Origin of the sequence: Sphingobium sp. AS12 (genome assembly GCF_019097845.1) — a bacterium.
Taxonomy (GTDB): Bacteria; Pseudomonadota; Alphaproteobacteria; order Sphingomonadales; family Sphingomonadaceae; genus Sphingobium.
This window is the reverse complement of the sequence record NZ_JAHRGM010000001.1, coordinates 1-53184: the sequence shown is the minus strand read 5'-3', so window position 1 is coordinate 53184 and position 53184 is coordinate 1. Positions and strand designations below refer to the sequence as shown.

The 53184-nt window shown below is 63.1% G+C and carries 63 protein-coding genes, 1 tRNA gene and 1 pseudogene (1 of these 65 only partly in view); 27 read left to right on the top strand and 38 right to left on the bottom strand.

Translation table 11 applies throughout. From position 1 onward, the window contains the following. A protein-coding gene (gene dnaK, locus KRZ98_RS00325; RefSeq protein WP_217671646.1) for a molecular chaperone DnaK crosses the window boundary here: on the bottom strand, positions 1–1334 show its 5' portion. 565 nt of this gene lie to the left of the window's left edge; only the first 1334 of its 1899 coding nucleotides appear in the window; its start codon is at positions 1332–1334; its stop codon lies off the left edge, out of view. 175 nt (positions 1335–1509) lie between these two features. Here dnaK and KRZ98_RS00320 point away from each other — a divergent pair, with 175 nt between their 5' ends. From KRZ98_RS00320 to KRZ98_RS00305, 4 genes are read left to right on the top strand one after another with little or no spacing between them, the layout of a single operon-like run. Then, positions 1510–1992 (top strand): copper chaperone PCu(A)C, encoded by a 483-nt coding sequence (locus KRZ98_RS00320; RefSeq protein WP_217671644.1) that lies wholly within the window; start codon positions 1510–1512, stop codon positions 1990–1992. Further along, positions 1989–2447 (top strand): vgr related protein, encoded by a 459-nt coding sequence (locus KRZ98_RS00315; RefSeq protein WP_217671643.1) that lies wholly within the window; start codon positions 1989–1991, stop codon positions 2445–2447. Before KRZ98_RS00320 ends, KRZ98_RS00315 begins: the two co-directional genes overlap by 4 nt. Positions 2448–2478: 31 nt before the next feature. Beyond that, positions 2479–2733 (top strand): type II toxin-antitoxin system ParD family antitoxin, encoded by a 255-nt coding sequence (locus KRZ98_RS00310; RefSeq protein ID WP_217671641.1) that lies wholly within the window; start codon positions 2479–2481, stop codon positions 2731–2733. Continuing rightward, on the top strand, positions 2730–2978 hold the full coding sequence (locus KRZ98_RS00305) for a type II toxin-antitoxin system RelE/ParE family toxin (protein WP_217671639.1): 249 nt from the start codon (positions 2730–2732) through the stop codon (positions 2976–2978). Before KRZ98_RS00310 ends, KRZ98_RS00305 begins: the two co-directional genes overlap by 4 nt. Before the next feature lie 103 nt (positions 2979–3081). Here KRZ98_RS00305 and sdhA read toward each other — a convergent pair whose 3' ends face one another. Genes sdhA through sdhC form a run of 3 tightly spaced genes read right to left on the bottom strand, consistent with a single transcriptional unit; the run spans position 3082 to position 5668 of the window. Then, a complete protein-coding gene (gene sdhA, locus KRZ98_RS00300) occupies positions 3082–4884 on the bottom strand; it encodes a succinate dehydrogenase flavoprotein subunit (RefSeq protein WP_217671638.1) in 1803 nt (600 codons plus the stop codon). Continuing rightward, positions 4884–5273 carry a succinate dehydrogenase, hydrophobic membrane anchor protein gene (sdhD, locus tag KRZ98_RS00295; protein ID WP_006956239.1) on the bottom strand — a complete coding sequence of 130 codons (390 nt, stop codon included), beginning with the start codon at positions 5271–5273 and terminating at the stop codon, positions 4884–4886. Before sdhD ends, sdhA begins: the two co-directional genes overlap by 1 nt. Further along, positions 5273–5668, bottom strand: a complete 396-nt coding sequence (sdhC, locus tag KRZ98_RS00290) for a succinate dehydrogenase, cytochrome b556 subunit (protein WP_217671637.1) — start codon at positions 5666–5668, stop codon at positions 5273–5275. Before sdhC ends, sdhD begins: the two co-directional genes overlap by 1 nt. Positions 5669–5864: 196 nt before the next feature. Here sdhC and KRZ98_RS00285 point away from each other — a divergent pair, with 196 nt between their 5' ends. From KRZ98_RS00285 to KRZ98_RS00275, 3 genes are all read left to right on the top strand, one after another. Then, entirely contained in the window at positions 5865–7199 is a 1335-nt protein-coding gene (locus tag KRZ98_RS00285; protein ID WP_217671636.1) for a methyl-accepting chemotaxis protein, read from the top strand. A gap of 135 nt (positions 7200–7334) precedes the next feature. Next, a complete protein-coding gene (locus KRZ98_RS00280) occupies positions 7335–8330 on the top strand; it encodes a 50S ribosomal protein L11 methyltransferase (RefSeq protein WP_217671635.1) in 996 nt (331 codons plus the stop codon). A 10-nt stretch (positions 8331–8340) separates the two neighbouring features. Then, a complete protein-coding gene (locus KRZ98_RS00275) occupies positions 8341–9060 on the top strand; it encodes a dienelactone hydrolase family protein (protein ID WP_217671633.1) in 720 nt (239 codons plus the stop codon). Between the two features lie 100 nt (positions 9061–9160). Here KRZ98_RS00275 and ruvC read toward each other — a convergent pair whose 3' ends face one another. The 5 genes from ruvC to KRZ98_RS00250 form a co-directional block, all read right to left on the bottom strand. Further along, a complete protein-coding gene (gene ruvC / locus KRZ98_RS00270) occupies positions 9161–9652 on the bottom strand; it encodes a crossover junction endodeoxyribonuclease RuvC (protein WP_006956228.1) in 492 nt (163 codons plus the stop codon). Between the two features lie 178 nt (positions 9653–9830). After that, positions 9831–10574 carry a YebC/PmpR family DNA-binding transcriptional regulator gene (locus KRZ98_RS00265; protein WP_217671631.1) on the bottom strand — a complete coding sequence of 248 codons (744 nt, stop codon included), beginning with the start codon at positions 10572–10574 and terminating at the stop codon, positions 9831–9833. A gap of 68 nt (positions 10575–10642) precedes the next feature. After that, the gene (locus KRZ98_RS00260; protein ID WP_171899206.1) at positions 10643–10969 is read right to left on the bottom strand and encodes a heavy metal-binding domain-containing protein; all 327 of its coding nucleotides are present in this window, start codon (positions 10967–10969) and stop codon (positions 10643–10645) included. A 122-nt stretch (positions 10970–11091) separates the two neighbouring features. Then, the gene (locus tag KRZ98_RS00255; protein ID WP_006956223.1) at positions 11092–11334 is read right to left on the bottom strand and encodes a DUF2312 domain-containing protein; all 243 of its coding nucleotides are present in this window, start codon (positions 11332–11334) and stop codon (positions 11092–11094) included. A gap of 42 nt (positions 11335–11376) precedes the next feature. Beyond that, positions 11377–11676, bottom strand: coding sequence for a DUF1244 domain-containing protein (locus tag KRZ98_RS00250; protein WP_217671630.1), 300 nt, complete (start codon positions 11674–11676; stop codon positions 11377–11379). A 117-nt stretch (positions 11677–11793) separates the two neighbouring features. Between KRZ98_RS00250 and pyk the strand changes: the two genes are divergently transcribed. Then, positions 11794–13245 (top strand): pyruvate kinase, encoded by a 1452-nt coding sequence (pyk, locus tag KRZ98_RS00245; protein ID WP_217671629.1) that lies wholly within the window; start codon positions 11794–11796, stop codon positions 13243–13245. A 150-nt stretch (positions 13246–13395) separates the two neighbouring features. On the opposite strand, the gene hemW is transcribed toward pyk, so the two are convergent. Further along, the gene (gene hemW / locus KRZ98_RS00240) at positions 13396–14514 is read right to left on the bottom strand and encodes a radical SAM family heme chaperone HemW (RefSeq protein WP_254797984.1); all 1119 of its coding nucleotides are present in this window, start codon (positions 14512–14514) and stop codon (positions 13396–13398) included. Between the two features lie 67 nt (positions 14515–14581). Between hemW and KRZ98_RS00235 the strand changes: the two genes are divergently transcribed. Beyond that, the gene (locus KRZ98_RS00235) at positions 14582–15259 is read left to right on the top strand and encodes a CAP domain-containing protein (RefSeq protein WP_217671627.1); all 678 of its coding nucleotides are present in this window, start codon (positions 14582–14584) and stop codon (positions 15257–15259) included. 202 nt (positions 15260–15461) lie between these two features. Here KRZ98_RS00235 and rdgB read toward each other — a convergent pair whose 3' ends face one another. Continuing rightward, positions 15462–16091, bottom strand: coding sequence for an RdgB/HAM1 family non-canonical purine NTP pyrophosphatase (gene rdgB, locus KRZ98_RS00230; RefSeq protein WP_217671626.1), 630 nt, complete (start codon positions 16089–16091; stop codon positions 15462–15464). A 129-nt stretch (positions 16092–16220) separates the two neighbouring features. Continuing rightward, entirely contained in the window at positions 16221–16937 is a 717-nt protein-coding gene (rph, locus tag KRZ98_RS00225; protein ID WP_088183292.1) for a ribonuclease PH, read from the bottom strand. Between the two features lie 105 nt (positions 16938–17042). Between rph and KRZ98_RS00220 the strand changes: the two genes are divergently transcribed. The 6 genes from KRZ98_RS00220 (at position 17043) to KRZ98_RS00195 (ending at position 21530) form a co-directional block, all read left to right on the top strand. Next, positions 17043–17534 carry a DUF6438 domain-containing protein gene (locus KRZ98_RS00220; protein WP_254797983.1) on the top strand — a complete coding sequence of 164 codons (492 nt, stop codon included), beginning with the start codon at positions 17043–17045 and terminating at the stop codon, positions 17532–17534. 58 nt (positions 17535–17592) lie between these two features. After that, positions 17593–18639 (top strand): heat-inducible transcriptional repressor HrcA, encoded by a 1047-nt coding sequence (gene hrcA, locus KRZ98_RS00215; protein ID WP_217671624.1) that lies wholly within the window; start codon positions 17593–17595, stop codon positions 18637–18639. Next, a complete protein-coding gene (gene grpE, locus KRZ98_RS00210; RefSeq protein WP_217671623.1) occupies positions 18636–19187 on the top strand; it encodes a nucleotide exchange factor GrpE in 552 nt (183 codons plus the stop codon). The genes hrcA and grpE overlap by 4 nt, the downstream gene beginning before the upstream one ends. A gap of 75 nt (positions 19188–19262) precedes the next feature. Beyond that, complete coding sequence (locus tag KRZ98_RS00205) at positions 19263–20504, top strand: threonine synthase (protein WP_217671622.1); 1242 nt, start codon at positions 19263–19265, stop codon at positions 20502–20504. Between the two features lie 92 nt (positions 20505–20596). After that, a complete protein-coding gene (locus KRZ98_RS00200; RefSeq protein WP_217671621.1) occupies positions 20597–21247 on the top strand; it encodes a PadR family transcriptional regulator in 651 nt (216 codons plus the stop codon). Between the two features lie 4 nt (positions 21248–21251). After that, on the top strand, positions 21252–21530 hold the full coding sequence (locus tag KRZ98_RS00195) for a DUF2218 domain-containing protein (protein WP_217671620.1): 279 nt from the start codon (positions 21252–21254) through the stop codon (positions 21528–21530). Between the two features lie 169 nt (positions 21531–21699). Here the strand turns inward: KRZ98_RS00195 and KRZ98_RS00190 are convergent, their stop codons facing one another. Beyond that, entirely contained in the window at positions 21700–22830 is a 1131-nt protein-coding gene (locus KRZ98_RS00190) for a M14-type cytosolic carboxypeptidase (RefSeq protein ID WP_217671619.1), read from the bottom strand. Further along, positions 22827–23426, bottom strand: a complete 600-nt coding sequence (locus KRZ98_RS00185; protein WP_217671618.1) for a hypothetical protein — start codon at positions 23424–23426, stop codon at positions 22827–22829. Before KRZ98_RS00185 ends, KRZ98_RS00190 begins: the two co-directional genes overlap by 4 nt. Before the next feature lie 200 nt (positions 23427–23626). On the opposite strand from KRZ98_RS00185, the gene ykgO reads away from it, so the two are divergent. After that, positions 23627–23752 (top strand): type B 50S ribosomal protein L36, encoded by a 126-nt coding sequence (gene ykgO, locus KRZ98_RS00180; RefSeq protein WP_003046794.1) that lies wholly within the window; start codon positions 23627–23629, stop codon positions 23750–23752. Between the two features lie 262 nt (positions 23753–24014). Here ykgO and KRZ98_RS00175 read toward each other — a convergent pair whose 3' ends face one another. From KRZ98_RS00175 to KRZ98_RS00140, 8 genes are all read right to left on the bottom strand, one after another. Continuing rightward, positions 24015–25544, bottom strand: a complete 1530-nt coding sequence (locus KRZ98_RS00175; protein WP_217671617.1) for a M56 family metallopeptidase — start codon at positions 25542–25544, stop codon at positions 24015–24017. After that, positions 25541–25918 (bottom strand): BlaI/MecI/CopY family transcriptional regulator, encoded by a 378-nt coding sequence (locus KRZ98_RS00170; protein WP_217671616.1) that lies wholly within the window; start codon positions 25916–25918, stop codon positions 25541–25543. The genes KRZ98_RS00175 and KRZ98_RS00170 overlap by 4 nt, the downstream gene beginning before the upstream one ends. A gap of 354 nt (positions 25919–26272) precedes the next feature. Further along, positions 26273–26605 (bottom strand): Grx4 family monothiol glutaredoxin, encoded by a 333-nt coding sequence (grxD, locus tag KRZ98_RS00165; protein WP_217671615.1) that lies wholly within the window; start codon positions 26603–26605, stop codon positions 26273–26275. A gap of 59 nt (positions 26606–26664) precedes the next feature. Further along, positions 26665–26898 (bottom strand): BolA/IbaG family iron-sulfur metabolism protein, encoded by a 234-nt coding sequence (locus tag KRZ98_RS00160; RefSeq protein WP_006965900.1) that lies wholly within the window; start codon positions 26896–26898, stop codon positions 26665–26667. A gap of 11 nt (positions 26899–26909) precedes the next feature. Further along, positions 26910–27233: a DUF1476 domain-containing protein gene (locus KRZ98_RS00155; RefSeq protein WP_119744710.1), complete on the bottom strand. Its 324-nt coding sequence runs from the start codon at positions 27231–27233 to the stop codon at positions 26910–26912. A gap of 57 nt (positions 27234–27290) precedes the next feature. Then, positions 27291–27884: a 3-isopropylmalate dehydratase small subunit gene (gene leuD / locus KRZ98_RS00150; RefSeq protein ID WP_217671612.1), complete on the bottom strand. Its 594-nt coding sequence runs from the start codon at positions 27882–27884 to the stop codon at positions 27291–27293. 112 nt (positions 27885–27996) lie between these two features. Then, positions 27997–29445 (bottom strand): 3-isopropylmalate dehydratase large subunit, encoded by a 1449-nt coding sequence (leuC, locus tag KRZ98_RS00145; RefSeq protein WP_217671610.1) that lies wholly within the window; start codon positions 29443–29445, stop codon positions 27997–27999. Positions 29446–29534: 89 nt separating this feature from the next. Next, the gene (locus tag KRZ98_RS00140) at positions 29535–30221 is read right to left on the bottom strand and encodes a glutathione S-transferase family protein (RefSeq protein ID WP_217671607.1); all 687 of its coding nucleotides are present in this window, start codon (positions 30219–30221) and stop codon (positions 29535–29537) included. 198 nt (positions 30222–30419) lie between these two features. Here KRZ98_RS00140 and KRZ98_RS00135 point away from each other — a divergent pair, with 198 nt between their 5' ends. Continuing rightward, entirely contained in the window at positions 30420–32228 is a 1809-nt protein-coding gene (locus KRZ98_RS00135; protein ID WP_217671605.1) for a DUF885 family protein, read from the top strand. 237 nt (positions 32229–32465) lie between these two features. On the opposite strand, the gene KRZ98_RS00130 is transcribed toward KRZ98_RS00135, so the two are convergent. Beyond that, positions 32466–34061: an isocitrate lyase gene (locus tag KRZ98_RS00130; RefSeq protein WP_217671602.1), complete on the bottom strand. Its 1596-nt coding sequence runs from the start codon at positions 34059–34061 to the stop codon at positions 32466–32468. 142 nt (positions 34062–34203) lie between these two features. Here KRZ98_RS00130 and KRZ98_RS00125 point away from each other — a divergent pair, with 142 nt between their 5' ends. Then, a complete protein-coding gene (locus KRZ98_RS00125; RefSeq protein WP_217671600.1) occupies positions 34204–35592 on the top strand; it encodes a short-chain fatty acyl-CoA regulator family protein in 1389 nt (462 codons plus the stop codon). On the opposite strand, the gene KRZ98_RS00120 is transcribed toward KRZ98_RS00125, so the two are convergent. The 7 genes from KRZ98_RS00120 to KRZ98_RS00090 form a co-directional block, all read right to left on the bottom strand. After that, on the bottom strand, positions 35589–35783 hold the full coding sequence (locus KRZ98_RS00120) for a hypothetical protein (protein WP_217671597.1): 195 nt from the start codon (positions 35781–35783) through the stop codon (positions 35589–35591). The genes KRZ98_RS00125 and KRZ98_RS00120 overlap by 4 nt on opposite strands. 31 nt (positions 35784–35814) lie before the next feature. Beyond that, positions 35815–36753 carry a right-handed parallel beta-helix repeat-containing protein gene (locus tag KRZ98_RS00115; protein WP_217671593.1) on the bottom strand — a complete coding sequence of 313 codons (939 nt, stop codon included), beginning with the start codon at positions 36751–36753 and terminating at the stop codon, positions 35815–35817. A gap of 132 nt (positions 36754–36885) precedes the next feature. Further along, positions 36886–37347, bottom strand: a complete 462-nt coding sequence (locus tag KRZ98_RS00110) for an SRPBCC domain-containing protein (protein ID WP_217671590.1) — start codon at positions 37345–37347, stop codon at positions 36886–36888. Next, positions 37344–37835: a VOC family protein gene (locus tag KRZ98_RS00105; RefSeq protein ID WP_217671587.1), complete on the bottom strand. Its 492-nt coding sequence runs from the start codon at positions 37833–37835 to the stop codon at positions 37344–37346. The genes KRZ98_RS00110 and KRZ98_RS00105 overlap by 4 nt, the downstream gene beginning before the upstream one ends. Further along, on the bottom strand, positions 37832–38635 hold the full coding sequence (locus KRZ98_RS00100; RefSeq protein WP_217672376.1) for a VOC family protein: 804 nt from the start codon (positions 38633–38635) through the stop codon (positions 37832–37834). The genes KRZ98_RS00105 and KRZ98_RS00100 overlap by 4 nt, the downstream gene beginning before the upstream one ends. A gap of 22 nt (positions 38636–38657) precedes the next feature. Beyond that, positions 38658–39020: a DUF1428 domain-containing protein gene (locus KRZ98_RS00095; RefSeq protein WP_217671586.1), complete on the bottom strand. Its 363-nt coding sequence runs from the start codon at positions 39018–39020 to the stop codon at positions 38658–38660. Positions 39021–39129: 109 nt separating this feature from the next. Then, on the bottom strand, positions 39130–39870 hold the full coding sequence (locus KRZ98_RS00090; protein ID WP_217671585.1) for an SDR family oxidoreductase: 741 nt from the start codon (positions 39868–39870) through the stop codon (positions 39130–39132). A 100-nt stretch (positions 39871–39970) separates the two neighbouring features. Between KRZ98_RS00090 and KRZ98_RS00085 the strand changes: the two genes are divergently transcribed. Beyond that, positions 39971–40351 (top strand): helix-turn-helix domain-containing protein, encoded by a 381-nt coding sequence (locus KRZ98_RS00085; RefSeq protein WP_217671584.1) that lies wholly within the window; start codon positions 39971–39973, stop codon positions 40349–40351. A gap of 10 nt (positions 40352–40361) precedes the next feature. Here KRZ98_RS00085 and KRZ98_RS00080 read toward each other — a convergent pair whose 3' ends face one another. The 3 genes from KRZ98_RS00080 to KRZ98_RS00070 form a co-directional block, all read right to left on the bottom strand. Further along, positions 40362–41237 carry a hypothetical protein gene (locus tag KRZ98_RS00080; RefSeq protein ID WP_217671581.1) on the bottom strand — a complete coding sequence of 292 codons (876 nt, stop codon included), beginning with the start codon at positions 41235–41237 and terminating at the stop codon, positions 40362–40364. A gap of 45 nt (positions 41238–41282) precedes the next feature. Beyond that, a complete protein-coding gene (locus tag KRZ98_RS00075; RefSeq protein WP_217671579.1) occupies positions 41283–42296 on the bottom strand; it encodes a nitronate monooxygenase family protein in 1014 nt (337 codons plus the stop codon). Between the two features lie 111 nt (positions 42297–42407). Next, positions 42408–43673: an aspartate kinase gene (locus KRZ98_RS00070; RefSeq protein WP_217671576.1), complete on the bottom strand. Its 1266-nt coding sequence runs from the start codon at positions 43671–43673 to the stop codon at positions 42408–42410. A gap of 82 nt (positions 43674–43755) precedes the next feature. Between KRZ98_RS00070 and ubiG the strand changes: the two genes are divergently transcribed. Both ubiG and KRZ98_RS00060 read left to right on the top strand, forming a co-directional pair. Then, complete coding sequence (gene ubiG, locus KRZ98_RS00065; RefSeq protein WP_217671574.1) at positions 43756–44493, top strand: bifunctional 2-polyprenyl-6-hydroxyphenol methylase/3-demethylubiquinol 3-O-methyltransferase UbiG; 738 nt, start codon at positions 43756–43758, stop codon at positions 44491–44493. A gap of 4 nt (positions 44494–44497) precedes the next feature. Continuing rightward, positions 44498–45088, top strand: coding sequence for a YdeI/OmpD-associated family protein (locus KRZ98_RS00060; protein ID WP_217671572.1), 591 nt, complete (start codon positions 44498–44500; stop codon positions 45086–45088). Positions 45089–45127: 39 nt separating this feature from the next. Here the strand turns inward: KRZ98_RS00060 and KRZ98_RS00055 are convergent. After that, positions 45128–45214, bottom strand: a tRNA-Tyr gene (locus KRZ98_RS00055). A 104-nt stretch (positions 45215–45318) separates the two neighbouring features. On the opposite strand from KRZ98_RS00055, the gene KRZ98_RS00050 reads away from it, so the two are divergent. Next, complete coding sequence (locus KRZ98_RS00050) at positions 45319–46059, top strand: RNA methyltransferase (RefSeq protein ID WP_119744745.1); 741 nt, start codon at positions 45319–45321, stop codon at positions 46057–46059. Between the two features lie 35 nt (positions 46060–46094). Further along, positions 46095–46814, top strand: a complete 720-nt coding sequence (locus KRZ98_RS00045) for a hypothetical protein (protein ID WP_217671569.1) — start codon at positions 46095–46097, stop codon at positions 46812–46814. A 125-nt stretch (positions 46815–46939) separates the two neighbouring features. On the opposite strand, the gene KRZ98_RS00040 is transcribed toward KRZ98_RS00045, so the two are convergent. Continuing rightward, complete coding sequence (locus KRZ98_RS00040) at positions 46940–47257, bottom strand: 2Fe-2S iron-sulfur cluster-binding protein (protein ID WP_217671567.1); 318 nt, start codon at positions 47255–47257, stop codon at positions 46940–46942. Positions 47258–47334: 77 nt separating this feature from the next. On the opposite strand from KRZ98_RS00040, the gene KRZ98_RS00035 reads away from it, so the two are divergent. The 3 genes from KRZ98_RS00035 (at position 47335) to KRZ98_RS00025 (ending at position 51391) form a co-directional block, all read left to right on the top strand. After that, on the top strand, positions 47335–47964 hold the full coding sequence (locus KRZ98_RS00035; RefSeq protein WP_217671564.1) for a DNA-3-methyladenine glycosylase: 630 nt from the start codon (positions 47335–47337) through the stop codon (positions 47962–47964). Positions 47965–48191: 227 nt separating this feature from the next. Beyond that, complete coding sequence (locus KRZ98_RS00030; RefSeq protein ID WP_217671563.1) at positions 48192–50081, top strand: hypothetical protein; 1890 nt, start codon at positions 48192–48194, stop codon at positions 50079–50081. A 59-nt stretch (positions 50082–50140) separates the two neighbouring features. Next, positions 50141–51391, top strand: coding sequence for a hypothetical protein (locus KRZ98_RS00025; protein WP_217671562.1), 1251 nt, complete (start codon positions 50141–50143; stop codon positions 51389–51391). Between the two features lie 14 nt (positions 51392–51405). On the opposite strand, the gene KRZ98_RS00020 is transcribed toward KRZ98_RS00025, so the two are convergent. After that, positions 51406–51960, bottom strand: coding sequence for a recombinase family protein (locus KRZ98_RS00020; RefSeq protein ID WP_217671561.1), 555 nt, complete (start codon positions 51958–51960; stop codon positions 51406–51408). Between the two features lie 191 nt (positions 51961–52151). Between KRZ98_RS00020 and KRZ98_RS00015 the strand changes: the two genes are divergently transcribed. Further along, entirely contained in the window at positions 52152–52655 is a 504-nt protein-coding gene (locus KRZ98_RS00015; RefSeq protein WP_217671560.1) for a hypothetical protein, read from the top strand. A 42-nt stretch (positions 52656–52697) separates the two neighbouring features. Here the strand turns inward: KRZ98_RS00015 and KRZ98_RS00010 are convergent, their stop codons facing one another. Together KRZ98_RS00010 and KRZ98_RS00005 are read right to left on the bottom strand one after the other, a co-directional pair. Beyond that, complete coding sequence (locus KRZ98_RS00010) at positions 52698–52964, bottom strand: DUF6626 family protein (protein WP_217671559.1); 267 nt, start codon at positions 52962–52964, stop codon at positions 52698–52700. A 108-nt stretch (positions 52965–53072) separates the two neighbouring features. Continuing rightward, a pseudogene (locus KRZ98_RS00005) lies at positions 53073–53184 on the bottom strand (IS5/IS1182 family transposase); the annotation flags it as partial.

Genomic DNA, 53184 nt, shown 5'->3' with positions numbered 1-53184 from the left:
TCCGCCGCCATTTCACGCTCGCCCTGGAACACGCGGATGGTCACCGCCTGCTGATTGTCGTCGGCGGTCGAATAGACCTGCGACTTTTTGGCAGGGATTGTGGTGTTCCGGTCGATCATGCGGGTGAACACGCCACCCAGCGTTTCGATGCCGAGGCTGAGCGGCGTCACGTCGAGCAACAGCACGTCCTTGACGTCGCCCTGCAACACACCCGCTTGGATCGCTGCGCCCATGGCTACGACTTCGTCCGGGTTCACGCCGGTGTGCGGTTCCTTGCCGAAGAATTCCTTCACGGCCTCGCGCACCTTGGGCATCCGCGTCATGCCGCCGACAAGGACGACTTCGCTGATCTCGCTGGCGGACACGCCTGCGTCGGCCATCGCCTTCTTGCAGGGTTCCATCGTGCGCTTGATGAGGTCGGCGACCAGACGCTCCAGATCGGCGCGGGTGATCGACTTCACCAGATGCTTGGGACCATTCTGGTCGGCGGTGATGAAGGGCAGGTTGACTTCGGTCGTCTGGGCCGAGGACAGCTCGATCTTCGCCTTTTCAGCGGCTTCCTTCAAACGCTGGAGCGCCAGCTTGTCCTTGGTAAGGTCGATGCCTTCGGACTTCTGGAAGTCGGCGGCCAGGAATTCGACCAGCTTGGCGTCGAAATCTTCGCCGCCCAGGAAAGTGTCGCCGTTGGTCGACTTCACTTCGAACACGCCATCGCCGATTTCCAGGATGGAAATGTCGAACGTGCCGCCGCCAAGGTCATAGACCGCGATCGTCTTGCCGTCCTGCTTGTCGAGGCCGTAGGCCAGCGCCGCCGCAGTCGGCTCGTTGATGATGCGCAGCACTTCAAGGCCGGCGATCTGGCCTGCGTCCTTGGTCGCCTGACGCTGAGCGTCGTTGAAATAGGCAGGGACGGTGATGACCGCCTGGGTGACGGTTTCGCCAAGATAGCTCTCGGCGGTTTCCTTCATCTTTTGCAGGATGAAGGCGCTGATCTGCGAGGGGCTGTAATCCTGACCACCGGCCTTGACCCAGGCGTCGCCGTTCGGACCCTTGCTGATGTCATAGGGGACGAGTTCCATGTCCTTCTTGGTCATGGGATCATCGAAGCGGCGGCCGATCAGGCGCTTGACCGCGAAAATCGTGCTGTCCGGGTTGGTCACCGCCTGGCGCTTGGCCGGCTGACCGATCAGGCGCTCGCCATCCTTGGCGAAGGCGACGATGGACGGCGTCGTGCGCGCGCCTTCCGCATTTTCGATTACCTTGGGCTTTCCACCGTCCATGACGGCGACGCAGCTGTTGGTGGTGCCAAGGTCGATACCGATAACTTTTGCCATTGTGTCCTCTTTGAACCCCAAATTCTATTCAGCGGTTGATGGCCCCATACCTCACGAAAGCGCCAAGGCAAGGCCGGTTTGCATGGGCGATATAGGGGCGCTTTTGCTTGGCACAAGAAGCTGGGGCGATTAGCTATGCTTACCGACCGGAAACGAGACAGTCAGGAACCAGTTGATGCGCGCGCCCTTTGCCCTTTTCGCCCTTTTATCTCCGCTGGCGCTGGCTGCCTGTGGCGACCCCGCGCCCACCTATGTCGACCAGGCCTATGTGCGCCTGAGCCCCAATAAGGAGACGCCGTCGGCGGGCTATTTCGTGGCCCATGGCGGCGACGCGGGCGGGCAGATTCGCGGGGTGCTGACCGACTATGCGCTCAAGGTCGAGATGCATGAAAGCATCAACAAGGACGGCATGATGACGATGGAGCGAATCGACAGCGTCGATGTGCCGCCCAAGGGTGAGGTTGCGTTCGCACCGGGGGGCAAGCATCTGATGCTGTGGGGAGTCAACGATACCGCGATCGGCCGGGGCAAGATGCAGTTGACCTTCCTGATGGGCAATGGCGACCGGCTGCTGGTGGACGCGGTGATCCGCAAGCCGGAGGCGGCGGGTACAGGCGCAGCGGCAGCCAAGCGCGCTGGCGAGCATGAGGGCCATTGAGCAGCCGTAGCCTGACGCCCGATGAGGTTGCGCTGGCGCGGGGCGTGTTTGGAAGAGCGATCGATTATGGGCGGGTGCGGGTGCATGAGCGCAAATGGTGGCCGTTTCAGCCCAGCGGCGTGACGATGGTGCCCGATGGCGACCTGTGGTTTCATCCTGACGGCGGGCTGTTCTGCGCGGATTTTTGCGAAAGCCCGCTGCACATACAGGGGCATTTCATCCATGAGATGACCCACGTGTGGCAGGCGCAGCGATCGGGGCGGTGGTGGCTGCCGCTGATGCGCCATCCCTTCTGCCGCTATGCCTATGATGTCGTGCCGGGCAAGCCGTTCGCGCGCTATGGCATCGAGCAGCAGGCGGAGATTGTGCGGCACGCCTTTCTGCTGCGGCGGGGCGTGATGGTCGAGGGGAAGCCGGGGCTGGAGGCTTATGAGGGGCTGCTGCCCTTTGGTTGAAGCGATTACCAATATTTGGTATCATGGCTCCATGAGCAGCAAGACCACATCTATTGCTTTGGGGGATCATTTCCGCGCCTTCGCTGAACGCAAGGTCAGCGAAGGCCGCTACGGTTCGACCAGCGAGGTCGTGCGGGCAGGTCTGCGGCTGCTGGAATCGGAAGAACAGAAGCTGGAAGCCCTGCGCGCTGCGCTGATTGAGGGCGAGGAAAGCGGCCCCGCCGAGTCATTTGATTTCGATCTGTTCCTGGCGGATATGCACCAGCGACACCGCAAAACCGCATGAAGGGCATTGAGTTCGCGCCAGCCGCTCGCCACGATCTTGCCGAAATCTGGTTCTACACATTTGATCGCTGGGGCAGTGACCAAGCCGATGTCTATACCGGCGCGATCCATGCAGCACTCAGGCTCGCCGCCGATCGATCCCCTACCGCCCAGTCGATAGAGATTGTCCGCTCCGGTTACTGCGGATCAGAGCAGGAAATTACATCTGCTATTTCACTCGGAAAACCGATGGCCGCGCCATCGTGATGCGCATCCTTCATGAACGCCGGGATGCGGCCAGCCATCTCTGAATGAAAAAGGGCGGACCTTCCGGCCCGCCCCTTCTGATTTCACAACAGTTGACGGCAGATCAGTAAACCCGCGCCTTGGGCTTCACATATTCTGCTTCGTCGGTCATCGTATAGTCATGGACCGGCCGGTAATCGAGCGTCACCTTGCCACCCGAACCGCCCCAGCCTTCGAACCAGCTGATGGTGTGCTTCATCCAGTTTTCGTCGTCGCGGTTCGGGAAATCCTCATGCGCGTGGGCGCCGCGCGATTCCTTGCGGGCTTCGGCGCCTTCCATCGTGCAGATGGCCTGGCTCATAAGGTTGTCGAGTTCGAGCGTTTCGACAAGGTCGGTGTTCCAGATCAGCGACCGATCGCTGACCTTGACGTCCTGGAGCCGCTTGTTGACCGCCTGCATCCGGGTGACGCCTTCGGACAGGAGCGCGCTGTCGCGGAACACGGCGGCGTGCTTCTGCATCGTGCGCTGCATGTCGAGACGGATGTCCGCCGTCGGCGTTGCACCCTTGGCATTGCGATAATGGTCGAGGCGGCCCAGCGCCAAATCGGCGGCATCCGATGGCAGCGGCTTATGCGGCGCGTTGGGCTTCAGATTGTCCTTGAGGAACAAGCCCGTAGCGCGACCGAATACGACAAGGTCAATGAGCGAGTTGGAGCCGAGGCGATTGGCACCATGGACCGACACGCAGGCCGCTTCGCCGACCGCGAACAGGCCGGGCACGATCACTTCCGGGTCATCGCCCTTCTTGGTCACGACCTGGCCATGATAGTTACAGGGAATGCCGCCCATATTATAATGGACGGTCGGCGTGACGGGCAGCGGCTGGCGGGTCAGGTCAACGCCCGCGAAGATCTTGCCGCTTTCGGTGATGCCGGGCAGGCGTTCTGCCAGCACCTTGGGATCGATATGGTCGAGGTGCAGGAAGATATGATCCTTATGCTCGCCCACGCCGCGCCCTTCGCGCATTTCCATCGCCATCGAGCGGGACACGACGTCGCGTGACGCCAGATCCTTGGCCGAGGGGGCATAGCGTTCCATGAAACGCTCGCCTTCGGAGTTGGTCAGGTAACCACCCTCCCCGCGTGCACCCTCGGTAATCAGCACGCCCGCACCGTAAATGCCGGTCGGGTGGAACTGCACGAACTCCAGATCCTGCAAGGGCAGCCCTGCGCGCAGCACCATGCCGCCGCCGTCGCCGGTGCAGCTATGCGCCGAGGTGGCGGAGAAATAGGCGCGGCCATAGCCGCCGGTCGCTAGCACGACGGCATGGCTGCGGAAGCGGTGGATCGAGCCATCTTCCATGCACAGGGCGATCACGCCCCGGCATTCACCATTTTCCATGATCAGGTCGATGGCGAAATATTCGATGTAGAAGTCCGCGTCATATTTCAGCGACTGCTGATAGAGCGCGTGGAGCATGGCGTGGCCGGTACGGTCGGCGGCGGCGCAGGTACGCTGCACCGGCGGGCCGGCACCCATATTCTGCATATGGCCGCCGAAGGGACGCTGGTAGATCGTCCCATCCTCGTTACGGCTGAACGGCACACCGGCATGTTCCAGCTCGATGACGGCGGCAGGTGCTTCGCGCACCATATATTCGATCGCGTCCTGATCGCCCAGCCAGTCCGACCCCTTGACGGTGTCGTACATGTGCCAGGTCCAGTGATCGGGCGAGTTGTTGCCAAGGCTGGCGGCGATGCCGCCCTGCGCCGCCACGGTGTGGCTGCGTGTGGGAAACAGCTTGGTGATGCAGGCGGTCTTGAGGCCCGCTTCGGCGCTGCCCATGGTCGCGCGCAGGCCCGAACCGCCAGCGCCGACAACCACGGTGTCATACACATGGTCGATGATCTTATAGGCTTGCGTCATTATTCGACGACCCCCGTGAAGGCGATCTTGGCGATCGCAAAGACGCCCGCGGCCGCGCCGCCAAAGGCATAGAAGTTGAGCAGCAGCATCGAGAAGAAGGCCAGTCCCTTGTCGTGGACATAATCTTCCAGCATCACCTGCATCCCCAGGCGCAGGTGCCAGAAAATACTGACAATCATCAGCATCATCGGCACCGCGACCAGCGGATTGGCGATCCACAGCACGACGCTGTCATAATCGAGACCAGGCAGGCTCAAGAGGCTGAAGATCAGCCACAGCACCAGCAGCAGGTTGCCGACGGCGGTGTAGCGCTGCGCCAGCCAGTGATGCGCGCCATGCCGCGCCGATCCAAGGCCACGGACGCGGCCGATACCAGTACCGTTGCCCATCAGAAGGCCTTTCCGAAAATGTAGAGCCAGATAAGGCCGGTCACCAGCACCGACGCGACCATCGCGGCGATCGACCAGCTCTTGTTGGTGCGCAGTTCATAACCCGCGCCCATATCGAGGACGAAGTGGCGCAGGCCCGAAAAGAGATGCTGGAAAAAGGCCCAGGTGATGCCGATCATCACCAGATAGCCAAAGGGCGAGGTCGCGCATGTGATGAAGGTCGCATAGGCTTCCGGCCCAGTCGCGGCGGCCATCAGCCACCAGACCAGACCCAGCGCGCCTACGGTCGCAAGGCCGTTGCCGGTCACGCGGTGCAAAATGGAGATGGCCATCGCCGGGCCCCATTTCCAGATCGTCAAATGCGGCGAGAGCGGCCGGCTGTTGGATCGCGCCATGTCTACCCTTGTCCCTATCAGTCCCTTAAGTGCGATCCCCTTAAGAGCGAACGCGGATGAGGGCAAGCCGCGCAAAGCATAGCTGCCCCAACGACCGTGTCCCGCGATCATAAGAAGTGATTAACCAAAGCGCGCTAAGGTCACCTCGTTAACCGATCATCCTGTCAGCAGGGCCATCAACAGAGGCTGTCCATTCATGCCGTCATCCGTCCCAACAGTGAGCGCCACGTCGGATTATCTCTCGGAAATCGATCCCGACGGCAAGCTGGCGCGCGAAGCGCGTGAGATCGGCACGCTGATCCAATCTGATCTGGCGACCGTAGCGTCGACCTTTTTCACGACCTATATGCGCGAAACCGGCCTGCAATCGCAGCTGAGTGCAGCCATCGTCGCGCGGATCGAGGCGGAAGCGGGCGAATATGTCGATCAGAAATTGATGCATTTTCAGGATGCGCGCTGGGCGCGATCGGCCGCTGATTGCGTCCGCCACGCACGCAAGCACGGGGTTTCGGTGCGGTCCGTGCTGACCGCCGTTGCGGCAGCGAACGAAAAGATCATGGATCTGGTCTGGGACCAGTGCGGCGATGACGAACCGCGCCGCCGCCGGCTGCTCCACACCATGTTGCATATCTCGATGATGGACGCGGGCTTTATGAGCAATGTCCTGTCGAGCGATCAGGCCGAAGCGCAGCGCGCCGAACGGCAGCGCTATGGCACCCTGTTCGAACAGCGAATCGTCGGCGAAATCGACGGCGCGACGCGCCTTGGCGAATCGCTGCGCGAACAGGCCAAGGATGCTTCGGCCGCCACGCGCGGGATGCTGGGCAAGGCGTCGGAAGTCGCAGCGGCTGCCGAACAATCCGCCCTGGCGATGCGGGAAGCCGCGCGCACATCGGCCGGGCTGATCCGCGCGATCGAGGATGCGCGCACCGAAGTGGAAGGCGCGGCCGGCGTTGCCCTGCGCGCCGCCAAACAATCGGGCGATGCCGTCACCATGTCCTCCACCCTGTCCGACCATGCCAAATCGATCGAATCGATCCTTGGGCTGATCCGCGACATTGCCGGGCAAACCAACTTGCTGGCGCTCAACGCCACGATCGAGGCGGCGCGCGCGGGCGATGCCGGACGCGGCTTTGCCGTGGTGGCGCAGGAAGTCAAAAGCCTGGCCAACCAGACCGCGCGTGCAACGGATGAGATTGCGGGCAAGATTGCCGTCATTCAGGCATCGACCCGCCAGTCGGTGGAAACCAACGAACGTATCCGCGACACTGTGGGCGAGGTACAGGCCAGTGCCGAGCGCATCCGTCACGCCATGGATGCGCAGGCGCAGACCGTCACCATGATTACCGCCGCCGTCGATGAAACCGCTCTGGCCGCCGATTCGATGTCGACCACCATTTCGGCGATCCGGCAGGACACCGAAGTCGTGGCATCGGAAATCGACCAATTGGAACGCGGTTTCGTCAGCGTCGAAGGCAAGCTTGCCAGCTTGCGGCACGCATCGTCCGATTTCGGGCGGCAGGTCGCCTGATAGCGGAGCTGTGTGTTCCCGCGCAGGCGGGAATCCAGTCCAACCGTCAGAACTGGGTTCCCGCCTGCGCGGGAACACGCCAATCCAATCCTCCTGCGCTTCCCCTCCCCTTCTCGCTCGGCTAAAGGCGGCGGCATGACCGTTGCCACACATTCCGCACAAAGCTGGAAAGTCACCCTGCCCTGCACCCGCGCTGAGGCCGAAGCGCTGGACGGGGATATTGCCGCCTTTGCGCTGATGGAACGCCCGCCGGTGCTGATGACCAGCGAAGCGGCACCCGACGATGAAAATGCCTGGCAGCTTGACGCCTATTTCGAGGGCAAGCCCAGCGCCGCTGCGATCAAATTGCTGCGCTCTATGGTACCCAGCGCCGCCGGGGCCAAGCCGCTGGTCGAGGCGCTGCCGGACGAAGATTGGGTGACGCTGAGCCAGCAAGGGCTTGAAGCGGTCACCGCCGGACGCTTCCACGTCCGCAACCTCGCCAGTGACCCTGAGCAACCGGGTCAAGTCAATATATTGATCGCTGCCAGCCGCGCCTTTGGCACTGGCCAGCATGAAACCACGGCCGGGTGCCTGGCCATGCTGGACCGGATACGCCGGGTGGGAATGCGGTTCAACAATATCGCCGACATCGGCACCGGCACAGGGTTGCTCGCCTTTGCCGCGATGAACCTGTGGCCGCGCACCTATGCGATCGCGTCGGACATTGATCCGGTCGCGGTTGAGATCAGCGCTGAAAATGCCGAGACGAACGGCGTGCCACTGGGTGCCGGGCCGGGGCAGTTGGCGCTGGTCACCGCCGCCGGGGTCAATCATGCCGCGATCATCGGCCGCGCGCCCTATGATCTGCTGATCGCCAATATTTTGGCCGGGCCGCTGATCGAACTTGCGCCATCGCTCTGCGCGCTGGTCGAGGATGGCGGGACGATCCTGCTGGCGGGCCTGCTCGATACTCAGGCTGATGCGGTGCTGGCCGCCTATCGCGCGCAGGGGATGCGGCTGGCCGAACGCGCCGACCGGGGCGACTGGCCGACTCTGCGCCTGCGCAAGCGCCCGCGTATCGGCTGGAAGCGGCCCAACCGTCTAAACCCTGCGGCACGCGGCGAAGCGCCGGGCTTTGGCAGCATTTAGGAGCGACACAATGACTATCACGCGCCGAATCATTGTCCATGAAGGGCCGGCTGACCTGTTCGAAAGCATGGTTGTGGTCGATAGCGCCGCCTCCCTACCGTTGCCCGGCATCCTGCTCTTTCCCAATGTGCTGGGGACCAAGGAGGTCGATTTCGCCTATGCGGAAAAGGTCGCGGCGCTGGGCTATGTGGTGCTGGTCGTGGATATCTATGGTCAGGGCAAGCGGACCACCCGCGCCGATCCTGACGCGGCGCGCTATATGGCAGAATTGAATGCCGACCGCGGCCTGTTGCGGGACCGGCTCTTGTCGGCCCATGCGTTGCTCAAGGGGCTGGACGCGGTGGACGCAGCCCGCACCGCCGCGATCGGATTTTGCTTTGGCGGCAAATGCGTGCTGGATCTGGCGCGGGCGGGCGCGGACATGGCGGGCGGGGTCAGCTTTCACGGCGTCTATGACGCGCCACCCTTCGCCAATGCTGCCATCAGCGCGAAATTGCTGGTCTGCCATGGCTGGGATGATCCGATTGCCCCGCCCGATGCGACCGTGGCGCTGGCGCAGGAATTGACGGCGGCAGGGTGCGATTGGCAGATCCACGCTTATGGCCGCACTGGTCATGCCTTCACCGACGAAAGCGTCAACATGCCTGAAAAGGGGCTGGCTTATAGCGCGGACGCGGACCGGCGGAGTTTTCGGGCGATGGTGGGGTTTCTGGAAGAGCTGTTCGGATAGGTTATTGAACAACATCCGTTCGTTTCGAGCGAAGTCGAGAAACGCTGCGAGCGGTTTCTCGACTTCGCTCGAAACGAACGGAGCTAGCGATTAGTCGTATTCACCGCGTCGGGATACGCCGCGCGCTGGCGAGGTGATGGGCGTGGGTGATGGCGACGGCAAGCGCGTCCGCCGCGTCCGGCCCGGCGATTTTCACGCCCGGCAGCAAGCGCGATACCATGGCGTGCACCTGATCCTTGGACGCATTGCCCACGCCGACGACGGATTTCTTGACCAGCCGCGCGGCATATTCACCGACTTCCATCCCCGACCGCGCAGCATTGAGCAGGATCACGCCGCGCGCCTGCCCCAGTTTCAGGGTCGATTGCGGATTGACGTTGACGAACACCTCCTCGACCGCCGCGCCGTCGGGCCGATGTTCGAGGATCAGGTCAGTGAGCGCCAGATCGAGCGCGAGGAGCCGTGTCGCCAGCGGCATCGCGCTATCGGTCTTGATCTGGCCATTGCCCAGATGCGTGAGCCGGTTGCCATCGGCAGCAATCAGGCCCCAGCCGGTGGTGCCGAGGCCAGGGTCTAGGCCGAGGAGGATCATCGGAATTTCCTCACCCCGTCAGGCGAGAGGATAGCAAGGCTTGCCGACGTGTCGGCTGGCCGCGCTTGGAGAGGGGGGCGATAGTCGCGGATGGCAGCGCCCCCTCTCCCAGCTTCGCCTAGGCGGCAAAGCCGCCAAGGCTGCGCAACCCTCTCCCCAGGGGGAGAGGGACAGGGGATCAACCCAGTTTCTCCATCACCGCGTCGGACACTTCATAATTGCCCCAGACGGTCTGGACGTCGTCATCATCTTCCAGCGTGTCGACCAGCTTCATCAGCGTGGCGACATTGGCTTCGTCGACATCGACCAGGGTTTGCGGTTTCCAGGCGAGTTTCGCGCTATCGGCTGCGCCAATCTTGGCTTCCAGTGCCTTGGCGACTTCGTGGAGCGCGTCCATCGCGGTCCAGATTTCATGCTCGTCCTCATTGGACGACACGTCCTCTGCGCCCGCCTCGAGCGCGGCCTCGAAGATCGCGTCGGCGTCGCCTGCGCTGGCGGGATAGGTGATCAGGCCGACGCGGTCGAAGCCATGGCTCACTGCCCCGGATGCGCCGAGATTGCCGCCATTTTTGGAAAAAGCGGTGCGTATGTTGGTCGCGGTACGGTTGCGGTTGTCGGTCAGTGCCTCGACGATGATGGCAATGCCTGCGGGGCCATAGCCCTCATAGCGCACTTCCTCATAATTCTCGCCGCCCGCTGCGTTCGCCTTGTCGACGGCGCGCTGGATATTGTCCTTGGGCATGGACTGCGCCTTGGCGGCGTTGATCGCCAGCCGCAGGCGCGGATTCATGTCCGGGTCGGGCATCCCCATCTTGGCCGCGACGGTGATTTCGCGGCTCAGCTTGGAAAACATCGAGGAGCGCTTCTTGTCCTGCGCGCCCTTGCGATGCATGATATTCTTGAATTTGGAATGGCCGGCCACGGCCTTCTCCCTGACTTGTCTGTGATCCGAAGCGCGCTCTCTAGCGAGGGCGGCCCATTCGCGCAATGTTAGACGAGAATGGCAGTCCCCGACGCGGATACCATCAGCATCGAGCCGTTTGCGCCCAACACCTCATAGTCCAGATCAACGCCGACGACCGCATTGGCACCCAGCGTCGCGGCACGCATCCGCATTTCGCCGATCGCCTGCTCACGCGCGCGTTGCAGCACATCCTCATACGCGCCCGACCGGCCGCCGACGATGTCGCGCACGCTGGCGAACAGATCGCGGAACAGATTGGCGCCCACGATTACCTCGCCGGTGACAATGCCCAGATATTCCTTGGCAGGCCGTCCTTCCAGACGGCTGGTGGTGCTGACGATGATCTCAGACATTTCACTCTCCTCTAATCCCGTTCGGGCTGAGCCTGTCGAAGCCTTGGCCTGAACGCAGTGAAGGCACTTCGCTACGCTCAGTGGAACCCTTCGACAAGCTCAGGGCGATCGGAGGTGGAGTCTTATTCCATACCCAGCGCGGACAGGTAGGTCTGGAGGATCGCCTCCATTTCCTGCCGGTCGTGGGGCTGCATCTTCCGCAATCGGACGATCTGGCGCATGATCTTGGGGTCGTAGCCGGTCGCCTTGGCTTCCAGATAGACGTCCTTGATGTCGTCGCCGATGCCCTTTTTCTCTTCTTCCAGGCGCTCGATACGCTCGATCAGCAGGCGGAGCTGGTCGGCGGCGACATTGGGTTCGGTCATGGGGGAGTCTCTCCGGTAGATGTGAATCGGTTGGAGGGCGTCCTAGTGATTGTCAGCGTTCTTCGCCACACTCTCTTTCATCCGTGCGATCTGCTCCGGCGTCGCTTCGCCCTGATAGCGGGATTTCCATTCGGCAAAGGGCATCCCATGGATAAGTTCGCGTGCCTGATCCTTTGTCAGGCCGCCGTCGGCCTCCGCCACCCAGTCGGCCAGACAGTTGCGGCAAAAGCCCGCCAGCCCCATCAGGTCGATATTTTCGACGTCCGTGCGATGCTGCAAATGCATCACCAGACGGCGGAAGGCGGTTGCGGCGGCGGCATCTGTGAGTATGGTGTCGCTCATCGGCGGACCCTTTCGCTGATCTACATCATCCTGTCGTGCAGCACGGATAACCCATAACGACGCGCTGGCAAGGCCAAGAAACCGGGCCAGCAGCGATCATGACGGCCAGGAGAATATATGTCACGACTACCGCCCCGCTCGCGCAAGGTCCGCATTCTTGCGACGCTTGGTCCTGCGAGCGATACGCCCGAAATGATCCGGGCGCTGTTCGTTGCCGGGGCCGACGCCTTCCGCATCAATATGAGCCATGGCGCGCATGAGGATCATGCCACACGCATCGCCACCATCCGCGCGCTGGAGAAGGAATTTCAGCGCCCCACCACGATCCTGGGCGATTTGCAGGGGCCAAAGCTGCGCGTCGGCACGTTCGAAAAGGGGCTGGCGCTGCTGGAAACCGGCGCGCCCTTCATCCTCGACCGGGACGAGACGCCGGGCGATTCGCGCCGCGTGAACCTGCCCCACCCGGAAATCTATGCCGCACTGGTGCCCGAAACCCGGCTGCTGCTGGACGATGGCAAGATGGTGCTGCGCGTGAAGGCGATCGGCGAGGACCGGATCGACTCGATCGTCGAGGTCGGCGGCACTTTGTCCAACCGCAAGGGCGTAAACGTCCCCGACGTGGTGGTGCCGGTCCCGGCGCTGACCGACAAGGACCGGCGTGACCTGAGCTTTGCGATGCAGCAGGGGTGCGACTGGATCGCGCTCAGCTTTGTGCAGCGGCCGGAGGATCTGGCCGAAGCGCGCAAGCTGATGGGCGGCTATGGATCGCTTATGGCCAAGATCGAAAAGCCGTCGGCGGTGCAGCGGCTGGAGGAGATTATCGAGATGGCCGATGGCGTGATGGTCGCGCGCGGTGATCTGGGCGTCGAATTGCCACCCTATGACGTGCCGCCGCTGCAAAAGCAGATCGTCGCTACCGCGCGCCGCATGGGCCGCCCGGTGGTGGTTGCGACACAGATGCTCGAATCAATGATCAAGTCCCCCTCCCCCACCCGTGCAGAAGTGTCGGACGTGGCGACGGCGGTCTATGACGGCGCGGACGCGGTGATGCTGTCGGCGGAAACCGCGGCAGGCGACTGGCCGGTCGAGGCTGTAGCGATGATGGACGCGATCGCGCACAGCGTGGAGCGCGATCCGGGCTATCTCGCCCGGCTGCATTTTACCGAGACGCTGCCCGACCCGACCACCGCCGACGCGCTGGCCGAGGCGACGGGCAATATCGTCAATGTCGTGGGCGCCAGTGCGATCACCTGCTTCACCTCGTCAGGCAGCACGGTGCGGCGCGTGGCGCGTGAACGGCCGTCCGCGCCGATCCTGGCGCTGACCCCGCGCACCGACACGGCGCGCAAGCTGGGACTGACTTGGGGCGTCCATGCGATCCGCACCAAGGATATCGGCAATTTCGAGGAGATGATCGGCAAGGCCCGCCGCATGGCCCTGCGCCACGGCATGGCCGAAAAGGGCGGCAAGATCGTCGTGCTGGCCGGTGTCCCCTTCGGCACGCCGGGATCGACCAATGTGCTGCATGTCGCGGCGGTGCGCGGAGATGAATTGAAGGATCGGGATTAGCGCTGATCGGGCGATCCTCGCGTAATACGATCGCCCGATGATGATGATCTCAGGTCAAAACCCGACCTCCGTTCGTTTCGAGCGAAGTCGAGAAACGTGGCGCGCAGGTTTCTCGACTTCGCTCGAAACGAACGGAGCAAGGCATTTTGGTCAGATCGCCACCACCTCCGGCAGGATCGCGTCGAGCAGGAGCATTCCGGCTGGCGCGACTTGCAGGCGGGTGTCGGTCAGGCGGATGAGGCCAAGGTCGGTGAGCTGGTCGATGGCGCGGTCATCGACCAGCTTTGCCACAGCAAGGCCCGACAGCGCCGCGATGCGGGCGAGATCGACACCCTCGCCCAGCCGCAGCCCCATCAGTAGCGCCTCACGCGCGCGTTCCTCGCCTGCCAATAGCTGTTCGCTTTGCAGGCCATGGCGGTTGCGGCTGACTGCGCCGATCCAGTTTTCCGGCTTTTTGTGACGCTGAGTCGCCATTCCCCCGCGCCGCCCATGCGCGCCGGGACCAACGCCGACATAATCGCCATAGCGCCAGTAAGTGAGGTTATGGCGGCTCTCCTGCCCCTCGCGGGCGTGGTTGCTGATCTCATAGGCCGGGATGCCTGCCGCACCGGTCATTGCGGCGGTCAGTTCATAAAGGGTTGCGCCATGATCCGGGTCGGCGGGCGTCATCTTGCCCTGCGCCACCAAAGTGGCGAAACGGGTGCCGGGTTCGATCGTCAGCTGATAGAGCGAGAGATGGCCGGTGCCGAAGGAGAGCGCCTGGGTCAGTTCCGCCTTCCATTGGACCTCGCTCTGGTCCGGGCGGGCGTAGATCAGGTCGAAGCTGACCCGGTCGAACACGGATTGGGCGGTGTCGAGCGCGGCCAGCCCTTCGGTCACGTCATGGGCGCGACCGAGAAAATGGAGCGCGTCATTGTCGAGCGCCTGCAAGCCCAGCGATACGCGGTTGACCCCGGCGGCAGCGAGATCGGCAAAGCGGGCGGCCTCGACCGAGTTGGGATTGGCCTCCAGCGTGATCTCGATATTGGGGGTGAAGCCCCAATGCTGCTGCGCCGCTGCGATGAGATCTGCGACCAACGCGGGCGGCATCAGCGAGGGGGTGCCGCCGCCAAAGAAGATGGACGAGAGCGGACGTCCGCCGGTCAGCGCTGCCTCATGCGCCATGTCGGCCAGGAGCGCGGTGCGCCAGGCTTCTATGTCTATGCCCTCCCGGACATGACTGTTAAAATCGCAATAGGGACATTTGGATACGCAAAAGGGCCAATGCATATATAAGGCCAGAGCGTCGGCGGGGGCCGACGCCGATGCGGATAGAGATTCGGGGGGAATGACGGCCATGGCTGGGGGCAGCCCTAATCTGTTTTTGCGCGCCGGGCTATGGGCGGCGTTGCTGATCGCGACAGGCGCACAGGCAGCGTCCGATAGCGCGCCGGGGAACAAGGCGGCGGTTGCTCCGCCCGTCGGGGTGCCGACCGGTGTGGTCATGCCTGCATCCTATTATGGCATGGAGGAGGCCGCGCGCGGCGAGCCGCTGCTGCGCGCCGTGATGCTGGACGTGCATAATGGCGAGCGGGCGCTGGTCGGTGTCCCAGCGCTGGAATGGGATGAGGCGCTGGCGGCGGACGCGGCGCGCTATGCCGCCGACATGGCGCAGACCGGGGCGTTCCGCCACAGCCCCCGCGCCAGCCGGGCGATCCCCAGCGGCGAAAATCTGTGGATGGGGCCGCGCCGCCTCTACGGCTATAGCGTCATGGTCGGCGCGTTTGCGGACGAGAAAAAGCTGTTCCGGGCGGAGGGCAAATTGCCTGACTTCAGCACCAGCGGGCGCTGGCAGGATGTCGGCCATTATACCCAGATGATCTGGCGCGGCACGCGCAAGGTCGGCTGCGCTCTGGGTGAAGGCGCGAATTATGAGTATCTGGTGTGCCGCTATTTTCCCGCTGGCAATGCGTTCGGACAGGGGCCGCTGGATGGGGATGCTGCACCGATCGAGCTGGCGAGCGGGGGGCGGTAGTCCTCCCCGGCAAAAGCAGAGCTATCGCATATGAAACTGCCGTCTCCTTCATCGTCATGCTGAATTTATTTCAGCATCCATTCCTCGTCTCAAGCGGCGGCTTTTAGGGCATGATGGATCCTGAAATAAATTCAGGATGACGTTGCAGGGATAACGAAAGTCATATGCGATTTCCCCGTCGGCACGGGGAGGAATGAGAGGTTCAAAAAACCGCTGCCACCAATTGTTTGAACGCATCGGCGCGGTGGCTCATGGCGTGCTTGGCGTCGGGGTCCATTTCGCCGAAGCTGATGTCGAACCCCAGCGGCTGGAACATCGCGTCATAGCCAAAGCCATTGGCGCCGCGCGGTGGCCAGACGAGTGTGCCGTCGACCCGCCCCTCGAACGCTTCGACATGGCCGTCGGGCCAGGCCAAGGCGAGAGCGCAGATGAAATGGGCGTCATGGCCGGCGTCCGGGCCTTTGGCGGTGACTCCGTCCCAGACTTTCTGCATGGCGAGGGCGAAGTCCTTGTCCGGTCCGGCCCAGCGTGCCGAAAACAGCCCCGGATCGCCGCCCAGCGCCTCGACGCACAGGCCGCTATCATCGGCCAGCGCGGGCAGGCCGGACAGATCGGCGGCCTGCAATGCCTTCAGTTCCGCATTGGCGATGAAGGTGGTGCCGGTCTCCTCCGGTTCGGGCAGGTCGAGCGAGGCGGCGGAGATCGGCTCGATCCCATAGGGACCAAGCAACGCGGCGATTTCGCGCACCTTGCCCGCATTGTGGCTGGCGATCACCAGCTTGCCGGGGGCGAGCTTGCGGATCGCCTGTTCCTGTCCGAATTGGTCGGTCATGATATCACCCTGGGCTATTTTTCCGTCATCCCAGCGAAAGCTGGGATCTCCCTTCTTCATTCGCTGTCGTAGCGTCAAAAGAAAAGGGAGATGCCAGCTTTCGCTGGCATGACGGAGGGATTAAAAGATTCAGCGCCCCGTCGCGGCATCCTGCGCGGCGAAGATTTTGGCGCAGCCGATGCGGGCGAGGCGCAGCAGGCGGAGCAATTCTTCCTCGTCATAGGCCGCGCCTTCGGCGGTGGCCTGGACTTCGGCGAATTTGCCGTCGCCGGTCAGGATCAGATTGGCGTCCGTCTCGGCATTGCTGTCCTCGGCATAATCGAGGTCGAGGACGGGCGTGCCTTCATAGATGCCGCAGCTGATCGCCGCGACCTTCTGGATGATGGGATCTTCCTTGAGCGCGCCGGACGCCAGCAGCTTGTCCACCGCGATGCGCAGCGCGACCCACGAGCCGGAGATGGCCGCGGTGCGGGTGCCGCCATCGGCCTGGATCACGTCGCAATCGATCACGATCTGGCGCTCACCCAGCTTCTTCATGTCCACGACGGTGCGGAGCGAACGACCGATGAGGCGCTGGATTTCCTGGGTGCGGCCCGACTGCTTGCCCTTGGCCGCTTCGCGGCTGCCGCGGGTGTGGGTGGCGCGGGGCAACATGCCATATTCGGCGGTGACCCAGCCAGAACCCTTGCCACGCAGGAAGGGCGGCACTTTTTCTTCCACCGACGCGGTGCAAAGCACGCGGGTGTCGCCGAAACTGATCAGGCAGCTTCCTTCGGCATGGATGGTGAAGCCTGGCTCCATGGTGATGTCGCGCATCTGGTCGGGCGCGCGGCCGGAAGGACGCATGTTCTTTTCTCCAAAACGGTCAGGGGACGGCGCTTAGCGCCCGGCGGCGTTTCTTGCCAGTGCCAAGCGCGCAATTAGGCGATAAGAAGGGCCATGATGATCAGAATGATGATAGCCGCCACCGCGACGCTGCTGGCGGGATGCGCCACCGCCGACACTGAGCTGGACATACCGCGCGCGGCAGGCGACACGATCCGCTTTACCGCCGGGCGCTGCTTTGGCGCCTGCCCGGCCTATAGCGTGCTGGTGACACCGGACGGATCGGGCCTGCTGGAGCCGGAGAAATTTACCGCCGTGCCGGGGCCGACACGCTTTACCGTGACCCCGGCGCAATACCGGCAATTACGCGCGGCGCTGGCCCCCTACAAGCCGCCGGTCGGCACGGAAAAGCGGATCGCCCATGGCGAGAATTGCACCCGTTTTGCGACCGATATGCCCGGATACCGCATCGAATGGACGCGGGGCGAGGCCAAACCGACGCGGCTCGATTATCAGTCGGGCTGTATGGACGCGCGCTATGGGAAGCTGCGCACGACGATCGGCGGCATCCCCAAATTGCTGGGGATCGAACCGATGCTGAAAGCGAAGCCTGCCTAATAGGCCGGTCGGACACGCAAAAGTTGAGCATCGGCACAATCCATCCTACATCGTGCCGATGACGCCAACGACACCCATGACCGAATTGAACGAGCGCGCCCGCGACGTCTTTCGCCTGGTGGTGGAAAGCTATCTGGGTACGGGCCTGCCGGTCGCATCGCGAACCTTAAGCAAAATATCCTCGCTTAGCCTGTCGCCTGCCTCGATCCGCAATGTCATGCAGGATCTGGAGGAGCTGGGCCTGCTGGCCGCGCCGCACACATCGGCGGGGCGGATGCCGACCGAGACGGGGCTGCGGCTGTTCGTGGACGGGATGATGCAGGCGGCGCTGCCATCAGCGGAGGAGCGGCGCGCGATCGAGGCGGGGCTGGCCGAGGCCGGGCCGATCGAGGAAGCACTGTCCGCCGCGACCGCCGCGCTATCGGGTCTGTCGGCCTGCGCGGGGATCGTGATGGTGCCACGGCGCGAGCCGGTCTTGCGCCAGTTCGGTTTCGTGCCATTGAATGACCGGCAGGCGCTCGCCGTGCTGGTCGGGCAGGACGGGTCGGTCGAAAATCGCGTGCTGGACCTGCCGCCTGACGTGTCCCCCTCCATGCTCAACGAAGCGGCGAATTTCATGTCGGCGCGCTTTGCGGGCATGACGTTGCGGCAGGCGGGCGATCATCTGGCGCAGGAGATGGAGAGCGAACGTAGCGCGCTGGATGGCGCGGCGCGGGAGCTGGTGGAGCGCGGCATCGCCATCTGGTCGCATGATGCCGATGACCGGCCGGTGCTGATCGTGCGGGGTCAAGCGCATCTGATCGACGATGGCACGGCGGCTGATCTGGAGCGGGTGCGGCAATTGCTGGAGCAGCTGGAGGGCAAGCAGGAAATATCCCGCCTGCTGGAAAGCGCATTGGCGGGCAGCGCGACCAAAATCTTCATCGGTTCGGAAAACAATCTCTTTTCCCTGTCGGGTTCTTCGGTCATAGCCGCCCCCTATCGTGGCGCGGACGGCCGGGTGGTCGGCGTGGTCGGCGTGATCGGCCCCACGCGCTTGAACTATGCACGGGTGATCCCCATGGTGGATTTCACCGCACAAACGCTGTCGAGATTGATGAGATGAGCGAAGACAATCTGAACGTCGAAAATACCGAAGTCGTGGATCAATTGCCGGAGGATGCGCCCGTGGCCGATGCCAGTGCAGAGCGCATCGCCGCGCTGGAAGCGGAACTGGCGACCGCCAAGCAGGACATTCTCTATGCCCATGCCGATACGCAAAATGTGCGCCGCCGGCTGGAAAAGGAGCTGGCCGATACCCGCGCCTATGCCGCGACCAATTTTGCCCGCGACATATTGTCGGTGGCCGACAATCTGAGCCGCGCGCTGGCCACCATCCCCGCCGACCTGCGCGAGGATGAGAAGTTCAAGGGTCTGGTCGTCGGGCTGGAAGCCACTGGCCGCGAGTTGGAGGCGGTGTTTGGTCGCAACGGCATCAGCAAGATCGAATCGGTCGGCCAGCCGCTCGACCCCAACAAGCATCAGGCGATGATGGAAGTCCCCTCCGCCGACGCCGCGCCCGGCACGATCCTGATCGAGATGCAGGCGGGCTATATGATCAAGGACCGGCTGCTGCGCCCGGCCATGGTCAGCGTGGCGAAAGCGCCGGAATAAGACATATCCACCCCTCCCGTTCGCGGGAGGGGTTTTCAAGAGTGGGCCGGGGGGTACTGACCAAAGGATACCCCGTTGCGCCACGATCTGAACCTCACCACCGATCGCCCCACCTTCGTCACCCATCTGGAATGTTCGCTGACCGGCGAACGTTATGCGGCGGACCAATTGCATGGGCTGTCGGCGGCGGGGAAGCCGTTGCTGGTGCGTTATGATCTGGAGAGGGTGCGGGCTACGCTGACCAAGGACGCATTGGCGCAGCGGCCCATGGATCTGTGGCGCTGGCGCGAATTGCTGCCGGTGCGGCACACCGCCAACATCATCAGCCTGGGCGAAAATGCGACGCCCCTGGTCCCGCTGCCGCGAACCGCCGCGCGGCTGGGTGGCGCCCATCTGATCGCCAAGGATGAGGGCCGCCTGCCCACCGCCTCCTTCAAGGCGCGCGGGCTGGTGATGGCGGTGTCGATGGCCAAGGAACTGGGCGTGACCCAGATCGCCATGCCCACCAACGGCAATGCGGGCGCGGCGCTGGCCGCCTATGCCGCGGTCGCCGGGGTGGAGGCGATCATCTTCTGTCCCGACGACACGCCCGAAATCAACGTGCGGGAAATCGCGGCGCAGGGTGCGCGGGTCTATCGCGTCAACGGGCTGATCGACGATTGCGGCGCGATCGTCGGGCAAGGCGCGAAGGAACGCGGCTGGTTCGATTTCTCGACGCTGAAGGAACCCTATAGGATCGAGGGCAAGAAAACGATGGGGCTGGAACTGGCCGAGCAGCTGGACTGGGAATTGCCCGACGCGATTTTCTACCCCACCGGCGGCGGTACTGGCCTGATCGGCATGTGGAAGGCGTTTGATGAGCTGGAGCAGATCGGCTTCATCGGATCTAAGCGCCCCAAAATGTTCGCGGTGCAAGCCGAGGGCTGCGCACCGATGGTCCGAGCCTTCGATCAGGGCGTGGAATTCGCCGAACGCTGGGAGGATGCCCACACCATCGCCATGGGCATCCGCGTGCCGCGCGCGGTGGGCGACTTCCTGATCCTGCGCGCGGTGCGGGAAAGCGGCGGCGCGGCGCTGGCCGTGTCGGATGCCGCGATCAGCGCGGCGGTGCGCGATGTGGCGCGCGACGATGGCCTGCTGCTCTGCCCGGAAGGCGGCGCGACCCTGGCCGCCTATAGCCGGGCGCTGGACGAAGGGCTGATCGGACGCGATGAGCGTGCGCTGCTGTTCAACTGCGCCAGCGGTCTCAAATATCCGCTGGAGGATCATTCGCGGGCTCTTGACCGGCACGCTGCGATCGATTTCGCCGCACTCTGACGCTCTCAAGATATAAAAGATATATCTTATCTCTTGACGATCCAAATAATTACGATATATCTCAATGCATCATGAAACATACTGAAAGACAAATGATGCATTTCTCTCACACACAAGGCGGCCATGGCGGCCCTCACCATGGGCATGGCCTGCGCGGTCATGGCCGCTTTGCCGGCCCTGACGGTTTTGGCCGCAGCGGCTTCGGGCGCGGCGGCGATACGTTCGGCGATGGGCCGATGGGCGGCGGCGGACGGGGCGGTCATGGCGGGCGCGGCGGCGGGCGGCGGCGGTTGTTCGACAATGACGCGCTTAAGCTGATCCTGCTCAAGCTGATCGCCGACACGCCGCGCCATGGCTATGACCTGATCCGCGAGATTGAAAGCCTGTCCGGCGAGGTCTATGCGCCCAGCCCCGGCGTGGTCTATCCCACGCTCACCCTGCTGGCCGACATGGGCCTGATCGCCGAGCAACCGGGACAGGGCAGCCGTAAGCTGTTTGCGATTACCGACGAAGGCACGGCCTATCTGGCTGAGCATCAGGCGGGACTGACGCTGGTGATGGAGCGGATCGCGTCGCTGGCGCAAAAGGCCGAGCGCACCGATAGCGCGCCCTTACGCCGCGCCATGCACAATCTGCGCATGGCGATCCAGGGGCGGCTTGAAAAGGAAGGGGCCGATGCCCAGACCATGTTCGACGTCGCGTCCCTGATCGACGAGGCTGCCACCAAGATCGAAAGGCTTTAAAGTCATGACGCTGACCGCCCATGTCCCCACGCCCAACGCCAGCCGCTATCTCCAGCAGCTGTGCAAACATTGGAGCCACAAGTTCGCAACCGAGTTTGATCCGCAATCGGGCGTTATCGCCTTTCCGATGGGGCCGATCCGCATGGCCGCGCAGGAGGAGGCGCTAGTGGTGACGATCGATCCGACCGCCGACGCCGATGTCGCGGTGTTCAAGAAGGTGGTTGCAGACCATCTCGACCGCTTTGCGTTTCGCGAGGCACCGCTGGCATTTGATTGGAAATAGGCTGTGTGCCTGTTGTTAAAATTACCGTTCGTGCTGAGTAGGGACTGAGCTTGTCGAAGGCCCATATCGAAGCATCGCGTCCATGCGCTTCCTTCGATATGCCGCTTCGACAAGCTCAGCGGCTACTCAGGACGAACGGAGTTTGGGTAGTAGCGCATCAGTCGCGGAATCAAATATCCCCGATCATCTCTGCCAGCACGGCCAGGCAATCCTTGCCCAGTTGCGCAGAGCGCGCAGGGGACCAGCCATAATCGGCGTCGGGCAGGTCGTCATTATCCTTGAACGGCATTTCCAGCGTCATCGCCACCGCGCCGAAGCGTTCGGCGACCTGATTGGTGGACATGGACAGGTTTGCCCGCCCTTCACCCGCCACCGGATAGCCCAGCCGCGTCTGGAAATCGGGCGTGCGGGCGGCCAGCGTGTCGCGATAGCGGTGGTAGAGGGTCAGCTGGCGCTCAGTGATTGACGGGATGCCTTCAAAACCGGCGATGAACACGGCGGGGATGGCTTCGTCGCCATGCACGTCGATGGCGAGATCGACGCCGGTTGCGTCCATCGCCGCGCGGACCAGAAACACTTCCGGGCTGCGCTCCATCGACGGTTCATGCCATTCGCGGTTCAGGTTCACGCCGACGGCATTGGTGCGCAAATGGCCCCGGCGGCTGCCGTCCGGGTTCATGTTTGGCACCAGATGGATCGTCGCCTGTTGCCGCAGCAGACGGGCAACCGAATACTCCTCGTCGCACAAACGTTCGATCGCGCCTTCCATCCACCACTGCGCCATGGTTTCGCCGGGATGCTGGCGGGCATAGAGCCACACCTGCTTTGGCCCTTCGCCAATGGTCAGCAGGTCGATTGGCTGGCCATCCAGCGTCAACCCCAGTTCGCGATGGGTAACGCCGGGCTGGCAGGCGGCAAAGGCGATCAGATCATGGTGGCGCTCCATCGAATAGGGCGCGAAATAGGCGACCCAGAGCGCATTGCTGTCCGGCTCCAGCCGGATCGTCAGCGTGCCATTGGCATAGCTGGTATCGGCCTGGCTCCAAGTCTCGCGATCCTCGCTCACCCGCGCCTTATAATCGGCCCAGCCATCGGGATAGGCCGAGCCGCTGCAATTGACGATCGCCAGTTCCAAGGCGCGTCCCGCCGCATTGGCCACGCGGAAATGGAACCATTGATAGAAATCGCTCTGATGGTCGGTCACGATTTCCAGCTCGGCGCGGGCGCCCGCTGACGTGTCGGTGATGGAAAGGACGCGGATATTGCCGCTATCGAATGCGCTGGTGATGGAGATGGTCATTTGACGGTTATAGTGCGCCCGGATTCGCCGGGATAGCCCCCGATCAGCGCCGCGCTCAGCTTTTGTGCGGCCAGACCCGGCTGCGCGGCGGGCGTGCCTTCGCGGGCTTCCGTTAGCGCCCTGCCCTCCCAGATCATGGTCGAATCGGCACGACGGCGCAGCTGCACCTGCAATTCGGTCGTGACAATATCCTTGGGCTTGCCCGACAGGTTGATGCCGATGCCCACGCCCAGCCCGGAATAGCCGCCGCTGCCGATACCGCCGCCCACGCCGACGCTGACCGGCTTGTCGCTGCTGCGGTCGATGCCAGCGGGGCGAAAGCTGCGGCGGAAGGCGACGCTGGCGACATAGTCGCTGGTTGCGCCCGCTACGACCGGGGTGAAGCCGACCCGCTGCCATTCCTGCGTCACGGCGGCGGCATAGGTGCGGAATTCCAGGCTGATGTCAGGATTGCCGCGCATTTCCTCCACCGCGATCGTGCCGCTGCGCGCGGGATCACCGATATGGAAGCGGGTGACCTCCACCGGGGGAATCGCCGTTGCACAGGCGCTTAAGGCTAAGGCAAGGCTGGCAGCAAGAATCAGGCGCTTCGACATGGCATCTACTCCAACGGGGCATATTCCGCTAAACGACGCGGACGGCATAATTCCCTCCAACGCTCCAAGCCATCAACTTGCTGCATGAGGGATGAACAGAGGCAAAAGTCGTGCTGCCGGACTTGACTTAAGGCCGTCCCGCCCATAGGGGCAGCGCTTCGATTTTCCGCTAAAGCCAGATTCTAAGAAGGCAGACTTCCATGAAGATCCGCAACTCGCTCAAGTCGCTCAAGGACCGTCATCGCGATAACCGCGTGATCCGCCGTCGTGGCCGCACCTATGTGATCAACAAGACCAATCGCCGCTTCAAGGCCCGCCAGGGCTAAGCCATGCGGTGAGGCCCGCCGCCGTCCTTTGCGACGGTCGGCAAGCCTTGTCTGATATTGGGACCGTCGCGTCCTGTCCGAGCGCCTGATCGATGCCGATCAGGCGCTCGACGCATGTGTGCGCCATCGGGTGATTCGGGCTGAGGGTGAAGGCGATCGCACCGATGGCCTGACCTTCACGGCCCACAAAAAAGCCATCCACAGGCGGACCCATGGATGGCTTTCGCCTTCGCAATCCTGTCGATGCAGTAGAGCGCGCGGGTCAGTCCGCCTGCCCGTCTATCTTGGCAATTTCATCGTCCAGGTCGCGCAGCACCTCGGCGCGGATGCGGTCGGTCATATGGGCGGTGCGGGCGACCTGGGCGCGGGCCGTCACCAGTCCGGCGCGGGCAGCCCGATGGGCCTGCGCCTCGATCTGCGCCTCGCAGATGCGGATGCGGATGGTGCGGCGCCCATCGCTGTCCACGCTTTCACGCTTGCTGACGGTCTGATCGCCCTCACAGCCGTTGCGGACATCGACGCGCGGCACCATGCGGCGGATTTCGGCCTCGGTCGGGATGTGGTGGCGCTCGATCCGGCCATCGGCGTGGGTGATGGTGATCGCGTTCTTCTCTTCGCGCACGGTCACTGACGGCACCGAGGGCATGGGCGGCACTGGCGCTACCGGCGCCACCATATCGGCGGCAGGGACGATCGGAGCGGTTGGCGCAGGCGGCACTGCGGCGGTCGCTGCGGTGTCGATGGTCGCCGCAGTGGGGACGGCAGGGGTTTCCGGCCATTCATCGGCGGTCTGCGGCACGCTGGCGGCGGCGGATTGTGCGACCAGGTTTGAAAGCCGGGCAAAATCGGCGGTTTCGACCCTGTCGCTGATCGCCGCCATCTGCTGCGCGGCGCGGCTGCCCGATGCGGTGAGCGCGAGGCCCGTGGCGGTGACGATGGCGACGGCGGCCATGCCCCAGCTGATCCGCTGGAGCGAAATTTCGTGGCGCGAAAGCATGATGAGCCTCCCCTTCAAGGTGGTGATTCGGGTCAGATGACAGGCGGCGGCGAACTGGCGGCCACCGGCGGCTTTCAGGATCGCGCGACCATAGATATGGGCCTGATCCTGGCCATAGAGCGCCAGCACGCGGGCATCGCAGGCGGTTTCCTGATCGGCGCGATAGGCGCGGTAAGCGATCCACGCGATCGGGTTGCACCAGTGGATGGCGAGCAGCGCCAGCGCGACCAGATTCGCGGCCAGATCACCATGGCTATGGTGCGCGCGTTCATGCGCGATCGCCATTTCCTGTTCCAGCGCATCATAGCGCAGGGCGAAATCGGCGGGGAGGACGATGAAGGGCTGGAACACGCCAAAGGCAAGCGGGCCGCTGGCGTGCGGGCTGGTGATCAGGCGGATGCGGCCGTCCTCGCCAATCGGCGTCGCGCCGGTCAGCATGTGCCGCCGGAACCGCGCATAGCCGACCGCTTGGATGATGAGGAATGCCAGCATCCCGGCAAACCAGAGGCCGATGCCAAGCTCCAGCCAGGGGAAGGCGGTGTCGGTCGCCACCTGTGCCATCGGCGTGACGGTCAGCAGGTCGGGCAGGCCCGCCTGATCGACAGCGACATGCAGCGGCGAGGGGCTGGCGACATCGCCGGGCAGCGCTGGCAGCAGCATCCGGGCGAAAGGCACCGCCCAAAGGCAATAGGCTGCCCCTGCCCCCAGCCAGCGCGCCACCGGTCGGCGCAGCAGCATGACCAGCGCCATCAGCAGCGTCGTGGCAATCAGCGTTTCGACCATCCAGACGTTCATGATTTCAGCCCTTTCAGGATTGCCTCAAGCTCGGCAATGTCATCGTCGGTCAACTGGTCCTGACTGGCCAGTTGCGCGACCAGCGGCGATACCCGGCCGCCGAACAGCCGGTTGACCAGTCGCCCCGATTCGCTGGCGACATAATCCTCCCGCGCGACCAGTGGCCGGTAGAGGAAGCGGCGGCCATCCTGATCGGCGGCGATCACATCCTTGGCCATCAGCCGCGACAGCAATGTCTTGACCGTCTGCGCGCTCCAGTCGCGGGCGTCGGTGACGCGATCGGCCACGTCATTGGCGGTCAGCGGCGACTGCTCCCACAATGCCTCCATCACCACCAGTTCGGCTTCGCTGATCTTTTCACCCGTCTGCGCCACGCGACTCTTGCCTCTTGTTCAACTACAGATGTAATCGCATTGATTACGATTGTAGTCAACGGGGGCAAAATCGCCGTCGGCTATGTCACTAGAGCAACCCCAAAATGTCGGAATATTTGACAGATGCCGCAGCGTCACGCGCGCCGTTAACCCTTGTAACTGCGGATTTGCGTGCCCTGCTGTTTTTGGCACGGCGGTTGCACCTCTTTTTCCCGTAACCCACCGTGTAACTACCCTGGGGGTGCTGGCCGATCTCCGTCGGCACCCCCAACCCGGTGGCTCCCCTAAATCCAGCAATAAAAAAGGCGGCCCGATGATCGGACCGCCCTTTATCACGTCATATCTGAACGTGGATCAGTTCGCCGCGGCGACGCCCTGATCGGTCATCAGCTGGTGCAGTTCGCCCGCTTCATACATTTCCATCATGATGTCGCTGCCGCCGACAAATTCGCCCTTCACATAGAGTTGCGGGATGGTCGGCCAGTCGGAAAAGGCCTTGATCCCCTGACGGACGGCCTGGTCCTGCAACACGTCGACCGTGTCATAGGCGACGCCCAGATGCTCCAGGATCGCGATAGCGCGGCTGGAAAAGCCGCACTGGGGGAAGAGCGGCGTGCCCTTCATGAACAGCACCACGTCGTTGGCGCTCACGATGTCGGCAATCCGCTGATGCACGGCGTCGGTCATGATCGAAAGTCCATTCCTGTCTGGCGCCCGATCGACCGGGCGCGAATCTGTGATGCGCGTTAGTTGGGAACCGCGGTGGTCAGTTGCAAGGCGTGCAGCACGCCCCCCATCCGCCCGCCGAGCGCGGCATAGACGGCGCGTTGCTGCGCCACCCGGCTCATGCCGCGGAAACTTTCCGCTACCACCCGCGCGGCATAATGGTCGCCGTCACCCGCCAGATCGGTAATTTCGACATCGGCGTCGGGGATCGCGGCGCGAATCATGTCGGCAATATCATCGGCGGCCATCGGCATCGCAGGCGGCCTTACTGCGCTTCGATGAACATGCGGCGAGCGATCACCGCCTGCTCTTCGAGCGCGGCGCGCACGCCCGGCTCGTCGATGTCGATGCCTGCGGAGGTCATGTCACCCACCAGCTTGCGGATGACATCCTCGTCACCGGCTTCCTCGAAATCGGCCTGCACCACCGCCTTGGCATAGGAATCGGTTTCTTCCGGGGTCAGCCCCATCTTCACCGCAGCCCATTCGCCCAGCAGCCGGTTGCGGCGCGCCTGGATGCGGAACTGCATTTCCTGGTCATGGGCGAACATATTTTCAAAGGCCCGTTCGCGATCGTCGAAAGTCGTCATGCCAAATGCCCTGTCCAAAGCACGATAGTGCGATAAGAGATAGGAAGAAGCGCGCGTTTACGCAACGGCGGGGATCATCCAGGGGCGATCCTGCGCCACTTTTGCTTCATAGACGCCGATGCCGTCGGCATCGCCCAGCGTCAGGCCGATTTCGTCCAGACCGCCGAGCAGGCAATGTTTGCGGAACGGGTCGATTTCAAAGCTGAAACGATCCTGAAACTGGGTCGTGACCGTCTGCTGCTCCAGATCGACATGGATGTCGTCGGTCTGCGCCACCTCCATCAGCCGGTCGATCGCCTCCTGCGGCAACACAGCAGTCAATATGCCATTCTTGAACGCATTGCTGGAGAAAATGTCGGAGAAACTCGGCGCGATCACGACCCGGATGCCCAGATCGCCCAGCGCCCAGGCGGCATGTTCACGGCTGGACCCGCAGCCGAAATTGTCGCCCGCGATCAGGATCGGGCTTCCCGCATAGGCCGGATCGTCAAAGACGTTGCCCGGCTCCTTGCGCAGCACTTCAAACGCGCCTTTGCCCATGCCGTTGCGCGAAATCGTCTTGAGCCAGTGCGACGGGATGATGATGTCGGTGTCGACATTCTTCATCCCGAACGGGTAGGCTTTGCCCTCGACCGTGGTCAGCTTGTCCATCAGCGCGCCTGCTTTGCTTCCGTGGCGGAAATGTCCTCGGCCCGGCCCAGCGTCGCAGCCATCGCCGCGCTGGCCAGCGCGCCCAGCGTCAGCAGCCAGAAAATCTTTTTCACTATGCCATCCCCTCTTCTTTTTTCAACAGTTCGCGCACGTCGGTCAGCCGGCCGGTGATCGCCGCTGCCGCTGCCATGGCAGGCGACACCAGATGGGTGCGCGCGCCCGGTCCCTGACGGCCCATGAAATTGCGGTTGCTGGTCGATGCGCAGCGTTCGCCCGCAGGCACCTTGTCAGGGTTCATGCCCAGGCAAGCAGAACAGCCCGGCTCGCGCCATTCAAAGCCCGCGTCGGTGAATATGCGGTCCAGCCCTTCGGCTTCGGCCTGCCGCTTGACGAGGCCAGAGCCGGGCACGACCATGGCGTGCTTGATGCCGCTGGCAATGTGCCGCCCATCGAGCAACGCAGCCGCGGCGCGCAGATCCTCGATCCGGCTGTTGGTGCAGCTGCCGATGAAAATATGTTCGACCGCCACGTCAGCCAATTTCTGCCCGGCGGTCAGCCCCATATAGTCGAGCGACTTTTGCGCCGCCGCCCGCTTGGACGCATCCTCGAAACTCGCCGGGTCCGGCACCACGCCGGTCACCGCGACGACATCTTCGGGGCTGGTCCCCCAGGTGACGGTCGGCACGATGTCGGCGGCGTCGATCACCACGCTCTTGTCGAACTGCGCGCCTTCGTCGGTCACCAAAGTGCGCCACCAGGCGACGGCTGCGTCCCAGTCGGCACCCTTGGGCGCCATCGGGCGGCCCTTGAGATAGGCGAAGGTCGTGTCGTCGGGGGCGAACAGGCCCGACCGCGCGCCTGCCTCGATCGACATATTGGCGACGGTCAGTCGCCCCTCGATCGACATGTCGCGGAATACGGAGCCGCGATATTCCATGACATAGCCGGTGCCACCCGCCGTGCCGATATGCCCGCAAATCGCCAGCGCCACATCCTTGGGCGTCACGCCGAAACCCAGCTTGCCTTCGACCACGACTTCCATCGTTTTGGATTGCTTGAGCAGCAGGGTCTGGGTCGCCAGCACATGCTCGACCTCCGACGTGCCGATGCCGAAGGCCAGCGCGCCCAGTGCGCCATGCGATGATGTATGGCTGTCGCCGCATACCAGGGTCGTGCCCGGCAGGGTGAAGCCCTGTTCAGGTCCGACGACATGGACGATGCCCTGCTCCACATCGGCGTCACCGATCAGGCGCACGCCAAATTCCGGCGCGTTGCGTTCCAGCGCGGCGAGTTGCTGCGCGCTTTCCGGGTCGGCGATCGGGACGCGATGGCCGTCTGCGTCGCGGCGCGGGGTGGTGGGCAGATTATGATCCGGCACCGCCAGCGTCAGGTCCGGCCTGCGCACTTTGCGTCCCGCGAGACGAAGCCCCTCAAACGCCTGTGGCGACGTCACTTCATGGACGAGGTGACGATCAATATAGATCAGGCAGGTGCCATCCGGGCGGCGCTCGACGACATGCGCGTCCCAGATCTTCTCATAGAGGGTGCGGAGCTTAACCATAGTGGTTTCCCCCTAGACCCGGAATGGCCCAGGGAAAAGGGGGAAGCGGGCAGAAAACTGCTCTTTTGTCCATATGGCGGGCAACAATGTTACACCGCCCGATAATCCGCGATGATACGTCCTGCCGCGCCGATTTCGGCCTCATGGCTGTCCTCGCGCCAGGTTTCGGCCAGGGCGGCCTTTTCCCATGCCTGCATAGCGGGGTGCGCCAGCATATGGTCGACCCATGCCTGACCCACCGGGCCGACATCCAGCCCATAGGTCCGCACCCGGAACGCGACCGGCGCGTAAAAGGCATCGACGGCGGTGAAGGCCGATCCGGCCAGGAACGGCCCGCCGAAGCGGGTCAGCCCTTCGCCCCAAAGCTCGGCGAGGCGCGCAATGTCCCTGTTCAGCGCGGGCGAGTGCAGATGCGGCTCGACCCGCACCCCGACATTCATGGTGCAATCGTTGCGCAGGGTCGAAAAGCCGCTGTGCATTTCCGCCGCCGCGCATTGCGCCCAGGCTCGTGCGGCTTCGTCGGTCGGCCAGACGGCAGGATGGCGATCGGCAAGATAGAGGGTGATGCCCAGCGAATCCCAGATAGTCCGTTGCCCGTCCAACAGCGCAGGCACCTGTCCAGTCGGCGAAAAGCTGCGGAAGGCCGCATAGTTGGTCGCCTGCGTGAAGGGTTCGATCCGGTCGACGAACGGAATGCCCAATGCGGTCATCAACACCCAGGGGCGCAGCGACCAGCTGCTATAGTTGCGGTTCGCGGTGATGAGGGTGTAGGTCATGGGCGCTTCTCCCCGATTTAGGCTGATCGCGCCTTATCGCATGGGCAAATGACGGTATAGCCGCAACCGGCAATGCGAAACATAAGGCTGGCTTATCTGGCGCAAGGCCTAGCCAAGCCTTTGGAAGGGCGGCACAAGGGGGCATCATGGGCGTTGTCCCCCTCAGCGCCCTTTTCCCCGACAGACGGAGTCCCCTTCGTGAACCGACGCCAATTTCTCGCCACCAGCGGCGCGACCGCGCTGACCGCTGCTGCCACCCCTGCCTTTGCCAAGCCCGCCGCTGCCGATGCCCGGCTGCGTGCCATGCTCGACGGCTTTTTCTATGAACGATTGGCGGATTCACCCGAACAGGCCACCCGGCTTGGCCTCGACACGGGCGAGCGCGCGGCGTTGCGCGGCAAGCTGAGCGACACATCCGCCGCCGGGGTTGCCCGTGATCTGGCGCGCAGCAAGGCGCAGACAACGCAACTGGCGAGCATCGACCGCAAGACGCTGAGCGATGCATCGAAACTCGATTATGACGTGGTCAGCTATCAGCTTGATCGGTCGATCGGCGGCGAACGCTTTGGCTATGGCGAAACGGCGGGGCGTTATGCCCCCTATGTGCTGAGCCAGCTGACCGGCAGCTATCGCGAGACGCCCGATTTCCTCGATTCGCAGCATCGGGTGAAGGATGCAGCTGACGCCGACGCCTATCTCGCCCGGCTCGAAGCCTTCCCCGCGTCGATGGACGGCGAACTGGCGCGGCAAAAGGCGGACGCGGCCAAGGGCGTGTTTGCGCCCGACTATATTCTCGACACGACGCTCAAGATGCAGGCGTCGCTGCGCGATCAGCCCGCCGCGCAGACGGTGCTTGTCGCGTCCTTCGCCAAGAAGCTTGCTGCCGCTGGCCTCCCGCCCGAACGCGCGGCGCAGGCCGAAAAAATCGTCACGGACACAATCTTCCCTGCGCTCGATCGCCAACGCGCGCTGGTTCAGCAGTTGAGGGCCAAGGCCAGCCATGATGCGGGCGTGTGGCGTCTGCCGGACGGCGAAGCCTTTTACGCGGCCGCTGCCGAAGCGGCGACCACCACGGCGCTGACTGGCGATGAAATCCACCAGATCGGGCTGGATCAGGTGGCGGAGATCAGTGCGCGGATCGACACGATCCTGAAGGGCGAAGGGATGAGCCAGGGGAGCGTGGGCGACCGCCTCGTCGCGCTCAACCAGCGCCCTGACCAGCTGTTTCCCAACACCGATCCGGGTCGTGAGGCATTGCTGGCGCAACTCAATGTCCAGATCGTCGCGATGCAGAAGCGGCTGGGCGAAGCGTTCAATACCGTGCCCAAGGCACCGGTCGAGGTCCGCCGCGTTCCCGTCACCATCCAGGCGGGCGCGCCGGGCGGCTACTATCAGAATGCCTCGCTCGATGGATCACGCCCGGCCATCTATTATATCAACCTGCGCGACACGTTCGACCGGCCCAAATTTGGCCTTGCAACACTTACCCATCATGAGGCGGTGCCGGGTCATCATCTGCAAGTGTCGGTTGCGCTCGAATCGGACGCCATTCCGATGATCCGGCGGCGCGGCGGCTATAGTGGCTATAGCGAAGGCTGGGCGCTCTATTCCGAGCAGCTGGCCGATGAAATGGGCATGTTCAAGGGCGATCCGCTGGGGCAGGTCGGCTATCTCCAGTCGCTGCTGTTCCGCGCGACCCGGCTGGTCGTCGACTCCGGTATGCACGTCAAACGCTGGAGCCGGGAGAAGGCTACCGACTATCTGATCGCGACGACCGGCATCGCGCGCGGCCGCAGCCAAGGCGAGATCGACCGCTATACGGTGTGGCCGGGTCAGGCGTGCAGCTACAAGATCGGCCATACCGTATGGAACGACCTGCGCGCCGAGGTGAAGAAGAGGCAGGGCGCGGCGTTCGACATCAAGGCGTTTCATGACGTGCTGACATTGGGGGCTATGCCGCTCGACATATTGAAGCAGACGGTGCGGCAGCGGGCGGGGATTGTTTGACGCCAAGAAGCGATTGAATGCAGCGTGTTCCCGCACAGGCGGGAATCCAGTTCAGACGGCGGGACTAGGTTCCCGCCTGCGCGGGAACACCAACACCTTATAAAATCGACAAAAAACGACCCGGCGGTGCGCCGCCGGGTCGTCAAGTCCTTCCACCCAAATCGCGGGACATCTGCACGTCCCGCGAACTGGCCCTTCCAGCAGCCGTCAGGCTGCAAACTGGTTCCCCCGCAGCCTTTAGGCTGCAAACTGATTCATCGTGTTGTGCGCGCCGCCAGCCTTGAGGGCTGCTTCGCCTGCGAAATAATCCTTGTGGTCGTCGCCAATGTCGCTGCCACTCATATTCTGGTGCTTCACGCAGGCGATGCCCTGGCGGATTTCCTTGCGCTGGACGCCCTCGACATAGCCCAGCATCCCTTCCTCGCCGAAATAGGTCTTGGCGAGATTATCGGTGCTGAGCGCCGCGGTGTGGTAGGTCGGCAGGGTGATGAGGTGGTGAAAAATCCCCGCCCGCGCCGCCGCGTCCTTCTGGAAGGTGCGGATCTTGTCGTCCGCTTCCCGGCCCAGATCCGTGTCGTCATACTCGACGCTCATCAGACGCGCCCGGTCATAGGCGCTGACATCCTTGCCCGCCTCGACCCATGCATCATAGACTTGCTGGCGGAAGTTCAGCGTCCAGTTGAAGCTGGGCGAATTGTTATAGACCAGCTTGGCATTGGGGATGACTTCGCGGATGCGGTCGACCATCGAGGCGATCTGCTCGATATGCGGCTTTTCCGTTTCGATCCACAACAGGTCTGCGCCATTTTGCAGCGAGGTGATGCAGTCGAGGACGCAGCGGTCCGCGCCCGTGCCTTCGCGGAACTGGAACAGGTTGCTGGGCAGGCGCTTGGGGCGCAGCAGCTTGCCGTCGCGGTTCAGGATGACGTCGCCATTGCGCGCGGTCGCCGGATCGATCTCCTCGCAATCGAGGAAGCCGTTATACTGGTCGCCGATATCGCCCGGCTCCTTGCTGACCGCGATCTGCTTGGTCAGGCCAGCGCCCAGCGAGTCGGTGCGGGTGACGATGATGCCATCGTCAACGCCCAGTTCGAGGAAGGCGTAGCGGCAGGCACGGACCTTCGCGAGGAAATCCTCATGCGGCACGGTGACCTTGCCGTCCTGATGCCCGCACTGCTTTTCGTCGCTGACCTGATTTTCGATCTGGAGCGCGCAGGCACCCGCCTCGATCATCTTCTTCGCCAGCAGATAGGTGGCCTCGGCATTGCCGAAGCCCGCGTCGATGTCCGCGATAATCGGCACGACATGGGTTTCATAATTGTCGATCGCGTGGGTCAGGCGCTGCGCCTCGACCGCATTGCCGCTCTCGCGGGCCTTGTCGAGGTCGCGGAACAGCAGGCCCAGTTCGCGGGCATCAGCCTGTTTCAGGAACGTGTAAAGTTCCTCGATCAGCGCGGGAACGCTGGTCTTTTCATGCATCGACTGGTCGGGCAGCGGGCCGAAGTCGGAGCGGAGCGCGGCGACCATCCAGCCGGACAGATACAGATATTTCTGCTTGGTCGTGCCGAAATGCTTTTTGATCGCGATCATCTTCTGCTGGCCGATAAAGCCGTGCCAGCAACCCAGCGACTGGGTGTAGTTGGTCGGGTCGAGATCATAGGCGGCCATGTCGCGGCGCATGATGCCGGCGGTATATTTGGCAATGTCGAGACCGGTGTTGAAGCGGTTTTGCAGCTTCATGCGGGCGACGGATTCGGCATTGATGCCGTCCCAGGTGCCGGGATGGCTGCCGATGAGTTGCTGTGCCTTCGCGATATTGTCCTGATAGGTCATGGGCCGGTCCTTGCGTGGGAAGTGAGCTGTTGCGCCCCGCCTACCCCCTCCTGTTGCAGTGCGGCAGTCCTCCTGAAGTTCAGTTGTCGATCTTTACAAATTTATGCTGTAAAGTTGTAAAGTCTGCACAGGAGTCGGCCCGATGCGCAAGGATAGTCCGGTTTATATGGGGCCACGGTTGCGGCGGTTGCGCCGCGACCTGGGCCTGACGCAGGCCGACATGGCCGCCGATCTCGACATTTCAGCCTCCTATGTCGCGCTGCTCGAACGCAACCAGCGGCCACTGACCGCCGACATGCTGTTGCGGCTGGCGCGGACCTACAAGCTGGATATGGCGGAGGTGGCGGGTGACGGCGGGACCGAGCAGACCGCGCGGCTGCATGGCGTTCTGAAAGACCCGATGTTCGCCGATCTGGACCTGCCCGCCCTCGCCACCGGGGACGTTGCGGTCAATTATCCGGGGATCACCGAAGCGTTGCTGCGGCTCTATACCAGCTATCGGGAGGAGCATCTAGCGTTGGCCGATCAGGGCGTTGCAGCCGATGATGCGCCCGATCCGGTTGCGGAGTCCCGACGCTTTCTGGCCGCGCGGCGCAATAGCTTTCCGCTGCTGGACGATGCGGCGGAGAAGCTGGCGGCGGATGCGGAGGTCGAGGGCGGGCTGACCGGCTGGCTGCGCGCACGCCATAATCTGCGCGTCCGCCGCCTGCCGTCCGATGTCATGGCCGGATCGTTGCGGCGCTATGACCGGCATCGCGATGCGGTGCTGCTCGACGACACGCTTGACACGGCCAGTTCGCAATTCCAGCTGGCGCTCCAGATCGCCTATCTGGAGATGCGCAAGGCGTTCGATGCGATCCTGAAGGACGGCCAGTTTGCCGGGGAAAGCGGGCGCCGCCTCGCCCGGCGGGCGCTGGCGAGCTATGGGGCGGCGGCGATATTGATGCCCTATACCGCTTTCGCCAAGGCGGTGGAGGCGCGGCGCTATGATGTCGAGGCGCTGGCGCGGCAGTTTGGCACCAGTTTCGAGCAGACCGCGCACCGGCTGACGACATTGCAAAAGCCGGGTCAGGAGCGGGTGCCGTTCTTCTTCCTCCGCATCGATCCGGCGGGCAATGCGTCCAAGCGGCTTGACGGGGCGGGCTTTCCCTTTGCCCGCCATGGCGGCTCCTGCCCGCTCTGGTCGGTGCATCGGGTGTTCGAGACGCCGCGGGAAGTCGTCACCCAATGGCTGGAGTTACCCGACGGCCAGCGTTTCTTCTCGATCGCCCGCACCGTTACTGCGGGCGGCGGCGGCTGGGGGGCGCCCAGGGTGGAGAGGGCGATCGCGCTCTGTTGTGCCGCCGACCATGCCCATCGGCTGATCTATACCCAGGGCCAACCGACGCCGGAGCCGACGCCCATCGGCGTCACCTGCCGCCTGTGTCACCGCCCGCAGTGCCTTGCCAGGTCCGCGCCGCCGATCGGACGGGATATGCTGCCCGACGATTTTCGCCGGACCCGCGCGCCATTCGGCTTTGCCGACGGCTAGGTGTCGATCAGGTCGAGATAGGCCACCACGTCATTGTCGGTCGCCAGATAGAGGCCGTCCTGTGTTTCCTGCGTCTGTTGCTCGGCCACGCGCAGCGCTTCGCTCAGGGGACCGTACATCAGGGTCGTCGCGCCGCCATCGTCGCCCAGATGATAGAGGCGGACGGTGGCGCTGTCATAGGTGGTTCGCATATTCGCCGCCTAGCACAGCGTCGCAAACGAGTCAGCGCCGGTCCTTCACCTTCATGCTTGGCGCTAACTCGTTCGCGCCGATCCGCACCGCGTCGTCGGTAAAGTTGGCGACGAAGGTGCTGTTGCGCTCTACCCCCGGCACGAAACCGGCTCTGTTGCCTTCGATCACAAGGCCCGCGCTGCTATGTTCGCGACCTTCGGGAGCGATGGTGATGAAGGCCGACCAGTTATCCTTGTCCTTGCCCTGCACCATCTCGTTGCCGCTGATGAGACCGCTCGCGCCGTTGGACAGATCGATCATGTAATTGGTGAGCTTCCCGCCGCTGTCGTCGAAGCTGTTGCCGGTGATGGTGACGCGCGCCGCGCGGCTTTTGAGATAATGGCCGCCATCGCCCAAGTCAAAGCGGCTGTTGGTGACGGTGAGCGCCGCTAGCCGCCCGATATAGATGCCATGGGCGCAATCGAGATCGCGGTCGCACCTGCCCAGATGCCGGAAGGTCGACTTGTCGATGCTGACCTGTCCACCGTCATAGTCGCCGGTCAAAATGCCTTCCTCGCTGTTGCGGAACAGGCTGTTGCGGACGGTAAGGGTGCCGCTTTCCAGGCGAACGCCCGCGCCATTGCCGTCAGGGACGCGGATATTCTGGAAGATGATGCCGTCCACTGCGCTCGCCCGCCCGCGCAGGACGAACGCGCCCTTGCCCTCGCACGGGACGCCGTCGAAAATGACGGTGCCGGGAGTGGCGGCGCGGATGGTGACATCGCCGCCCTGCTGCACCGCGCATTGATGATAGGTGCCGGGGGCCACCACCACGGTGCCGCTTCCGTCGCCGATCGCGCCGAGCGCTTCGGCCAGCGATCCGAAAGCGCGGCCCGATTCGGCGATGGTGAACGGGGCGGGATAGCCCTGCGCCAGCGCGGTCGAGGCGATGGCGATGGAGACGAGGAGGCTGGTGGACAGGATACGCATGGCGGCAAGGATAGGCGCGCGCGGCGCGGCGACCAAGGCGGGAACGGGGTTAACGCCGCCCTGCCCCGCTATGGGACAGAGTGGCGGCGGAAGGTTGATAGGAGGATGAGGGTCGCCCCCTCCATCCAACCCTCACCCCGCCTCCGCCTCGCACAGCGCCTTATATTGCGCCATCATCTGGTCCCAGCCGGGGTGGAAGCCCATTTCCAGATGCCGGGCCTTGGACTCTGCGTCCCAATGGCGGGCGGTGGCGGTGAAGAGGGTGGCGTCGCCTTCCTCGGCGAAGGTCCAGATGGCGGTCATGAAGGGGGGTTGCGGCACCCAGCCAGCGGCATAGGCGTCGGTGGTGACGATCCGTTCGCCCGGCACCACTTCCAGAAAGACGCCCTCCATCGGCCCGGTTTCCTCGCCATCGGGGCCGAACATCTGCACCGCGCTGCGGCCGCCGGGGCGCAAATCTTCCTCGATCACTTCCGCGCGCCAGGGTTTGGGGCAGAACCATTCTTCCTTGCGATCGGTCCACATGCGCCAGCAGGTCGCGCGCGGGGCAGCGATGGTGCAGGTGACGGACAGGTCGTGGTCAGCGCCGTTCATGCTGCTTCCCCTTCAAAGGCCGCCTGCATCGCGGCCGTATCCAGCTTTCGCATGGTCATCATCGCCTGCATCATGCGGGCAATTCCGGCTTTGTCGTCGCTATGATAATTGGCCATGATCTGCCGCGTCACCAATTGCCAGCACAGGCCATATTTGTCCGTCACCCAGCCGCACGGCCCATCCTTGCCGCCATCGGCGGTCAGCGCGTCGAAATAGCGATCCAGTTCCGCCTGATCCGCGCACCCGACCGACAGCGATATGGCTTCATCAAAGGTGAATTGCGGCCCGCCATTCAGCGCCTGATAGCTTTGCCCGAACAGGGTGAATTCGACCAGCAGCACGCTGCCGCCCTTCATGGGAGAGGGCGAGGGATTTTCTTGCGGGTAATAGCTGATATGATCGACCGACCCGCCGAAAATCCCGACATAATAGCGCGCGGCTTCCTCCGCCTGCCCGTCGAACCACAGGCAGGGGGCGATGATGCTCATGCTCCCTCTCCTGCTTCGGCGCGGGTGCCAACAAGCGCGAACATCGCGCCGTGCGGGTCGAACGCCTGGACGATCCAGCTGCCGCCGGGCACTTCCATCGGTCCGTTGAGTAAGGTGCCGCCGCCTGCTTTCACTCTTTCGACCGCCGCGTCGATGTCGCCGACGGTGAAGTAGAAGAGCCAGAGCGGCGCAGGCATTTCCTTGGGGATCGGCATGATGCCGCCGGACATGCTCTGAAAATCGCTGCCGCCGGTTTGCGAGACGAGCTGGTAGCTGCCCATCTCGCCCATATCCATGGCGTCGCCAGTGGTCCAGCCGAACTGGTCCGTGTAGAAGGCCATGTCGGCGTCGAAATTGCCGCTATACAGCTCGTGCCAGCCGACATGGCCCATCGCCATGGGTGGCGGGGCTTCCATGCCGTCGGGGCTGGAGCCTTTGAGCAGCATGAAGGTCGCGCCGCCCGGATCGCCCATCACGGCGAAGCGCCCGACCCCTTCGATATCCTCCGCCGGGCGCCTGACGCTGCCCCCGGCCGCGACCAGTCGCGCGGCGTCTGCATCGACATCGGCAGACGCGATATAGCCGCCCCACCATGGGGTCATGCCGCATTCCTTCGCCTCGTCCGGGATCGCCATCACCCCGCCCAGCGGCCCGGCGCTGCCGACGATCAGCGTATAGCCGCCATCCTCGCCAAACGGCATCGTGGTCCAGCCCACGACATCGGTGTAGAAGGCGAGCGCGGCCTGCGGATCACTGGTCATCAGTTCGACCCAGAAGAATTGCCCGTTACGGTCGGTCATCATCGCTCTCCCGTCAGCTGGTTCAGGCCTTTTCGTCGACCAGCACGGTAAAGCCGCCATAGATGAGGCGCGCGCCGCTGAAGGGCATGTCCTGCCCCTCCTCCGGCTTCATCCGCTCGTCGGCCATCATCTTGGCAGAGCCTGCGTCGCGGGTTTCCTTGTCGGGCCATTCGATCCAGGAAAAGACGACCTCCTCTTCCTGTTCGGCGATCACGGCGGTGCGGAAGTCGTTGACCTTGCCCGGCTTGATATCGTCGCCCCAACATTCAACCACGCGGGTCGCGCCATATTCGATGAAGATCGGGGCCATTTTCGCCGCGATATGGATATAGGCCTGCTTGTTGCCCTTGGGCACCGGGATCACGAAACCGTCCATATAGGCCATCGTCTCTCTCCTCCTTGGCACCGCCATGCGCTGGCATGGCGGGCTAGCCGCTTAGCGACTCAATGAAAGGATGATGCCGCCACCCCTGCCAATGCGCAACGGCTGGCGGTCAATGGCTTTGGTTGAGCAGTGCGAATACCGCGTCGAAGTCGCCCCTCTTGTCGGCGTCGCGCAGGAAACGCACCCGATCGACGCAGATTTCGGCGGGTGTCGGCTGCTGGCGCAGCAGCGCCATCGTTTCGGCAATGAAATCGGTCAGCGGCATCATCTGGTCATTATCGGCATGGCCGGGCATCAAATCGGTCTGCACGCCGGGCGGCACAATCTCGACCAGTTCGACCGACGTGTCTTTCAACTGTTCGCGCATGGCCATCGACCAGCCATGGATCGCCGCCTTGGTCGCGCTATAGGTCGGGGTTACGACCAGCGGCACGAAGGCGAGGCCCGACGACAGGGTCAGCAACGTAGCGGCCGGTTGGGCCAGCAGGTGCGGCAACAGCGCGTGGCTCAACCGGATCGGTCCTAGCAAATTGGTAGAGATGGTCGCTTCTGCGATGGCGAGGTCGATCTGATCCTCCGCCACCATGATCCCGGCATTGTGCAGCACGGCGTTGAGCGTCGGGAATTCCGTGACCAGCATCTGGGCAAAGCGGATGATCGCCGCCGGGTCGTCCATGTCCAACACCCGTGCGGCCATGCCCGGATGGGCGGCGACGACAGCATCGAGCGGTGCCTGCCGCCGCCCGGCGATGATGACCTGATTGCCGGCGGCATGAAATTCATGCGCCAGCGCCGCGCCGATGCCCGATCCGCCGCCGGTGATGAGGATGGTGTTGCCTGTCGTCTGCATGGGATCTGCTCCTTATGAATGGCCTGATCCCTTTATTGCGACTATGCTCTCCTTTTGAAAGAAGGCACCAGAAAGTGCTATACTCACCTTGAGGTAAGAAATGGATATTTCTGTCGATAGTGCCGAAAAATCGGTCGATCCACGGGTCGAACGGCTGGTCGATGAGCTGATCGGCCGGGTCGCCGACAAATGGACCCTGCTTGTGCTGGAACTGCTGGAAGAGAAAGGGACGCAGCGCTTCACCCAGATCGCGCGACAAGTCGAGGGGATCAGCCAGAAAATGCTGACCCAAACGCTGCGCCAGATGGAGCGCGACGGACTGGTCACGCGCACGGTCCATCCAGTCGTGCCACCGCACGTCGATTATGCGCTTACGCCGCTGGGCAACAGCCTGAGCGCCGCCTTTTGCGGTGTCTGGATCTGGGCGGAAGCGCATCTCGACACGGTGGAGGCGGCGCGGCAGGCGTTCGACGCACGTTGAAATATCTGGTCTATTCCGTCGTTGACGGCAATGGCTGGACCATCAACCGGGGCACATTTGCCTTGGGCAATGTCGGCGCGACCGCAGGTGGCGCGGCGGGCGGCGTGACGGGCGTGGTCGGCAGGCGCTGGACATAGCCCTGTGGCGGCGCCTCGCCCGGCGGCACGGGCGGCGGCGGCAGGGGGGCGGGGGAGGCCCAGACGGTCACCGTCCCGCCAAAGCGCGACTGCCATTCGGCCAGCCGCCGCAGATAATCGGCATAGGCGGCGTAGAAATCCTGGAACGGTTTTTCCAGCTCCGCCAGCGCGGTCGGGGCATAGTCCAGCAGCGCGCTGGACGGCATAGCCAGCAGCTTTGCGCCCACGGCTTCGGCAACCGGGCAGAAGCTTTTGGTGACGGGCGGCAGCGAAAAGAAATTATACACGGTGGTGTTCAGCCTCTCGCGCGCGCCGAAGCCGGCGGTGCCATAGGCGACCTTATAGTTGCGATCGACCGCTTCATTGGCCTGCGTCAGCACGGTCCCATGAAGATGGAGCAGCCGGTTATATTGCAGCCGCGCCAGATCGGCGGTGCTGCGGCAGGACAAAGCCGCCACGTTCAGCGCCATGCGGACATGCCACAGCGCCGTGTTGGATGTGACCTTGCGATTGGGGGTCAGATATTTGCCATCCGCCATTTCCGGGATGCTCATATCTTCGACCGCGCCCATGGGCGGGCGCGGCCTGACCGTTTCGACCAGCGGCGGCGGCGGGGTTGGCTCCGGTTTCTTTACCGGGGTCGAACAGGCCGCCAGCACGGCCAGCGACACAAGCGAAAAACGGCCATAAAAACGGCGCAGGACGATCATCAATTTCTCCGATGGGCTGCGCACCGTCATGCCGGGCATTCTGGTCGGAGGAAATATGCCTGATTAACCGTTCATCGCAAGGATTCAGGCGGCCCGTCGCTCAAGGGCGACTGCGGCCTCCGCCATCAGTTGCGCGATGATGTCGGCGACCGGTTCTTCCTTGGTCACCATGCCGACCGACTGGCCCGCCATCAGCGACCCGCCATCGACATCGCCGCCGATCACAGCGCGGCGCAGCGCACCGGCCCAGAAATGTTCGATCTGCAACTGCGCTTCGCCCATGTCGACCGCGCCTGCGTCGAGCAGATTGGCGACTTCGCGCTGCTTGGCGGTGAAATTTTCCATGCCCGCATTTTTGAGCGCGCGCACGGGAATGACCGGCAGGCGCGGGTCGATCTGGACGCTGGCGATCGCGTCGCGGGCCGAGGCGCGGAAAAAGGCCTTTTTGAAGGCGGGGTGGGCGATGCTTTCGGTGGCGCAGGCAAAGCGGGTGCCAAGCTGCACGCCCGCCGCGCCCATTTCCAGATAGGCAGCGATCGCTTCGCCCCGGCCAATGCCGCCCGCGACGAACACGGGCAGTTGTTCGCTCATTTCGGGGAGGATTTCCTGCGCCAGAACGCTGGTGGCGACCGGGCCGATATGGCCGCCTGCTTCATGCCCCTCGACGATCAGCGCATCGACGCCGGAGCGGGCGAGCTTCTTGGCCAGCGCCAAAGCGGGGGCGAAGCAGATGAGTTTCGCGCCTTTCGCCTTGATCGCCTCGATACTGCCCTTGGGCGGCAGGCCGCCGGCCAGCACGATGTGGGTCACGTCATGGCTGGCGCACACGTCGATCAGGTCGAACAGTTGCGGGTGCATGGTGATGAGGTTGACGCCGAAGGGTTTGCTGGTGAGCGCCTTTGTCGCTACGATTTCCGCGTCGAGGAGGGCTGGCGTCATCGCGCCGCAGGCTATGACGCCGAAACCGCCCGCGTTCGACATGGCCGACACGAGATGGCGTTCCGACACCCAGCTCATCGCCCCGCACAGGATCGCGCTGTCGCAGCCGAGAAATTGCGTGCCGCGGGCCATGAGGGCAGTGAGTTTGGCGTTGGTCATGTCATTCTTTCCCCCCTCCCGCTTGCGGGAGGGGTCGGGGGAGGGTCTGTAAAGGAGATGGCGACACACGCCCTCCCCTAGCCCCTCCCGCAAGCGGGAGGGGAACAAATTTTACGCCGCAGGCGCGTCCAGACCATAGGCGGTGTGCAGCACGCGTACGGCCAGTTCGGTTTCGTCCTCGTCGATCAGCACGCTGACCTTGATCTCGCTGGTGGAGATGGCTTCGATATTGATGCCGCGGTCGGCCAACGTCTGGAACATGGTCGCGGCCACGCCGGCATGGCTTTTCATGCCAACGCCCACGACGCTGATCTTGGCGACTTCGGTGTCGGTGATGATGCGGCGGAAGCCGATGACGTCCTTGTTCGCTTCGAGAATGTCGACACTGCGGGCCAGATCAGCACGAGGGACGGTGAAGGTGACGTCGGTCTCTTCATTGTCTTTGCTGTCATTCTGGATGATCATGTCGACGTTGATCGCGGCGGCGGCCAGCGGCGTGAAGATGTTGGCTACGGCACCCGGCTTGTCCGGCACGCGGGTCACGATGATCTTCGCCTCATTCTTGTCATGGGCGATGCCGGTGATGAGCTGACGTTCCATCTTGCTTTCCTTGAGCTTGGCTTCCAGTTCCTCGTCGCTGACGATCAGCGTGCCGGGCAGGTCGGTCTGAGTGGGATCATCGAAGGAGGACAAGACCTGCACGACCACGCCTTCCTTCATGGCAAGGCCAACCGAGCGGGTTTGCAGCACCTTGGCCCCGACCGACGCGAGTTCGAGCATTTCCTCATAAGTGACGAGGTCAAGCTTGCGCGCGCGCGCCACGATGCGCGGGTCGGTGGTATAGACGCCATCGACGTCGGTATAGATGTCGCAGCGATCGGCCTTGATCGCGGCGGCGACGGCGACGGCGGAGGTGTCGGAGCCGCCCCGGCCCAAGGTCGAGACGCGGCCATCGGCCATCATCCCCTGAAAACCAGGGATCACGGCGACTTGGCCCGCCCCCATCGCGGCGAGCAGCGCGTTAGTGTCGATGCTGCTGACCCGCGCCTTGGCATGGGCCTCGACGGTCTTGATAGGGAGCTGCCAGCCAAGCCAGCTGCGCGCATCCACGTCCATGGCCTTCAGCGTCATTGCCAGCAGGCCGCTGGTGATCTGCTCACCGGCGGCGACGACGACATCATATTCGGCCGGATCATAAAGGGCGGAGGCTTCCTTACAGAAGCCAACGAGCCGGTCCGTCTCGCCCGCCATGGCGGATACGACGACGGCGACTTCATGGCCCTGGCTCACCACATGTTTCACACGCGCGGCCACGTTGCGAATTCGCTCCATCCCCGCCATGGAGGTGCCGCCGAATTTCATCACGATGCGCGCCATTTGCTTGTCGAACCTGCCTGTTGGTGAGAAAGAAAATGTCCCAGAAGGGCGAAACGGCGCTTCTTTAGCAGCGGATACGGATATGGCAAGCAACCCGACAGCAACGATCGACCCCAGGGAGGCCGCCCATTTCGGCGCGATGGCCGCCGAGTGGTGGGACCCGCACGGCAGCAGCGCGATGCTGCATAAGCTGAACCCGGTGCGGCTGGCCTATATTCGGACAGCGATCGACGCGCATTGGCCAGGCAAATCGCATGATTTCGAGCCGCTTGGCGGCAAGCGCGCGCTGGATGTGGGGTGCGGCGCAGGGTTGCTGGCCGAACCGCTGGCGCGGCTGGGCGCAAACGTGACGGGGCTGGACGCCGCGCCGGAGAATATCGCGGCGGCGCGCGCCCATGCCGAACGCCAGGGGCTGGCGATCGACTATCGTGCGACGCCGGTGGAGGAAGTGGCGGACGGCGGATATGATCTGGTCACGTCGATGGAGGTGATCGAGCATGTTACCGATCCTGCCGCTTTCATCCGAGCGCTGGCGGCAAAACTCGCCCCCGATGGCCTCATGATCCTGTCCACGCCCAACCGCACCCCCCTCTCCCGCCTGGCGATGATCACGATCGGCGAGAGCATCGGCGGCATTCCCAAGGGGACGCATGACTGGGGCAAGTTCATCACGCCGGAGGAACTGACCGCGCTGCTGGAACAGGCCGGGCTGGAGGTGATCGACAGTAGCGGGCTGAGCTTCGATCCGGGGCGTGGCTTCACCCTGTCGGCGAACAAGGCGATCAACTATCTGCTGACCGTGCGGCACCGGCGGGATTGACGCGATGGTGGGTGATGCCCGCATCGACGCCTATATCGCCCGGCAGGCGGATTTTGCCCGGCCGATCCTGACGCATATCCGCGCGCTGGTTCATGCCACAGTGCGAGAAGCGGGTGAGGCGATCAAATGGGGGATGCCCTTCTTCACCTATAAGGACCAGAATCTGTGCAGCATGGCCGCGTTCAAGGGTCATGCCGCCTTCGGTTTCTGGCATGACAAGGTTGGCCGCGATGATGCCCGGCAGGGAGCAATGGGACAGTTCGGCAGGATCACCCGGCTGAGCGACCTACCGCCTGACGCGGAGATCGCCGCTTTGCTGGCACAGGCGATGGCGTTGATCGATGCGGGGGATCGGCCGCGCGCTGGTCCAAAGGAACCGCGCGCGCCGCTGCCAGTCCATCCGGCTTTTGCAGAGGCGATTGCTGCTGACCCGGCTGCCGCGGCGGTGTGGGCCGCCTTCCCGCCCGGCAAGGTCCGCGACTATTGCGAATGGATCAATGACGCGAAGGGCGATTCAACCCGCAACAAGCGCATGGCCCAGGCGGTCGAATGGATCGCGCAAGGCAAGGGGCGAAACTGGAAATATCAGAGATAGCGGGGAGCGACTTGATCCGCCCGACCCTTTTTAAGAGGGTGGTGGACAGGGTTGGGTTCGAACCAACGTAGGGCGTAGCCCGGCAGATTTACAGTCTGCTGCCTTTAACCACTCGGCCACCTGTCCATTACCCTTCGCGGTCAGGAAAAAGCTTCTTTCCCGCGCTGGAGGCGGCTCAATGGCGAAAGGAGGCTTGCCTGTCAATGGTCGGATGTGAAAAGAGCGCTTCCATGAAAAGAGGTCATCGTCCCGCCAAGCCCAAGGGCGCGTTCCCGCGCTTCTATGGGCGCCACGCCGTCATTGCGGCGCTGGCCAATCCCAACCGCATCGTGCGCAAGATATGGGGCACCCGCGAAGCGCTGGGCGCGCTGGAACTGCCGCCGGTGCTGCCGATCGTCTATGCCGATGTGGCCGATATGGGCCGGATGGTCCCGTCCGACGCGCCGCATCAGGGCATCGTCGCCGAAGTCGAGCCGCTGGACGATGTCTGGCTGGGCGATGTGCTGGACGAGGGGCGCGATGACAAGCGGCCGATCCTGGTGCTGGATCAGGTGACCGACCCGCATAATGTCGGCGCGATCCTGCGGTCCGCCGCGGCGTTCGATGCGCTCTGCATCGTCACGCAGGACCGGCACGCCCCGCCCGAATCGGGCGTGCTGGCGCGCGCGGCATCGGGCGCGCTGGAAATCATGCCGTGGGTGCGGGTGGTCAACCTGTCGCGGGCTTTGGACGAAATTGCCGAGGCGGGTTACTGGCGCATCGGGCTGGACGGCGAGGCCGATACCAATCTGGGCGACGCGATCGGCGAATCGCGGGTCGCGCTGGTGCTGGGGGCCGAAGGCGAAGGGCTGCGTCACAACAGCATGGCGCATTGCGACATTTTGGCTAAACTGCCGATCAGCCCGCGGATGGAGAGCCTGAACGTGTCCAACGCCGCGGCCATCGCCCTGTACGCCGCCGCCAGCCGGTAGGCAGCCGACCGGGCGGCTAGTCGGGGGACGTCGCCATGAAATGTCTGTTGCGTTGGGTGCTGGCCCTGCCGGGGGTGATGGCGCTGTCCGCCTGCCTAGTGACGCCGGGCAAGTTCGAGTCCTCGCTCGACATTCGGGCCGACCGCAGTTTCAGCTTTGCCTATAAGGGCGAGATCATTGCATCGGACAGCGGCAAGGGAGCGATGGGCCTCCCTGAACCCGCAAGCGAGGATGGCGAGGCGGCGCCGGCGCAGCTGTTGCAGATTGCCGCGGAAAAGTTCGACAGCGAAGCCGACAATGGTAACGACGTGCAAATGCGCGCGATCGCTGATGCTTTGGCGAAAGAAAAAGGTTTTAGATCAGCGCGTTATTTGGGAAATCGCAAGTTCGATATCGACTATGCGATCAACGGGCGGCTGACCCATGCCTTCCTGTTTCCCTTCAACATCGACGCGCAGATCGTCCTGCCCTTCGTCGCGGTGGAATTGCGCGGGGAGGAGCGGGTACGGGTGAAAGCGCCGGGCTTTGCCAACGGGTTCGACAAGAGTCAGGGGCCGACGCTGGGCGCGGGCGGGCCGGGCGAGGACGCTGCCAAGGCGCTGAACGGCAGCTTCACGCTGACGACCGACGCGGAGATTGTCAGCCAGAATCAGGAGGAAGGCGCGCAGCCCGCGCCCAATGGCAAGCGTATCGTCTGGCGGGTCACGCCGCTGACGAGTGAGGCGCCCGCCGCCACGCTGCGGTTGCAGCGGTAAGTCTTTGGTTCAGCTTCGCTGAACAGAGACGCACCAGCCCGCGCCCCAACCCGGCCTCCCATTCAGGATATACTGTGGGAGGCCGGGTGGGGGTGCGGGCCGGTGCAGTCTAAATCAAAATTGCATCAATCTTCCGGCGCGATGGTGACGCGCAGGCCGTCCAGTGCGTCGTTCAGCACGACCTGGCAGGACAGGCGGCTGGTGTCGTTGCGATGGTCGGAGCTGTCGAGCAGGTCATTTTCGTCCTCGCTCATCGCGGGAAGCGAATCGGCGAAGGCCGGGTCGATATAGATATGGCAGGTGGCGCAGGAGCAGCAGCCGCCGCACAGGGCGAGCAGCTCGTCAAAGCCGTTGTCGCGGATGACTTCCATCACCGACAGGCCATTGTCGCCATCGACAGCCTGTTCTTCGCCCGCACGGTTGACCACGATCAGTTTCGGCATCTATCCAGTCCCCTAGAATTTTCTTCGCCGCTCTGACGGACAGACGTCGGGAAATCAAGGGCGGACGGAAACAACCTATGGTCACCACCACAGATACATTACGCAACAGCCTGGACGCCATCGCCGCAATCGAGCCGGGATTTGGCGCGGCGCTGGGCCGCGTGGGCTATCCTGAGCCGCGCCTGCGGGAGCCGGGCTATGAGACGCTGCTGCGCACGATCGTGGGCCAGCAGGTCAGCGTCGCGGCGGCGGCGGCGGTGTGGCGCAAGCTGGAGGCGGAACTGGGCGCGGGCTGCGCGCCCGACGCGCTGCTGCGCCGCGACCATGACGCGCTGCGCGCCTGCGGCCTGTCGCGCCAGAAACAGGGCTATGCCCGCAGCCTGGCGGAGATGGTGCTGAGCGGCGCGCTGGACCTCAAAGCCCTGCCCGCCGATGATGAGGAAGCGATTGCGCAGCTCATCCAGATCAAGGGGATTGGCCGCTGGTCGGCTGAAATCTATCTGCTTTTTGCCGAAGGGCGGCCCGACATCTGGCCGGCGGGCGATCTGGCGGTGCAGATCGAGGTCGGCCGGATATTGGGCCTGCCCGAACGACCGAGCGAAAAAATGACCCGCCAACTCGCCGAAGCCTGGCGGCCGCATCGCGGCGCCGTGGCCATCATGGCGTGGCACCATTATAATAACGGTATTGATATGCTAAAAACTTGAAAACAAATTACTTTATTATTTTTGTGCGGGCGAAGTTTACCGATGAGCATCGGAACTTGGCCAGGGGAAATTCCATTCATGGCTATCAGCCGGGATTTGTATAAAATTCTGGAGAGCCTACATTGCTCCTACGCAATCTGCTTATGTCACTCAATTACAACAGATTTCATCTTTCGCCGATGCTATCGCTCGATGACTTGAAAATGTAACAATTGCCCGCCATCTGAATGTCACCCGCAATCGAAAGGTTGGCTGGTCCTCCGACCCAAAGGTTGGTGAGACGTGATGGATGGCAATTTCGGTTAGCTGCTCCCGACCGTCAGAAAGATCGAAAGTCGCAATTTGCGACACTCGTCGTGGAGCACGTCGCTCCACGGATTTCTGATGTGTGGAGTGTAATAATGCCTCGTCTATCCAGTCCCAAATCCGACCGTGCAGCTAGCGGTAACGGCTCATCCTGTAGTGCGATCGCGATAATCGCCGCGACAGGACCAGAAACCCCTACCCCGCTAACCGCTGCCGACCAAGCGGAGCTGCTTCATCTTCAGGGGCGCGTTCGCGGCGTCGAGGCGCGCGAAGTTCGTGCTGTCCGAGGGCGCGCCTTGCTTACCCGTAGCCAGTACCGCTTCATCCGCAAGCATGGTGTAATTTCGCTGACGTACTATGCTAAGGACATTGGCTTTGAATATGAAGCCGCCAGTCTCGTATATCACGTCTCGGCGCAGTTGGTGTTGAACAAGAACGTCAGTGCCGCGCGGGAGGCAGACAAGGAAGTGTTGCGGAACGAGGCGGCGCAGCTTGCCCGCGCTATCGCTACGATGGAACGGCGGCATAGAGAACATAACAGTCTGAGCGATGATGATTTCGTTTCTTGGTATGAAAGCATCGGCCACATCAGTGGACTTGCGCGCGACTATCTGGAGGTGAAGCGCAAAGAGAAGTCTTTGAAGTTGCTCGCGGCAAAGCCTGACGCACCCGTAATAAAGACGCCGGACGAGCAGGTAGACGATATGTTCGATAACCTCCGCACGCTCGAAATTGACGCGGTCGCAGGTATCGCGTCCGGGCAAGAAGGATTGTTTGCGTATCGAAACGAGGGTGGCAGGCTTCGGCTCATCCCATTAGCGGCGAACAAGGCGACGATTATCGGCCTAGCGGGTCACGCTCCCTGCCCGCTTGCGGCCATGCCTGCCGATCTCCGGTTCTATCGGGAGTTGCTCATGACCGGCGCAGCGTTCGTGCCGGACGAATTGAGCGATATTCCCATCGATGACGTGCCGGAAGGTGATGTCGCGAATGACAGCTACGACATGCTGCCAGCCTATGCCATGTATCTGGTCGAAAGCGACCGTTTTAGCATCGCCCACGCGCGCCGCGATGACGGCTTGATCCTTGAGGTCGTGCCATCCATCGATCCTGGCTATTCGATGAAGGGAGAGTGCTTCATCGACAACTTGACCCGCCGCCGTCTTGCCGACAGGCTACTGGGCGAGGCCGACGCGGCGCAGTTCGGCCTGGCACCGGTGGATGGTTCTGCCGCACCGCTCACGATCGCTGGTCAGACCAAGACGCTAACATTCACGGGCAAGGCTGACGGCAAGGCGATAAACCTTATCATCAAGCCGCGTCGCATGGGCGGGATTTGGACCTATCGGGCGGCCCCTGCATTCTCGCCGGTCGCATCCGCGATCATGTCGCCGGAGACGGTGACGGCGTTCGATGATGCTTTCATGAAGGTGCTGCTCAAGAAGCAGAAGGACCGGCCCGTTGCGGTCACGATAGGGCGGGGCAGGATTAGCGTTGCCAATGACAAGGCGGCTGCCGCGCCTTTCGACGCGGAGGTACAGGGCAGCGCGAAGGTTCAGGTCATGCTCTATGATCTGCGCCGGGCGATGGTCGGCCTGCTCGGTCTCTCACGACAGGGGGGATTGACGTGGCGCGCAGATCCTAACGGACTGCTTCTCATTGAGGCGGCGACCGATGTGGCGACGTATCGAGCGTTCATCCAGACGCTTGAGCCGAACCGCGACCAGCCGACGCGATCGCGCACCTTGCGCGAGCGGGTCGAGAGCTTGCCGCAGCCGGAAGCGCCTGCTGCTGTCGCAGAAGCCGCCTGATGTGATTATCACGCCCATGTAATAAATTACATGGGCGTGATCCCTTGAGGATTACCCCTATGAACCGTGACTTTTCATCGCGCCGCAAAGGGCGCGCGCGCTATCTTTTTGCCGGTCAGCCATCGACCCACCAGATGCCCTATCGTCCCACCGCCGACCTTCGAGTGGGTGGCTTGCCTACTGCTCTGGCAGCGACCGCCGATCTGGATTTCATGGATAAGAAGAACCCGTTCTTCGTCACCGATCGCGCGCTCCACTCGTCAGGACATTATATCGGTCGGAACGCGCCTCTGCCGTTCGGCACCTTCACCAAGCGCCCGGGCAACACGATCCTGTTCGATAGCGGCGGGCTTCAGTTTGGCCGCAACCCGGCGCAGTGGCGTGGCGATGGTTCCCGCGCATGGGCGCTGGGCTTTCTTGAAGCTCATGCGGACGAAGCGATCACGCTTGATGTGCCAACTCGCGTCATCACGCCGGGGCAACTGCCCTTCGATAGCTTCAATGCGGCACTGATGGCCACGCTGGACAACAATAGCTATTTCGCGCGTCATCGTTCAGCGGACATCCGTTTCCTCTCCGTCTTGCAGGGTGAAACGAGCGCCGACGCCCAGGCGTGGTATGATGCGGTCAAGGCGCAGCCGTTCGAGGGTTGGGCATTCGGTGGTTCGCGCCGCACCGATTATATCCATATCGCCGGAATGATGGTGCGGCTGATCGCGGACGGACTGCTGACGCCAGAACGCAACCGGCTTCATTTTCTCGGCGTCAGTTCGTTGACCCATGCGGTGATGTTGAGCGCATTACAGAAAGCGTTGCGCGAGCATCTGTCGGATGACGATTTGCTGATAACCTTCGATACCAGCACACCGTCGACGCTCGCCACAATGGGGCTGGTATTCGGCTATCCGAACATCTCGCCTACATCGTTCGCCATGTCGGTACTGAAACCGCCCAGCGGGCATATTCATCACGGCTGGGAAACGCCGTTCCCGGTGACGAGCAGCCGCATCGCGGAAAACCTGCTGGTCAGTGACCTCTGCGTTCCGGCCGTAGCCCGGCAGTCAGGCTGGGATATGCTAGGGCATGAAATCGTCATCAATCACAATCATGAGAGCCTGCTTCGCGGCATTGATGACGCGAACTCGGTGATGGAGATGCCGAGCGCGTGGTCGAGCAAGCTTGCGCCGGATCACATCATCAAGGCGTATCGTGCGTTGCGGACGATGTTCAATCATCCCGATCCGATCGCGCATGTTCGGCGGCAGCACGCGAACTTTGCCAAAATTGGAGGGGCCAAAGAGGGCGAATAGTCGGCGGGGCCGGACTATGCCGATGCGGTCGCGCCGATAAGTCGATAGACGCTGGCGCGCCCGATACCCATCTCGCGGGCAATGGCGGCGGGGGTCATTCCCGCCGCCATAAGTGTCTCGATCCGGGCGGTGTCGATGCTGGGCTTGCGGCCACGATACACCCCGTTAGCCTTGGCCCGGTCGATGCCGTCGCGTTGGCGTTCCTTGCGGATGTCCGTTTCGAACTCCGCCACCGCGCCCAGAATGGACAGGGTGAGCTTGCCGGTGCTGGTGGTTGTGTCGATGCCGGATTGCTGGAGAACGCGGAGGCCGCAGCCCTTCGCGGCAAGCTGGATCACGATTTGATGAAGGTCGATTACCGAACGCGCCAGCCGGTCGAGCCGCGTCACCGCCAGAAAGTCGCCCTCACGCACGAAGTCGATCGCATCAGCCAGCGCATCGCGGCCATCGGTCGTGCGCCCGCTACGCTTTTCGGAAAATACCTTGTCGCAACCAACGGCGGCGAGTTGCTCGTGCTGGACATCAAGGTTCTGGCCGCTGGAACTTACACGCGCATATCCGACAATCATCCGTGCCTCCTGTCTCGGTTGGGTTTAGACCAACGGCACGATGTGTCTTGAAAGCCCTGCGTCAACCGAAAGGAGACGCCCAATGCGTCTCGGGCGTATGTCTCGGGCGGGTAAACCCATAAAGTGGGAAGGCAGGGCTGCGCCTTCCTTGATATATTATAAGTTAACCCGTTTTTGCTATCTGTCGCGCCATGAACGATATGCCCCGCGATCTACACGTCAGCGAACGCTTAACGCGCGAGCAATGGCTGGAACGCGCGCATGTGTTTCGTAGCAAATTGATCGAACGGTGCGCGCAAGTGGAGCGTTGGGCGACCAAAGCCGCCAATTCGATCTTGCCGCCTACAACCGGGAAGGCACGACCCGCGATGGTTTTGCTGGGACATAAAATTGAAGAGGTGCGTGATCTGGCACGCAAGCACCCAGACCGCTTTGGCAACGCCGTGAAAGTGATCGAGCGGCTTGATCAATTTCAGCCTTATGCTGAACTTCGGAGCGAACTGGCTCATGCGACCACGGAGGTCGTCATCCTTGATGGTGGCGAAGCGCAGTTACAGTTTAACAACGCCGGACTGTGCCATCAACTTATCGAGCGCAGGATCGTGCTGACCGGCGACGCGGTGCGGCAGATCGCCAAGGATTTGGCTGACCTGACCAACCAGATACAACAGTTAAGCACAAAGCCCGGCCCATAGGCCACGAACGGCAGTATCGTTTTCGCACCAAAGGTTTTACGTTTAGAGGCAGCGATCGAAGGCCGCGACCATAACGCGCTTGGCAAGGGTAGCGGCGTCGTCGGCATTTTCCGGCAGTTCGGTTCCCCTCGAAATATCGGTCAAGCGCAGGGCCACCTTTACCAAAGACCGCAGGCTGGGCCGCGCGCCTGAGCAACGGATATAATCATAATAGCGCGGAGAATGACCGAGGAAATCGGTTGAAAAGGCGGCATGGCTTCGCGCCACGCCCGTGTCTTTCAGGAACAAAAATACATCATCAAGGATCATTCGGGCCATCTCCATTGCGAGCGTTCCCGTATTTATTGCCTGTACGCCGATTGGCTGGCGGTCATGATGATAAATAAAATAATACGAGCCGACTAAGGCCTGTGGACATTAGCGCATAGCGATTTTCAAGGCCGCGAGATTGATCATAGCGCGGTAGCTCTCGTCAGTTTTTTCGTACCGGGTAGCGATCCGGCGGAATGTTTTGAGGCTGCAGAAAAAG

What these genes read in the sequence shown, in the direction of transcription:
- ubiG (WP_217671574.1), top strand. Translation starts at nt 43,756, where the DNA reads ATGGCAAGCAACCCGACAGCAACGATCGACCCCAGGGAGGCCGCCCAT.
- KRZ98_RS00030 (WP_217671563.1), top strand. Translation starts at nt 48,192, where the DNA reads ATGTCACCCGCAATCGAAAGGTTGGCTGGTCCTCCGACCCAAAGGTTG.
- KRZ98_RS00320 (WP_217671644.1), top strand. Translation starts at nt 1,510, where the DNA reads ATGCGCGCGCCCTTTGCCCTTTTCGCCCTTTTATCTCCGCTGGCGCTG.
- KRZ98_RS00040 (WP_217671567.1), bottom strand. Translation starts at nt 47,257, where the DNA reads ATGCCGAAACTGATCGTGGTCAACCGTGCGGGCGAAGAACAGGCTGTC.
- KRZ98_RS00070 (WP_217671576.1), bottom strand. Translation starts at nt 43,673, where the DNA reads ATGGCGCGCATCGTGATGAAATTCGGCGGCACCTCCATGGCGGGGATG.
- KRZ98_RS00190 (WP_217671619.1), bottom strand. Translation starts at nt 22,830, where the DNA reads ATGACCATCTCCATCACCAGCGCATTCGATAGCGGCAATATCCGCGTC.
- KRZ98_RS00305 (WP_217671639.1), top strand. Translation starts at nt 2,730, where the DNA reads ATGAAGGGCATTGAGTTCGCGCCAGCCGCTCGCCACGATCTTGCCGAA.
- hrcA (WP_217671624.1), top strand. Translation starts at nt 17,593, where the DNA reads ATGACGCCAACGACACCCATGACCGAATTGAACGAGCGCGCCCGCGAC.
- KRZ98_RS00015 (WP_217671560.1), top strand. Translation starts at nt 52,152, where the DNA reads ATGAACGATATGCCCCGCGATCTACACGTCAGCGAACGCTTAACGCGC.
- grxD (WP_217671615.1), bottom strand. Translation starts at nt 26,605, where the DNA reads ATGACCGACGCCGTGCATCAGCGGATTGCCGACATCGTGAGCGCCAAC.
- leuD (WP_217671612.1), bottom strand. Translation starts at nt 27,884, where the DNA reads ATGGACAAGCTGACCACGGTCGAGGGCAAAGCCTACCCGTTCGGGATG.
- KRZ98_RS00310 (WP_217671641.1), top strand. Translation starts at nt 2,479, where the DNA reads ATGAGCAGCAAGACCACATCTATTGCTTTGGGGGATCATTTCCGCGCC.
- KRZ98_RS00020 (WP_217671561.1), bottom strand. Translation starts at nt 51,960, where the DNA reads ATGATTGTCGGATATGCGCGTGTAAGTTCCAGCGGCCAGAACCTTGAT.
- ruvC (WP_006956228.1), bottom strand. Translation starts at nt 9,652, where the DNA reads ATGATCCTCCTCGGCCTAGACCCTGGCCTCGGCACCACCGGCTGGGGC.
- KRZ98_RS00080 (WP_217671581.1), bottom strand. Translation starts at nt 41,237, where the DNA reads ATGCCCGGCATGACGGTGCGCAGCCCATCGGAGAAATTGATGATCGTC.
- KRZ98_RS00260 (WP_171899206.1), bottom strand. Translation starts at nt 10,969, where the DNA reads ATGTCTGAGATCATCGTCAGCACCACCAGCCGTCTGGAAGGACGGCCT.
- ykgO (WP_003046794.1), top strand. Translation starts at nt 23,627, where the DNA reads ATGAAGATCCGCAACTCGCTCAAGTCGCTCAAGGACCGTCATCGCGAT.
- KRZ98_RS00105 (WP_217671587.1), bottom strand. Translation starts at nt 37,835, where the DNA reads ATGAGCATCATCGCCCCCTGCCTGTGGTTCGACGGGCAGGCGGAGGAA.
- KRZ98_RS00120 (WP_217671597.1), bottom strand. Translation starts at nt 35,783, where the DNA reads ATGCGAACCACCTATGACAGCGCCACCGTCCGCCTCTATCATCTGGGC.
- KRZ98_RS00175 (WP_217671617.1), bottom strand. Translation starts at nt 25,544, where the DNA reads ATGAACGTCTGGATGGTCGAAACGCTGATTGCCACGACGCTGCTGATG.
- KRZ98_RS00285 (WP_217671636.1), top strand. Translation starts at nt 5,865, where the DNA reads ATGCCGTCATCCGTCCCAACAGTGAGCGCCACGTCGGATTATCTCTCG.
- KRZ98_RS00060 (WP_217671572.1), top strand. Translation starts at nt 44,498, where the DNA reads ATGGTGGGTGATGCCCGCATCGACGCCTATATCGCCCGGCAGGCGGAT.
- KRZ98_RS00085 (WP_217671584.1), top strand. Translation starts at nt 39,971, where the DNA reads ATGGATATTTCTGTCGATAGTGCCGAAAAATCGGTCGATCCACGGGTC.
- hemW (WP_254797984.1), bottom strand. Translation starts at nt 14,514, where the DNA reads ATGCATTGGCCCTTTTGCGTATCCAAATGTCCCTATTGCGATTTTAAC.
- KRZ98_RS00155 (WP_119744710.1), bottom strand. Translation starts at nt 27,233, where the DNA reads ATGACGACTTTCGACGATCGCGAACGGGCCTTTGAAAATATGTTCGCC.
- KRZ98_RS00115 (WP_217671593.1), bottom strand. Translation starts at nt 36,753, where the DNA reads ATGCGTATCCTGTCCACCAGCCTCCTCGTCTCCATCGCCATCGCCTCG.
- KRZ98_RS00090 (WP_217671585.1), bottom strand. Translation starts at nt 39,870, where the DNA reads ATGCAGACGACAGGCAACACCATCCTCATCACCGGCGGCGGATCGGGC.
- KRZ98_RS00275 (WP_217671633.1), top strand. Translation starts at nt 8,341, where the DNA reads ATGACTATCACGCGCCGAATCATTGTCCATGAAGGGCCGGCTGACCTG.
- KRZ98_RS00185 (WP_217671618.1), bottom strand. Translation starts at nt 23,426, where the DNA reads ATGTCGAAGCGCCTGATTCTTGCTGCCAGCCTTGCCTTAGCCTTAAGC.
- sdhD (WP_006956239.1), bottom strand. Translation starts at nt 5,273, where the DNA reads ATGGGCAACGGTACTGGTATCGGCCGCGTCCGTGGCCTTGGATCGGCG.
- leuC (WP_217671610.1), bottom strand. Translation starts at nt 29,445, where the DNA reads ATGGTTAAGCTCCGCACCCTCTATGAGAAGATCTGGGACGCGCATGTC.
- grpE (WP_217671623.1), top strand. Translation starts at nt 18,636, where the DNA reads ATGAGCGAAGACAATCTGAACGTCGAAAATACCGAAGTCGTGGATCAA.
- KRZ98_RS00075 (WP_217671579.1), bottom strand. Translation starts at nt 42,296, where the DNA reads ATGACCAACGCCAAACTCACTGCCCTCATGGCCCGCGGCACGCAATTT.
- KRZ98_RS00235 (WP_217671627.1), top strand. Translation starts at nt 14,582, where the DNA reads ATGGCTGGGGGCAGCCCTAATCTGTTTTTGCGCGCCGGGCTATGGGCG.
- KRZ98_RS00200 (WP_217671621.1), top strand. Translation starts at nt 20,597, where the DNA reads ATGATGCATTTCTCTCACACACAAGGCGGCCATGGCGGCCCTCACCAT.
- KRZ98_RS00125 (WP_217671600.1), top strand. Translation starts at nt 34,204, where the DNA reads ATGCGCAAGGATAGTCCGGTTTATATGGGGCCACGGTTGCGGCGGTTG.
- KRZ98_RS00160 (WP_006965900.1), bottom strand. Translation starts at nt 26,898, where the DNA reads ATGCCGATGGCCGCCGATGATATTGCCGACATGATTCGCGCCGCGATC.
- sdhA (WP_217671638.1), bottom strand. Translation starts at nt 4,884, where the DNA reads ATGACGCAAGCCTATAAGATCATCGACCATGTGTATGACACCGTGGTT.
- rph (WP_088183292.1), bottom strand. Translation starts at nt 16,937, where the DNA reads ATGCGTCCTTCCGGCCGCGCGCCCGACCAGATGCGCGACATCACCATG.
- KRZ98_RS00255 (WP_006956223.1), bottom strand. Translation starts at nt 11,334, where the DNA reads ATGACCGAACCCAATGTCGCCGCCGACCAGCTCCGCCTGCTGATCGAG.
- KRZ98_RS00110 (WP_217671590.1), bottom strand. Translation starts at nt 37,347, where the DNA reads ATGAACGGCGCTGACCACGACCTGTCCGTCACCTGCACCATCGCTGCC.
- KRZ98_RS00140 (WP_217671607.1), bottom strand. Translation starts at nt 30,221, where the DNA reads ATGACCTACACCCTCATCACCGCGAACCGCAACTATAGCAGCTGGTCG.
- KRZ98_RS00025 (WP_217671562.1), top strand. Translation starts at nt 50,141, where the DNA reads ATGAACCGTGACTTTTCATCGCGCCGCAAAGGGCGCGCGCGCTATCTT.
- KRZ98_RS00280 (WP_217671635.1), top strand. Translation starts at nt 7,335, where the DNA reads ATGACCGTTGCCACACATTCCGCACAAAGCTGGAAAGTCACCCTGCCC.
- KRZ98_RS00045 (WP_217671569.1), top strand. Translation starts at nt 46,095, where the DNA reads ATGAAATGTCTGTTGCGTTGGGTGCTGGCCCTGCCGGGGGTGATGGCG.
- KRZ98_RS00220 (WP_254797983.1), top strand. Translation starts at nt 17,043, where the DNA reads ATGATGATAGCCGCCACCGCGACGCTGCTGGCGGGATGCGCCACCGCC.
- KRZ98_RS00130 (WP_217671602.1), bottom strand. Translation starts at nt 34,061, where the DNA reads ATGACCTATCAGGACAATATCGCGAAGGCACAGCAACTCATCGGCAGC.
- KRZ98_RS00010 (WP_217671559.1), bottom strand. Translation starts at nt 52,964, where the DNA reads ATGATCCTTGATGATGTATTTTTGTTCCTGAAAGACACGGGCGTGGCG.
- KRZ98_RS00100 (WP_217672376.1), bottom strand. Translation starts at nt 38,635, where the DNA reads ATGACCGACCGTAACGGGCAATTCTTCTGGGTCGAACTGATGACCAGT.
- KRZ98_RS00035 (WP_217671564.1), top strand. Translation starts at nt 47,335, where the DNA reads ATGGTCACCACCACAGATACATTACGCAACAGCCTGGACGCCATCGCC.
- pyk (WP_217671629.1), top strand. Translation starts at nt 11,794, where the DNA reads ATGTCACGACTACCGCCCCGCTCGCGCAAGGTCCGCATTCTTGCGACG.
- sdhC (WP_217671637.1), bottom strand. Translation starts at nt 5,668, where the DNA reads ATGGCGCGATCCAACAGCCGGCCGCTCTCGCCGCATTTGACGATCTGG.
- rdgB (WP_217671626.1), bottom strand. Translation starts at nt 16,091, where the DNA reads ATGACCGACCAATTCGGACAGGAACAGGCGATCCGCAAGCTCGCCCCC.
- KRZ98_RS00195 (WP_217671620.1), top strand. Translation starts at nt 21,252, where the DNA reads ATGACGCTGACCGCCCATGTCCCCACGCCCAACGCCAGCCGCTATCTC.
- KRZ98_RS00095 (WP_217671586.1), bottom strand. Translation starts at nt 39,020, where the DNA reads ATGGCCTATATGGACGGTTTCGTGATCCCGGTGCCCAAGGGCAACAAG.
- KRZ98_RS00250 (WP_217671630.1), bottom strand. Translation starts at nt 11,676, where the DNA reads ATGAGCGACACCATACTCACAGATGCCGCCGCCGCAACCGCCTTCCGC.
- KRZ98_RS00050 (WP_119744745.1), top strand. Translation starts at nt 45,319, where the DNA reads ATGAAAAGAGGTCATCGTCCCGCCAAGCCCAAGGGCGCGTTCCCGCGC.